Here is a 44,476-nt window from a genome sequence, read left to right as displayed (position 1 = left end):
GCTTCCTTCGGGAAGCTTTTTTTGCGTTCTGGGGATGAGAACCCCAACGGTTCGTCGGAGCATTCGCTTCGTTAGCACCACTTCGCAGTCTCGACTGCAAGGAGAGTATCCCTCCTGGGACGTATTAAAAAGAAGCTTCCTTCGGGGAGCTTTTTTTTGCGTTCTGGGGATGAGAATCCCAACGGTTCGTCGGAGCATTCACTTCGTTATATGCTCTATGTCGCTGCATTGGAGCAGCCGCACGAGGCACCCACGGTCCATTAGGTGTTTTTTTCATTTCATTGCTCAATATTGACATAGAATGTTATGCTTACGGAGTGGATTATGTAACAATCCATACATATTAACTTCTTAGGAAACAGGAGATTTTATCAATGTCATCTTCAATACAGCAGCACTCACCTATCCATACCGAGGAAGAGCATTCTTCGACATCCAAAAGATTCGGCCTGTTGTTAGCAGGCATTATCGTCATCGCCGCTACCATGAGATCACCGATTACAGCAACCGGACCTGTAGTGGAGATGATCCGCTCAGATACAGGTATCGGCCATACAATGGTTGGGCTTCTGACCTCACTTCCTTTGCTTGCCTTTGCAGCAGTCTCTCCTTTTGCACCACGTCTAGCCAAGCGGTTAGGACTCGAATCTGCTCTGCTATTGGCTGTTATGATTGTAACCATTGGGGTGGCCTTACGCTTGTTGCCTTCAGTTCTCTCCTTATATGCAGGAACCGCAATTTTGGGGTGCGGCATTGCATTAAGCAACGTACTTTTGCCAAGTTTGATCAAACGTGATTTTCCATTGCGGGTAGGTATCGTCACCGGATTATACTCTGTATCCATGAACATATTTGGCGCCATCGCCTCAGGTGTGAGTGTGCCCGTAGCAGGAGCCACATCTATGGGTTGGCGTGCTTCGTTAGGCATGTGGGCCTTGTTGTCCATATTGGCGCTTCTCCTGTGGCTCCCCCAGATCGCCGCAGGACGTCAGCGAATGTTATTCATAGCCACACAAAGTGAAGGGACGCCTGTACGTCTACGGACCTCTTCTCTGGCCTGGTTCATTACTTTATTTATGGGTCTGCAGTCTCTAATATTCTATACAACGATTACCTGGCTTCCCGAGATTCTCGCTGAGCAAGGATTCAGCCCCACCTCAGCAGGGTGGATGCTCTCCCTAATGCAGATGGTTAGTGTACCGGCTACCTTTATCGTTCCAATCCTCGCTGGCCGAACGCGAGATCAGCGTGTTCTAACCGCGATAACGTGCTCTTCTTTAATTGTCGGGTATGCTTTATTGTTAACTGGTATCGCTTCGCTCGTTACCATTGGTGTCACGTTGGCAGGAATAGGTGCTGGAGCTTCATTTGGAATGGTAACCATGTTCTTCGTCCTTCGCACAAAAGATGCCAGACAAGCTGCCAGCCTGTCCGGGATGGCTCAGTCCTTCGGATATATGCTTGCTGCAGTGGGACCTCTACTGTTCGGCATGCTTCATGACTGGACAAAAGGATGGACCCTTCCGTTGCTTATACAGGTCATTCTGGCCATCGCTTTGCTAATCGCAGGGATTCAGGCCAGCAAAAATAGAATGATCGGTTAGCCATACAATTTATTTATAGAAAAACAAAACGGCCTCCATCCTGAAAATCAGGATGGAGGCCGTTTATGCATAGAACAATTCCTTCATTAATTTATTCAATTTTAATCAATTTCAATGAGGAATGAAGTTACTTCACTTTTACCTTAATCGTGTCTGTGCTGGTAACGCCGGCTGCGTTAATTAACTCTGCCCGATACGTATACGTGCCCGATGCTTTCCCGGACAGTGTAGTCACAGCACTTTGCGCATAAGGTGTAGCCGAACGGAGTTCTTGCGTATCGATCAACTTATCATTTTCATAGAGACGATACTCTGTAGCGTTGGTCCCCCACCACAGGTTCATGGTCACCTTATAATGGCCGTCGCCATCCCAGTTATCCTGAGAGAGAACCGCTTTGCCTGGCGTTGCGTTGGTAACCCGAACAGTCAACGTTTGACTACGCGTTGTTCCCTTGTCGTTAGTCAGCTCAGCCACGTACGTATACGTGCCATTGGCTTTGCCCGTGATCTTCGTCTGAGCAAACTGCGCCCAAGGTGCGTTGTAAGTCAACTTTTGCGTATCAACCAAAACCCCGTCCTCATATAACTTGTAGCTAGTTGCGTTCTCGCCCCACCACAGGTTCATTGTAACGATATACGCGCCCTCTGGTAAGCCGTTGCCTACCCAGTTATTGTGAGACAATACAGGCGTACCTGGGGCCTTAGTTGCCGGAGTTTCAGGTTCGGTCTCCACGGCTTCCAACTTCAGTGCCGTATTGGCTGTGCCCGAAAGCCCCTGTTGGTCTTTTACCGTAAGTTCAACAGCATACTCGCCTGCTTCAATTCCCTCCAAAGGAAGGCTGAAGCTGCCATCAGCTTGCACTTCAAAGACTCCTTCTTTATAAACCGAACCATCCTCTTTTTTCACAACATACGTTGCTTCCAGGGAAGCTGCCGGATCAAACGTGATGTCCCATCCGCTGGCAAGCGCAGGAGCTACACGGAAGTACAAGTCCTCCACGCTACCATTAAGAACAGCAGACTCATCCTCTTTGAACTCCAACGCTTCTGGTGCAGTTACAGCCGGAGCTGTCTTTTTCACCAAAAATGGCGAAGTGTCTTCCTTATAAGTTTTGCCGTCCGTACCAATAGTAGTGATGTCTACCGTATATAAACCATCCGGAATCTCAGTCACTTCATCGGTTGTGTAATCTGCATATGAGCCGTCCCAAGCAAGGTTGTATCTTGCATTGGCATTGAAGTTAAAATAGTTGCCAAAGATGGAGCCGATATAACCATCTTGATAATATCCACCTTCCGGATTAAGACCATCATAGATCTCAATCAGGGCAAATGTCATTGGATTATAAAATTCCATCGCTACATTAAGGGTATCCAACGTACCATCAGCCTTCAATGGATAGTGGAATGGATTTTTTTCAGTGCCTTTTACGGTTTCAATATACTTAACTCCACTCAACGTAACGTTGAAATGAGCAACATACGGCACAGTAAAAGTATTGGTTCCGTTTGAGAACTCGATGTATCCTTGTGCTTCCGTAGTGGCAGTAACCCCTCGTGGAACGGTGATTGTTACTGCAAGTTCTTCCTCACCATTCAGAGTGAAGGAACTTTTATCTACGGCAACAGATACACCAGCGACATTACGAGTTGGATTCACATTTACGGTGTAATCCCCGCCACTACCATTCAGCGCTTCAACTTTAATCGTTTTGGTGATCGTCTTTTCATCTGTGCTCAGGAAATTACCGTAGTTGATACTTCCGGTGATATTTTCCTTTTCTACAACTGCGCCACTCTCCGTGTATTGAGTAACATCAAGCACTTTGACAAAAGCAGCGGGATCGATGGTGTTCACAGCCTGAATACGGCCAGCACCTTGATCAAATACATCAAACTTGGTTGTATCCAGCACCTTACTATTGTTCATCAGTGCAACTTTGATATCAAATGGTGTCCATTCCGGATGCTTCTCGATCAGCAGCGCAATCAAACCTGCTACATGAGGTGTAGCCATACTTGTACCTGATTTACGATCATAAGCTTGTGCGTAATCTGCGTCTGGCTCATCCTTGCCGTAGGCAGGAATCGTAGACAAAATGCTTGTACCTGGTGCAACAATATCCGGTTTGATGTCCAGTGTTACCTTTGCAGGTCCACGTGAACTGGATGAATTCATTTCATCGCCCGGAGTTTGGGAACGTTCAAAATCACTAAAGCTCACTTCAACGGCTTGGCCTGCGTCCAGCTCAGCCTTGATCACATCTCCATCTTCCTTTGACATGCTCAGTGTTGGAATGAGTTCAAAGTTATCGCCCAGACTTACACCGATTGGACCGGGAATGTTGTTATACACAATAACAGCCAAGGCTCCGGCCGCTTTGGCATTGGCGATTTTCTCTACAAATGCGAGTTCACCACGCTGTATTAATGCCACTTTACCTGTAAAATCTTTGCCTTCAAAATCAGTTGGCTTACCCAGTGCTGCAAATTCAAGCTCATATTTTCCTGTCAAAACAGTTTCAGGGTCTGCTGACAAGCTCCATCCCATCAGATCCAGACGGTAAACCGACTCTGTAATAGCCAGTGGAGCTTCAGTCGGAGCAATTACAGACTCCTCTTCCACAGGGGCAGCTTCAGGAGAAGCTTCAACCGGTGCAGAAGGTGATGCAGATGGAGTATTTTCTTCTGCTGTAGCTTCTTCTACATTCGGAACTTCAGCGTCGACAGGCGTTTCAGCTGTAATTCCATTTTGTTCTGATCCAGCAACTAAAGTTTTATCAGAAACCGCGTCCTCCACAGTTGCTGCACTTTCCTCAATAGCAGTTGCGGGTACACCTTGCTCTGAACCTTTAGACTCTTCTGTTCCAGGTGCCGTACCCAGTTCAGGAGATTGTTCAACCTCTGGCACCGGTTGTTGATCAGGTTGTGTCTCTTCGCCTTCCTCACCAATCCAGAAGTGAGTATCAGCTGTAATCAGCTGGCTAGGTCCTGTAGAGTTACCTACCGTAATAGCCATTGCAGACGCACCTGGAGAACCGAGTGTATAACGGTTGGGTCCGCTGTTACCACTTGCTACAACCGCTGTCACACCAGACAACATCGCATTGTTCAGGGCAACTGAAGTAATATAACTCGGGTCGTTGGCGGCGTTACCCAACGAGAGATTGATTACGTCCATGCCATCTTGAACAGAACGATCAATTCCGCCGAGTACCCATGAGGTTTGACCACTACCATACGGTCCAAGTACACGGTAAGCATAGATATCTGCTTCAGGAGCAATACCAACAATACCATAGTCCCCCGCTTCGCGAGCAGCAACGGTACCCGCTACGTGTGTACCGTGAGATGTGTAATAGGGGCTTCCAAGCTCGTTAAGCTCAGGCTCGCCCGATCCTTTCCATTCTTGATATGTTGTTTCATACGGATCATTGTCGTTTCCAACAAAATCCCATCCACCTTTGTAGGCTTCTTGCAAATTAGGATGTTCATAGTCAATGCCTGTATCAATGACTCCGACTTTAATGCCATTTCCTTTGTAACCCAGATCCCATACTTCAGGTGCACCAATAAAAGGTGCTGTGTCTTTCATGTACGGGTTCACTTCATCTGTTTCTGGCGCTATTGTAACTTCAAGGTCAGGATATACGCTGACCACGCCAGGTATTTGAAGCAATTGTCCCACCTGGTTTCCTTTAAGCTCAATCGCTACACCATTCAAAGCATATGCATATTCTTCCAATACTTCATGTTTGATTTTCTTCTGAGTGAGGCTATGTACAAATGACTGTTGTTGTTGTTCAACTTGAGTCACAGCCTTTGTTTCCATAGAGGAGGTAAAAGATTTTCCGGAGAGGGTTGATTCACCTTGCGCTACTGCAACAGGTTTATTGGAAAGCTCAACGATCACTCGGGTGTTCTCTCCACCCAGACCTTCCAAGCTTTTATCCAAAAATGGATCTGCGGCAAGTTTTGCTTCCCGTCCTGCAAGAATCTCTCTCCATTGTTTGGCTTCGGCTGTACTGGGTAAGTTGTCAAGCTGAATAACTGAATCTGCGGGAGCGGCTCCAGCCGCGGGGAGAATAATGGAAAAGACCATTAGGACACTTAATAACGTGGATATCAATCGTTTACTCAAGGCTTTGCCCCTCCTTTTAAATGTGAATACGTCACCAAATAATGGGTTCCTGCTGTTTGTGCGTACTGCAATACGCGCTCCAATTTCACCACCTATCTGCAAGAAGGATTGACCCCTGGTAAATTATTCTATCAAAATACCACATTTTCCTTCTAAATACTTACAAATATGATATAGAAATTACTTATATGGGTCTTGAGTATGATGAAAATATCCATTTGTAATTATTTGTCGTTTGAATATTTCATTTTTAAAATAATGCATCAAAAAAAAGACCAAGAGCCTCTTTATTCGAAAGAGATTCCTGGTGTACAGAGGAAGCGTGGTTAGCATACAAGGGATCTTGATAATTCGTTTAACATCGATAAAAATTGCTACATATCACAAAATTCTACTTATTCTGGCTTCACGGCTTCAATACGCAGACGTTTGTAATCGGCATACAGAGCATCATCTTTCCAAAGGTGAGGCTTCACGATCTGACTGGTTTCATGGCATATTTGTTGTATCTCTTCATGACTGAGACCTGCAAAATAGTCGCCTCCAAAATGAGCCAACCAGCCTACTATACCCTGCTCACCATCTGCCAGTCTGGTAGGACGGTCATAGTGATAGGCATGACGCACCACAAATCCACGTTGCTCTAAAATATGGCTATATTCTCCGATCGAAGGAAAATACCAAGGATTACGTTCAGAAGCACGAATGCCCGTGTTTCGCTCCATAACCTGCTCTAATGCATTCACAATGGTCTGTACATTCCCTTTACCACCAAATTCTGCGACAAAACGCCCTCCAGGCTTCAAAGATTTCCATATACTATCCACCACTAATCGCGGGCTTCGCATCCAGTGCAGGGCTGCATTGGAGAAAACGGCATCATACAGTCTTTTCGTCTCAAACTGATGACCGTCTCCTTCCACGAACTCAAGTTCAGGGAATTTCTTCCTCGCACGGCGAATCATGTCTGGCGATGCGTCCATGCCAATAATTTCAGCTCCGGTCAGTGAAATTTCATGCGTCAAATCCCCTGTCCCGCAACCCAGATCAAGAATGTATTCCCCTTTTTGGGGTTGAAGCCAAGAGATCAGATTTTTGCCGTATCCGGACACAAAAGCCAGTTTGTTGTCATACTCATCTGCTTGCCATTGATTTAATGATTTCATGAATACCACCGTCGCTTTCGTTATTGATATCCTCATTGTGGCATAGAATTATTTATTCTTTAAATATATAAATTCTATATTGTTTATAGGTATAACCAATAAACCAATTCCCTCAAAACGCAAAAAAACTTCCCGAAGGAAGTTTTCTTTTTTTTACGTCCCAGGAGGGATACTCTCCTTCCAGTCGAGACTGCGATGCAGTGCTAACGAAGCGAATGCTTCGACGAACCATTGGGGTTCTCTTCCCTTGAACGCAAAACAAGAAGCTTCCCAAAGGAAGCTTCTTGTTTTTTTACGTCCCAGGAGGGATTCGAACCCCCGACCGACGCCTTAGAAGGGCGTTGCTCTATCCAGCTGAGCTACTGAGACAAATATGTATAATAAATTTTCGGCGCGGTTCTTATTATACTCTGATTTCTATATTTTTCAATAGTTTTATAAAAAAATTAATAATTATACTTAACCACGGGTTCAAAAATGTACTTTATCGTATTATTCATACTCCAGCCCCTTTGAGAATATGATAGCTTGAACCAGGTTATATTGAGGAGATTGGGACATTTAGAGTAAGATTAACAGCAGACATTTTCAATGTCAGAATTGCTGGGTAATCTTTTGCATACATACATTTCAATGATCCATTGAAGGAGAGAATCGTCATGAGACAACTTTTATCAGCACTATCCTATTTCAGTATTTTCTTTGCCCCGTTCCTGTTTCCGATCATTATATGGATTGTTGCCAAGGATGATTACATTGAGGGACATGCAAAACGTGCCTTATTCTCACATGTATTCCCCTTTCTCGCTGCCATTCCGTTATTTTATTTCTTCGTGACTGCGCATAGTCTGGGTTCCGCCGTCGGGTTTGTCATTCTATTCTTTGTGATCTACGGATTAAGCTTTGTGTACAATGTGGTTAAAGGGATTCAAGTACTGCGCGAGTATGCTTGATCACATCTCCACCTGATCTGACCATTGCATAACAAAACCCGCCGTTCAACAACGGCGGGTTTTTCCAGTTACAGATACAGTCAGAGCAAACAGCAACAGCAACAGGTCACATCTACATATAGCTCAACATCGAACTCTATCCCGCTAACACCACATGTATTGCTGGAGCGTTACCTGTTAAGCCTGCCCGATCAGATAACGCTGAAGTGTTGGACCAAGCAAACCAAAGGCAAACAACTCACTTTGAAACCGAGCTTTATCTTCTTCGACTGTCATGCCTTCACTGTTCTCAAATGCGGTATTTGTCGCCTCTTCAAACGCAGTATGCATATTATTGTTATACCAGTCGATCGCCGAATCGGAGTGATTGCGTACAATCCGAACAACTTCCAGCGAATTTCCGGGCTGGGTTGAGGCCACGTATACAAGTAACGACGGATCTCCGGCATTTCCAGGCTGCACTTCAACCTCTGCACAAGACAATCCATCCACCTCGGTTAATCTGCGTATTTTGGCATCTTGAATGGCATACATTCGTCATCGCGCTCCTTTTCCTTTGTGCTTATCATGTACTTTGTTCAATCTGGTATCGTGTCTCTGGTGTGCCCAATCGGTAAATCTCCCGATACACCTGTTGTAATACCGTTTCATACGCTCGGTTTACGGACTCCTCCGGTGTATCTGGCCATGGGAATACCATGCCAGGAAAGGCCTCTTCCTCCTTTTCCTGCATGAGGCTCAGTAGTCCCAGTAATTGCTCCGCTTCCTGCGGCGTTGCCTGAATGATCCATTCATACGATGTTACCGACGGATCCGGAATAACGGAGCGGCCCATGACAGACACATAATACTTCATACTGTCCATTGCATGTTCTCTCCTTCACAGGCATGTTGAGGCCGTTGTCCCTAGAACTAGTTTCCGAAGAGGACAGACATTTTATGCCTGCTTTCGGCATATATTTGTTACGACCTCTGACGAAAAAGACAACATTTGCTGGTTGCCAGTAATTAAGCAGCCATACGGATGAATGACTCGACCAAGAAAGGATGAACAAACCATGTGCGGTATTACCGGCTTCATACAGTGGAATCGGGATTTGACCCAGGAATCAGAGCTGCTGGTCCGTATGACGGATAGCTTGTCGAACCGGGGGCCCGACGCTTCAGGTACATGGATCTCCAATCCTTGTGCCTTTGGACATCGGCGTCTTAGTGTAATGGACCCCGAGAACGGCGCACAACCCATGCATGCGTTACAGGGAGATTCCTCCTATACCGTCGTGTATAACGGAGAACTATACAATGCACCCGAGTTGAAAAAGGAATTGCTCCAGCGGGGGCATCAGTTCCGCACGCAATGTGATACGGAAGTGTTGCTCGCCTCTTATATTGAGTGGGGACCGGCATGTGTTGACCGGTTTAACGGTATTTTTGCTTTTGCCATATGGGATGGGGGACGCGAACAGGTTTTTATCGCACGAGATCGCCTTGGCGTGAAACCTCTGTTCTACAGTAATGCCAAAGACACACTCGTATTTGGCTCAGAGCCCAAAGCTCTGCTTATTCATCCAGATGTAGAAGCCGCTGTTGGCCCGGAAGGATTGGCCGAAGTGTTTATCGTAGGTCCTGCACGGACACCAGGACACGGCGTATACTCTTCACTAAGCGAACTCAAGCCTGCGCACGCGCTGATCTATAACCGAAACGGGATCCGAACCTATGCCTACTGGAAACTGGAAAGCCAGAACCACGAACATAACCTGGAAGAGACGGCAGCCGAGGTACGATCTCTCTTGCAAGATACACTGGAGCGCCAGTTGGCTTCGGATGTTCCAGTATGCTCTCTTTTATCAGGAGGACTGGACTCCAGTGCCTTGTCTGCATTAGCCGTGGATTATTACAACCGGACCGGGCAAGGCCAAGTCAGTACGTATTCTGTCGATTATGTGGATAATGCCAAGCATTTTCAGGCGCATTCCTTTCAGCCGGGTGCGGATGGACCCTGGATTAAGCGAATGGTGGATGAACTCAAGACCGACCATCACTGGATTGAGATTGAGAACGGAGAACTGGTTCATGCATTGACACAGGCCATGCTAGTAAGGGACCTGCCAGGTATGGCAGATGTAGACTCCTCGCTCTATTTGTTCTGTAAAGAAATCAAAAAAGGGGCCACGGTTGCCATCTCAGGCGAAGCAGCGGATGAAGTGTTTGGCGGTTACCCCTGGTTCCATCGAGAAGATATGCTGAACTCCGGGACGTTTCCGTGGTCTGTAGCGCCTGATATGCGAGCAGCCTTGTTATCCCCGGACATTAGGGAATGGATTCGGCCACTCGACTATTTGGCAGACCGCTATTCGGATGCAGTGGCTGAAGTGCCTCTGTTGGATGGAGAAACAGGTAAAGCTGCACAAATGCGGGTGATGTCCTACCTGAACATTACACGTTTCATGCCTACACTTCTGGATCGCAAAGACCGGATGAGCATGGGGGCAGGACTGGAAGTGCGGGTACCTTACTGTGACCATCGTCTGATTCAATATGTGTTTAACATCCCGTGGGAAATGAAAATAACCGGCGGGCGGGAAAAAGGTATTCTGCGCAAAGCACTCGAAGGTGTCCTGCCTGACGATGTGTTATATCGCAAAAAGAGTCCATACCCAAAAACACATAATCCGCAATATCTGGCCGCGGTCAAACAACAGGTACTTGATATCCTGGATGATCCCACATCACCTATTTTGCCTTTGATCGACAAAACTCAGATCCGCAATCTTGCGTCTTCACCCGATGCAGCTTCCAATCTTCCCTGGTTCGGACAGTTAATGTCAGGGCCACAGTTATTTGCATATCTGACTCAGATTAATACCTGGTTGCGAACATATAAAGTCGCTATTCGATAGAATTGCCTTTCTGATTTCCATTCACAAAAAAAGACGTCCGGTGAACAGCATAACTGTTGCTCACCGGACATCTTATTGTTATACATAAATCAATTCATATGTGCTGAAATTGACATTGAAACCCGTCCATCGTTACATTTTTAGTGAACCTACTTTAATGTTTATTTCGTTCTCCCTTGCCGTGCTTATCGGTTAATGAATACCGGATTTCGCTCAAGCAACCCACTGCCAAACGTTTCCCTGAACGGGGAATCCTCCATATGGATATAACCGATGTAACAGCCACATTTTTTCATGCGACAAGGCCGATCCTCAGACAAAGCCTGCAAACCATCACGATACAGATGCCCAATAATCCGGCGATCCTTGTAACACCGCTTCACATGCCCTGACCCCTGTACATAAAATACTTCCGAACCGGCAGCACATCGTTTGCCCAAGCTCTCGTAATCCTGCAGATTACCTTCAAAAAGCGGATCAAGCCCACGTAAAAACTGAATCTCTTCCGGCGTGTAATACTTGGGCCGATCTTTGAAGGCATTTACCCACATATACACATCATCCGGCAAAGCCTGTCTCATGGACTCAATTGCGGGGAAAGCACTACGGAGTCCGACAGTACCGACACTAAAAGCAAGTCCCATCTGACGCAAGGTCAGACATTGTTTTACAAAAGAAGCCTCTTTTGTCTCACGAGGATGATACGTCGCCCAAAAGGCAGCTTTATTCGCATCCAGCTCCCTCGCCCAATCCAGCTTGACGGACAGGTTGGTTTGAATTGCAACTTTATCCACATGTGGCATATGTGACAGCTCAACCATTGCTTCCCGGTACCAACGACGCACCAAAGCTTCACCGTAGGGATTGAAGAAAATCGAAAATTGATGCCCGGCACTCTCTTGCTCCCTGACCCAAATTACAAATTGACGCAATTGTTGTTCATCCACTTCCAACGTCTCTTTGGAATCCACGGTTTTGCTAAAAGGGCAGTATGGACAGTCGTAATTACAGGAAGACAACTTCCCCCGATAATACAAAGTTGCTCTCATGAGAAAACAAACCCTTCCATCTGTTCACGAATTTCGGCAGATATAAGCCAATCTCCAATCGCATCGGAGTAACCCAGTCCTTCTTCTGTCAGACGCAGCACCTGCTTGCCCTCATCGTTCTCCAGCTCCGCCATGCCCTCTGTCAACAGTTCAGCCAACCAGACATAGTCGGACATCACATCGGTACCAAAGCGCTGATGGTATTCAGACAACGCCAATCCCTCCCGATGCAGCAAAGCTTTCAGAATAAAGCGACGTCTCTGTTCCTCACGGCTTAACACAATACCATAATCCGCTACATCGTAGCGCTCAGTTGCCACATAATCTGCAATAATGCTCTGTGTGGCCTTGTAACTCACGCCATACTTGGAAGCATAATGTACTTCACTCGTATAAGAGCGTGCGCCACATCCCAGACCAACCATGCCCTCCTCCTGACAGCTATAAGGCAGAAGCACTTTGGAGGACGAATGTTCCTTGGCAAATCTGCGCATCGAATATTGCACATAACCTTTACTTTTTAAAATCTCACATGCAGCTTTGTACAGCTCCATCCGAATGTCAGGTCCCTGACGGCGAATATCATCAGGCTTCACGATTGTATTTTCCCGTGTATACAAGGGATAGATAAAGATTTCACCCGGTTCGTAAGCCAACACTCTTTCCAGTGAATATATCCACGATTCCACCGTTTGACCCGGCAGACCATAGATCAGGTCCAGATTCAGCAATGGGAAATCATACCGAGTAAGCTTCTCAAGCGCTCGTTCAACCTCCTGCGGTTTTTGTGGACGATAGATGGCAGAGGCTTCAGCTTCAATAAAACTCTGGATGCCCATACTGACACGATCCACACTTCGTTCCTTCATGATGGCCAGCTTGGCTTCCGTAACGGTATCCGGCGACGTTTCCACCGAAATCGATGCTTGTGCAGGGTCCAGCCCCATCACATGTTCAGCAATATCAAACAGACGATTCAACTGAACCTCATTTAATAACGTAGGCGTTCCTCCACCAATCGCGAACCTCGAATAAGGCCTTCGAGATGTAATGAGTGCCCACTGCTTCGCCTGACGTTCCAGCGCATCTACATAACGTTCATGCGTATCATCCCGTCGATCCGGCAGTGTGAACAGATTACAGAATCCGCAACGAGCAGCGCAAAAGGGAATATGCATATATAAAAAATACGTATCGGTATTTTCTCGTTCCCACAGTGGCCCTAACGGCAGTGGTGGGTCAAGCTCCCGATAGGCGGTCTTGTGTGGGTACGAGTATAAGTAAGAACGATAAGGGAATGCCAGTACTTCACTGAGACTTGTAGCTATATTGGATCCGGACTGTGTGGAATGGCCTGTTGTTGTATGTTGTATATGTTTCTCCATTGGTTTCCTCCTGTCTCCGGTTGTTGTCCTCATAAGATCAATACATTCTATACTAAAAATTCACGGTAAGGCACCGTCCACACCACATCATGTGCGAGCCTGTGACCTTGATATCCGTCTTCACCGTAAGCTGTACCATGATCGGAAAAAGCAAGGCAATACGCAGGCCGAGCGCGTTTCCTCATCGCCTCGAACAATGGTCCAAGAGCCTCATCTACATATCGAAGTGCAGCTCGCTGAGTCTCCACCGAGTCCTCCTTCGCTCCTTCTACAAAGTAACGATTGGGGCCATGAATGGCAGACACGTTCAAAAACATAAATATCTTTTCATCCTCCGCTGTCTGTTCAAGCAACTTTAATGCATGCTGTACCTGATGCTCTGTTGATTTGGGGTTGGTTACCCCAAAGTTCATTCTCCAGTAGCTGTGTTGGAAATAACCTGGCAATACTTTCGCAAGCGGGTTTTTTTTCGTAAAAAAGATGACACCACCAATACAGATGGTACGGTATCCTTCAGCTGCGAACCCGGATACGATATCCGGTGTATCAAACAGCCAAGTGTGCGGATGTGTCTTGAGTCCGGTATTCCGGGAATGAAATAGCCTTACATGAGATGCCTTATCTGTATTGGCAGGGGTCGGCATAAAACCACCAAAAAAAAGCATGGTGCGCCGCATATGTAAAACTGCCTGGGGTATGACGCTTCTCCCACGAACCCGAACCACATAGATTAGGACAATTCTCCTCTTCCAGCTTGGCTACGTCATATCGTAACGTATCCAGCGTAATCATTAACAGATCATGGGAGCCCACGATGGTGTTCATATCAGGCATGTTGAATAGGCTCCTTTCGTAAAAGTTCCATTTCCCACTCATAGGTTCCGAGGCCATGATGCTCAACCCTGTATAACAGGTCTCCAAACGGATTCACATCCAGCACATAAGCACGCGGATTCGAACCACTAGCAAGCATCAAATCAATTCCGGCTGACCACGAGTTGGGAAATGCAGACATGGCTGCTTGCGCTGCCAACCGAACCAGCGACATCCGCTGTTCATCCAGCCCTGCTTCAGCAGGCAACATCCGTTCATTACGCAGATGCAGATTGGTAATTGGCGTATGGCTCAACCGCATAATCGCATGACCTGCCTGTCCACCCGCAACCAGTTGGCGAATATCATAGGCCCGTTGATCAAGCGTGGCTTTGGGCATCCATCGTTCAATCTGTGCACCTTCTGCACATAACCAGTTCATCAGCGTAATAATCTCTTCACTGCGGGTATACTTGCGTAGACGTCCTTCATTGAAGAAAATCGTCTTGCCCTGTCTCTGTTCCATCCCCATCGTTGTTACAGCGATTTCATCACCCGTTCGAGGATTGACTTGATAGGCAACAACTCCTGAAGCCCCGGAGCCGCACGCAAGCTTCACAAACACACGATGCATCTCGGCAACCTTCATTGAGCTACGCAGGTCCATATAATCGCAGATTGGCTGCGAAGATTGAAGCGCTGGAGGTACATCAACTCCATGTGAAGATAGATGCTGCTGACATGTTCTCTTGTCAAACATCAATTGGATATCGGCGGGATCATTCATGAATCGGACTACAGGCCATATTTCCCGAGACTCACGGCCAATTCGATCCAGACATTCTTTCCAGCCACGGAACCACTGGGCAGGAGCGTATATTCTTCCCCACTCCTGTTCCAGCGTAAGTGCCTGTTCTGCGAAAAATGCTTCTGTACCCATTCCACCCGTTAATGTTGACGTATCGTTCATAGCTCCAAGGAACAGTAGTTCACGCTCCACTTCCCAATCCTCTCCTGGAGCATCTATTCGAATCAGGGGTACAGGCAGATTCGCATCTACTGTATCAGCGACGGTTCGTCCGTGTCTCCAATTCTGGAGCAATTGAGCATATGGCAGTACAACCGCAGGTTTCAGCCCTAATCTATGCCTAGCCTCTTGCAGCCCTTGTGTTCGTCGGTTATCAGGGTTTCCAATCAATAAAAAGGGCTGATCTTGCGTTGGATCAGGCATACCTATCGGTTTATGCATGCTTTCTTTCATTTCCGTAACACCTGACATCATCTATTCCGTTAACGACGGGTAACGCCAGTCATCCTCATCACTCTGTTGCTGGTCGCTAATATCTACAGATATACCCGATTCGTTCCAGCGACTGATCATTTCATTGGTCATGTAATGGTAACTTAGATCAAGATGTTTCAGTTTCTTGATCTTGTCACTGGCAAGCAACGCCTCAGCCCCTTCATCGGACAACGTTCCTTGCGATAGATCCAGTACTTCAAGTTGATCCAGAATAGGTGCTTCAGCTGCTGCTTTGGCAATCTCATCCTGAATTTCACTGTCTTTCAGACCCAAGTAAACCAGCTTTGGAAATAATCCTTTTTCTAGCAAAGGGAGTACGTCTTCAAGTGATCCATCAAAACCATAATTATCCACACCCAGGTACAGTTCCAGTTTACGCAATTCAGGCAACTTGGCATGGGTGATTGAAGATAACACTTCTTTCGGGAGACCACCACAAATAATAATCAATTCTTCAAGCTTGGCATGCTGGAGTGGTTCCAGACTGAGGCCGCTACTGCCCATTACAGAGAATGATTTTAATTCTGGAAAGGCACCTAACAGCGGTGTGAGATTGGTCTGGATAATCCACGATACTTCACATTCTTCGAATCCCATATCTCCAATAAACAGTTTCTTCAATGACGGAAAACTTGGAGCCGACTCGATAAGCGTACCCATGAACTCATCAGGCGAATTTTCATAAGCCTGTCCCCAATCTCCGATGACCAGACTTTCCAATGAGCTGGCCTCCGGTTTAGCCGCCAGTTCCTTTATTAACTTTTCCATACGAATGCCGTCCTCATAATCATCGTAAGATACAACAAGCTTCACTTCTTGCATGAGTAGATCCCTCCGTTTAAGGTTCATATATGATTGGTTAATTTGAATGTTAACCCATACCACACAAGGCTTGCAACTTCTTCCAACTCCAGTCCCAATGAGATTCCCAATCGTGCAATGTAAACCATTTCTCTTGTAGGTAAAAGAACATACGTTCTGATATGTAGTCACAAAAAATAGCCCTCACCATAGGTATATGGATGGACCTTCACCAAACCCGCTCAAACACTTCATTTCATACAAAAAGCGTTAATGGCGGGTGAACCATTCCATCGGAATGTCCTGTCCCTCCATTAACGCTTTGATGTTCACATATCATGAATTTAAATCAAGATGTTTCGTTTAGTCTCAGCCTTCAAGTCTGGATACAAGCGCTCTCAGCGCGTGACCACGGTGGCTAATCGCCTGTTTTTGCTCAAGCGTCAGCTCTGCCATCGTCATCTCGTATTCAGGTACATAGAAGAGTGGGTCATATCCAAAACCGCCAGCACCTGCAGCTTGAGCCGTGATCCAGCCTTCGGCAGTGCCTTCCGATTCATACTTATCACCTGTTGTCGGATCGTACAGTACCAACGCACAGACAAAACGAGCCGGACTTAGTAGCGGCTGTTCGGTGTCCTCACCGGATTTCAACGATTCCAGCGTCTCCAGCAACTTCGCATTATTCTGTGCATCCGTTGCTCCTTCGCCTGCATATCTCGCTGAATATACTCCCGGCTCCCCGTCCAACAGATCTACGCAGAGTCCTGAATCATCTGCCAGAACAGGCAAACCAAGCGCATCACCAACCGCTTTGGCTTTCTTCCAGGCATTCTCCGCAAACGTTACGCCGTCTTCTATCACATCCGGCAGCTCCGGATAGTCAAACATGCTCTTAACCTCTTTACCAAGCGGTGCGAAAGCATGAGCGAATTCACGGACTTTACCCGCATTGCGGGTTGCAACAATGAGGATTGGGCTGTCCAAACTCATCTTAAGCTTCCCCTAATCCACGCGCGCCGATCTTGAGCGCAATCGGTCCGAGCACTTCTTTTTGACGCTCGATCATCTCCAGAATTCCCTGCTCACCAAGTTCCAACATCGCGTTCAGTTCCCGGCGATCAAATGGAGCTTCCTCACCTGTTCCCTGAAGCTCGACGTATTTGCCGCCGCCTGTCATCACCAGGTTCATGTCTACCTTGGCTTTGGAATCTTCATCATAGTTCAAATCCAGTACAGGCTGTTCACCCACAACGCCCACACTTACTGCGGCAATGAAATCCGTAATCGGGAACACTTGCAGTTTGTGCTGTTGGGAGATCTTGTTCACGGCAAGTGCCAGCGCTACAAACGCACCGGTAATGGACGTTGTGCGTGTGCCTCCGTCAGCTTGAATAACATCACAGTCCAGCGTAATCGTACGCTCACCAAGAGCCTGCAAATTAACTACCGAGCGCAGTGCCCGACCAATCAGACGCTGGATTTCCATGGTGCGTCCAGTTAATTTGCCGCGATTGGCTTCACGTTGGTTCCGAGTATGTGTTGCACGTGGCAACATGGAATATTCAGCTGTTACCCAGCCTTTTCCTTGCCCTTTCATAAAGGGAGGAACACGTTCCTCCACTGTAGCTGTACAGATCACCTTTGTATCTCCAACTTCAATCAGTACAGAGCCCTCGGCGTATTTATTCGTGTTCACTGTTAAATTCAGCGGGCGCAGCTGTTCGCTGGTTCGTCCGTTTGATCTCATATTTTCTGCCTCCTACGACTTAAGCATCCTGTAATGTTGAGCTTGTTAACATTTTTACGAATCCCTTATATTTTACCAAAGAGTTCGATTAAAAGCATCCTTAAGCATTCCTTGCTCATTAAATCGGAATTTCGTTGATATATTCAGGCTTGGAAACCGGCGCACTGTAATCCCTGTTGTCGTCACCCATGACCGTTTTTTGGCCATTCCATTCGATCTGCACTTTGGCATCCTTGCTGGCTGTGTTCTCCGCAGTAGTTAATACGACAGACTGTAACAGCTCGCTTGGCACGATATCCCCTTCGGCAAACATATCATCTTTCAAGGCAACCGTTACCGTGCCATCCTCTGCCGTTTTGACCGATTGCAGCTCTGTTCCGCCTGTCATGACCTCTTCCAATTCGCCACCTTTGTCAGGTCCCTTGATCAGTTCATTCAATGCTGCCTGCACCCGATCTTCACCAGGTGTAACCAGACGTGTCACCGGAACATAATATTGGATGCCTGCTGGCGAAGCAGCGGAGAAATAGACCGTTACCGGGCTGCTGTTCGTCACAAACGTATCACCCAGATCCAGATTGATTCCCACAGCCCGATTCAGCGGTTCAGGCAGCGGCGTGCTGTTCACCGGCATTTGCGTTAACTTTTTGCCATCCACCCAGATCTGCACATTCTCCACATCAGGAGTTCCCGTCAATGTCCACGTGACAGCTTCCAGCATTTTCCGTTCTTCCTTTGCATCATACTTGGCAAAATTACCCGAGAACTCAACGACCGCCAACTTGTCATCCGCGTGAATCGTTACATTCTGCACAACCGTTCCCTGCGGGAGAACGCCCTGGAATCCTTCAGGCAGCATACCTGCATAGGCCCCGCCTGTGACAAGTGTATCCAGTGCTGTCTTTGGACTGCTGGCGTCTGTTCCAGAAGGAAGTGTCAGGGATACCGGAGCGAGCAGCCCCTGCTGGTCTTGCAGATATACCGTCGTTAATGGAAGCGTTGCGAGCGCACCATTCCCTTCGGCTGCTTGAATCATGGCTGCTTCCTGAATAGGCGGTGGTGGATCAACAGCTTCGGAAGACTGTGCTCCAAACATGCCGCAGCCTGACAATACCATAGGAATACTCAGCAACGCTGCTGCCGATACCGTACGCAAAGATTGGATCTTTCTCATGATCACGTTCCCCCTCATCATTTTTACAGTTTGTACTACCATGTATACGAGCCTTTGTCCAAAAAATAACTAAAAGATAATCGCTTCGCTAAAAACTTATATATTATCTTAAAGAAACGTAAAACAGGTTAATAACGTATTAGGAAGCAAGAGTAGGGACATTGCTAACTTCAGAGGAGGAATCGCCCATGGAACATCCTGAGCAAGAAAAAATCCCTTACAGCCTGAATAGCCGCAAAGTGGCGGAGGCAACAAGGGAATGGCTGCATAAGCGGGGCGTCACGATCCCTGAGATCGCAGAGCTGGTCATGTTATTGCAGAAAAAATATTATCCAGGTCTTACGATGGAAGAATGTATCGAAAATGTGGAGATGGTTCTCCGTAAACGTGAGGTACAGAACGCTGTTCTGACCGGGATTCAGCTTGATATTCTGGCAGAACAGGGGCAGCTCATATCTCCTTTGCAGGAGATGATTGAGAACGATGAAGGACTGTATGGCGTGGATGAGATTTTGGCATTCTCCATCGTCAATGTATATGGCAGCATTGGATTTACGAATTATGGTTATGTGGACAAGCTGAAACCAGGGGTGCTTGAACGACTTAATGACAAGAGCCTGGGCCCTGTCCACACGTTCTTCGATGATATTGTCGGTGCGATTGCATCGGCAGCGAGCAGTCGGATCGCCCATCGCAAACAATCCGAGCTTGAAGAAGCACTGGGAGAAAAACCTGTCAGTGATGACGCTGTATAATGCGTAACTCGTTTCATATCTGAAGTCATGTGGAACATTGGACATGTGTATGGATGCTTCGTGAAATAACTGTTCATGGAAAAAGCGGCCAGATGGCCGCTTTTTTGCATGTGTAAGATACTTTTTGATGATCCACATGTTTTTATTTCAGATGTTTAGGTCGTACCGTTCCCACCAAACCAAAACCTTCAACCCAATTCTGCTCGGTAGGTGAACCAGATGTTGCCTGTTTCGGTCCAATCGTGATTTCCGGGCCTTTGCGCTCTCGCAACATGCCACGCAGCACAGTGATGCCAACGATGCTGAGTCCGGTAAATACATACATCATCCGCATGATAATGTTGCCTGAATCTGATCCTGTTACCATGCCGTGAACCAGCAGACTAATGAACACCGGGTAGGACAGCATGTGGAACATGAACCACCATTTGCAGCCCAGCTTGTTCCGCAGATCACTGGATAACAGGACAATCACTAATCCGTAGAAGGCTATCGTTCCCAGACCACTGCCAATCGGATGCACGGAGGCTGTAAAAGGAATCAGAATTTCTCCCCAGGTCAACGGGCTATAGTGATTAATATATAACGTTAATGCGTGCACGAGTCCAAGTCCGAAGGCGAGCCAGGTCGTTCGAGTATGCCATTTGTACATGGTCGCTTTAGGTTTGCCTTTGGCCATAGGCATCCCTTGTGCAATGCCCAGAAATACACCGGCAAAGAGCAGCACATAAGCAGCAATTCCACTAATTCGAATGATATTCCACGTCGGCAGGTAATCTACAATCCATTGTGCCATAACCGGCTCCCCCATATCTGTTAGACTTGTCCCCGTTTATATCAGACTGAAGCGATGATCCGGATCAAAACCGGGCCAGTGCTCAGCGAGCGTATCCGTATTCCCTCTAAAATAAATACTCTCATCCCGTGTCATCCACAAGACGTCATGCCGATCGTAATGTCGGTTTAACCAACCCACCGCCTCGGCACTACCCAAAATGCAGACCGTCTTGGCAATGATCTCGCATTGCGAAGCATGCTGTCCCAGAACCGTACACTGCAATACGTCCGTATCTGCCGGCTCCATCGTCCGTGGGTCAATGAGGTGGTGTGCAAAGCTTCCATCCGTATTCTGCCATTGTCTGCGGGAAATACCCGAAGTGGCAACAGCTCCTCGCTGTAAACGGATCGCTCCCGACACAGCACCCTGATTCTGCAAAGGATCTTCTACTTGCAAGGTCCACTGGGGATAGTCCGGTGTACCCCATACTTGAATATCTCCACCCGCGTTAATTAAACCCGCCGGGATATGCAATGTTCGCTGCAACCAGTCCGCAATGCGCTCCACCGCCCATCCCTTAACGATCCCTCCCAGATCCAACTCAGCTCCAGGGTCCAGATGAACCATCCGACTACCTTCCCGCTGAATCCATCCCGGACGACTGTGGTCATGACGATCTTCCCTCATTCCTGAGCTTTCAGGTGTTCTCGTTCGCAAAATGCGTTCAAGCAGCGGACGTTGCGGTTGTCGTTGTTGCACCTTCTCGAAGCTTAGATCATATCCCGAAGCCTGAAGAGCCTGCGAGATACCCGGTTGAAAAATCCCTTCAGTCAGTCCAATATATCCATAGGCCAGGCTCAAAACTTCATCCATCGCAGCGGAGATGGGGATCCATCCGGTCGAACCATTCAGACGATTTAGTTCACTGTCTGCCACAAATCGGCTGAAGCGCTGCTCTTGCGTCTCAAACCAATTCTTCACCACGGTTGCTGCATGTTCAGCTTCTTCCTGCCCAGCGGACAGCTGCACTTCAACATCCGTGTTCATTGCACGGAATTGAAATCGGAGCGGACGAGCAACTTGCTCCGTGCGGCTCATGATGCACCTGTACGTGACTGATAGTTGCCACTGCTGTATCCAGAGTCTTTACCCTGGTTATTTTGCCCGATACGCTGAGAATCTGAATAATTATCCTTGTTACTCACGCTCTGATCTGGCCGAGCTGCTTGTGTGCTATCGGATGTTCCATTATATTGACTATCATCATTATTATTGTCCTGCGTATTCCAGTTGTTGCTGTCCGTTGTGCTGTTGATCCATTCATCCATCACATCATCCCGCGTATCCACCTGGCTTGAAGCAGTAACGCTTGTATCCGTGCCATTCGCTGCTGCATAAGCCACATCAAAGGCATCCGAAGTTCTTACATATTGAAAGAGTGCAGCCACGGTCAACGTTGCTGCCGCTGAAGCTTGCCATTTTCTCCATTGATTCCGTTTTCTTCTGGTCATCGCTCTTCCCTGCTTTCTTTAGGGTGTGTCTCAAGACACGCCCTAGCGAAGTTCATAGATGTATCATAGGCGCGCTGGCTTAAAAATAGATGAATGAACCGTTAAGAGAGGCTAAAAAGACCCCGAACAGGTGAATTTCCTGTCCCGAGCCTCTATATAAGATCGCATTATCATTTTATAACAATATCATCATTCCGTTTAAATTTGAAAATAGAACGTGCCATCCGTTTGTTGCTCTTGCTTCACCAGTTCGCGTCGAATTAACTCCTGCAAATGGGCCAACGTCTCACTCATGGCAAACCGCAGTTGATGGGTACCCAGCCGATTCCCAAACATGTGCACACAGATGTCATAAGCATTCGCCGGTGACTCCTGAATTCGCTCCGTCATCTTCTGAAGACGTTCCTCGTGATGAGCCAGCAATTGTACTGTCCGTTCGGAGAACTGGGCAAAAGGATTCCGATGTCCCGGATACGCATGCTTGACGTTCAGCTCCCCAAGACGTTGCAATCCTTCCATATAAGACAATAATGGCTGAGGGTCACTGCCGGGTTGCAGACTGATATTCGGTGAAATCTGTGGCAAAACCGCATCTCCGCACAGAATCTCCATGGACTCCGGCGCATAAAAGGATAAATGGCCTGGGGCATGTCCACCTGTCTCCACAGCAATCCAACGTTTCCCGCCCATATCGAGCCACTCGCCATCTTCAACAGGTGTGACATTCGGAAGTGGCGTGATCTGCGAAGCAAATGCCTTCATATGTTCATGTATCTGCTCAGTCTTGTCTTCCGGCATACCATGACGACCATAATAATCAGGTAATATTGTATTGATGTGTGAATCAGGTCCCCACATATAATCGGCCTCTTGGCGGGAACGTGTGGACATTAGAACGGGTGCACCTGTCATCTGTTGCATCCAACCCGACAATCCAAGATGATCGGGGTGATGGTGGGTCAGTACAATCTGACGGATATCGCTAAAGATCAGACCGAGAGCTGCCAACGCTTCACTCCACTCCTGTTCTGTTTCCGAATTGCGCGGTCCCGGATCTATAATGGTTATCTTCCCATCCGGTTCTGATAACACATAACTGTTCACCCATCGCAAGGGAAACGACATGCTGATCTTGACCCGGTGTATGCCCTCTGTCATGGGCATCTCTTCTGTGCGCTTCATGTTATCCCCCTTCCAGACTGTTTCTGTTCACTCCACAGGACGACGGCCAACAAAAATCATGCGTGGAGAAGTCTGCTCGTCATATTTCTCTTCGTCATAGCCACCATGTACCTGATCTACGTGAAGTTCAGCTTTACTTAACAGCTCGCTCAGTTGATCCTTTGTATACAACTTTACACGCTCCTGATATACCCGCGGTTCATGTCCGGATGTGGTGTCCGTAATGCGAATCTCCTTCTGCACAAAACCTTCCTCAATCTTGCGATACTCCTCAATCCGCTGCCCCTCATCCTCTCGGACGGAGTGTGGCATCAGATGCCGAGTCACATAAGCCGTATTCATAAAATCAATAATATAGCTGCCACCCGGGCGAAGCATGCGATGAATGGCACGTAATACTTTCAATTGTTCTCCGTCCTCCAGGAAATAACCAAACGATGTGAACAGATTAACTACAGCGTCAAAGCCACCTTTCAGCGGGAGTTCACGCATGTCCGCATGACACCACGATACTCGGTGTTCGGTGTCCATTAGGCGCGCTTCACGTAGAAGCACATCGGACAGATCAACTCCGGTCACTCTCAATCCTGCATCAGCAAGTGCCATGGAGTGCCGTCCCATACCGCAGCATAGATCCAATACTTCAGCATTGGGCTCAAGCTTCAACCAATTGATCATTTTATGTACTTCCTGATAGGCACCCTGCACATCCCGGTGCTTGTATACGAGAAGGTAATCTTCTCCAAAACTCTTTTCATACCATTCCGTCATCCATTCTCGCCCTCCACTTGTCACTGGCTCTCTATCTATAGTCACTGTTGTACAAGCCTGATCATTTCCCCTAGCTTTAATGTATTGTACCGTCTTTATTCTGCAAACTCAAAAAATTCCAGTAGATCATCTACATTGAAGAGCCAAAATGCACACGATATAATGTTAGACATACGCATACCCCTGCGAATCGGTTAATTATAAGCAACAGGAGGTGTTCTTATGATTCACATCGGACTTACCGGATGGGGGGATCAGGAAGATCTCTATCCAAACCGTACCAAAGCCAAAGACAAGCTCAGTCTATACGGACAATACTTCTCCACCGTGGAGGTGGATAGTTCCTTCTACGCCGTTCAACCCCGGGATCGAATGGCACGGTGGGCTGCAGAGACGCCCGAATCCTTTGCTTTTATCATCAAAGCCTATCAGGGAATGACCGGACATCTGCGAGGCAAACCCTACTTCACCAGCACGTCGGAGATGTATAAGGCTTTTCGGGAATCACTGGAACCCGTCATTGAAGCTGGCAAGATGCAGGCAGCCTTGTTTCAATATCCACCTTGGTTTGAGTGCAATAAGGACAACGTCAAAGAGCTTCGTGAAGTGAAACTTCGAATGGAAGGCATTCCGTGCGCACTCGAATTCCGCCATCGCAGCTGGTATGAAGATGGCATGCGCGAGCGGACGCTTTCGTTCATGAAGGAGCAAGGCTGGATTCATAGTGTCTGTGACGAACCTCAGGCAGGTTTAGGTTCCATTCCTATCGTGCCACAGGCGACGGATTCGGAGATGACGCTGGTTCGCATGCACGGACGCAACGTGTCCGGCTGGCATCAGAATGGTGCGCCTAATTGGCGCGAGACCCGTTACCTGTACCGTTACAACAAGGAAGAATTGTTGGAATGGAAAGGGTATCTGGAGCAATTGCAAGAGCAGAGCAAGGATGTCTATGTTATTTTTAATAATAACTCCGGTGGCGATGCAGCGGCGAATGCACAGATGATGATGGACCTGCTGGACCTGCCAGTGAAGCCTTTTCCTGACCGTACTGAACCAGAACAGAAAGAAGGACCGGAGCAATTAGAGTTATTTTGATCCGAGCTAATGATGCAGTTATTCATATTATTGGGTGAAGGTAAGTGTATTTATATATTGCTATCATGCTGATCAAATTCGGGATTGGAATAAAACTAAAAGCGGCAAGCCTGAGGGCATTGCCGCTTTCTTTAGCTGGTAATCTACCTATAGAAAGCTATCAACATACATTCGTTTCGTTGCGTCAAACATCAGCGCTGCGCGGCTGTAACCGAAGAATCGATATGCGCCTCACGGAGCTGCTGATTCATTTTATGCACTTCAATGCCAGCCAAGAGCACAATGCCAATCCCGTGGGTATCGTTCAGATTCCATCCCAGATCATCGCGATAATACAAGGCAGTAAACGAGTACCCGGAACCCCGGCATACCCCATATACATTGCCCTTATAGTCAATCGACAAACGCGTCAAACCTTCCCATCCTTTACGTACCGCCTCCAAATAAGGCTCCGGCTGTTCCAGCCAGCCTTCCCGAATACCACGGGCATAAGCGTAGATGAACATGGAGGTGCAGGAGGTTTCTTCATACGAATCCGGGCGGTTCAGCACCTGATGCCAAAGTCCATTTTCCCCTTGCAGCGCCAGATAACCTTGACTTAGATCACGATAGAAACGTAACAGTTCCGGCCGCTTCGCATGATCATGTGGCAGGATGGATAACAATTCGGTTAATGAAAAGAGCACCCAGCCGTTCCCTCGTCCCCATGGAATACCTGTCGCCCGACCACGCACAAAATCATACACATGGGACATGATCTGTTGATCGGGAAGGTAGAGGTATTTACGGAACATCAGAAACTGATTGATCGCATCATCCCAGTACGCCCTATCTCCTGTCAACTGACCATAACGCATCAGAAAAGGTGTGCTCATGTATAAGTCATCACACCACATCGTCTCTTGACGCATCTCCCCACTGCCGCGAACCCGGTAAAAGGCACCATCCTCCAGACGTTCTTGCTCATCCGTAATGTAGCCCGCAATCCGATCCGCGGTATCTCTTCCCCCACGAATATCACCCAACTCCATCGCAGCAAGCAGCGTAGACCCAAACGAACCGCAATCATCCAGGCTGTCGATGGCAGACAGTTGATTATTGATTCCTGCCGCACCATATCCTTCCCGATCCCATAGACCATAGCGGTCGAATGAAGTACTCAGTTCAATATGTTGCCGCACATACTGAATGTAATCATCCCGTCCCAATTCCTGTCCTGTCTGGAGCAGTCCAAGCAGGGTAACACCGAGCGGATAATTCCACTTCCCGTAATGTGTATTCTCCAGGTAAGGACGAACATGGGTATCAGGAAGGTCTACCCGCCAATATACACCTTGTGCGCCATCATCAAACACGGTATCTGTTCGCACGATGTCAGCATGGGGTGGTTCTGCATCGGGAGCAAACATACCTGTGTACAGCCAGGGGTCAGAGCATCCTGCAACCGGATGAGGTGGTTTCAGGCTCCAGCCTGTGGAACCCGAACGCTCGACATCTTCCAAAGTGAATCCCCATGATCCACCAAGTGCTTGAATTTCACCTTTCGCGACCAGATCCGAAGAACCGTAACGGCGTGGGAGTTCAACGCGGAAGTTACCGCTACTTCCAGCAGAGTATACTTCCGTGCCACCCACATACAGGGTCAAAGCTCCATCATGATTTCCTTTTAAAATAATTGGCGTTGATCCCGGCAAGATTACATCCAGTCTCGTCCATGCATAAGCCACAGCGGGTTGTTCCGCACCAAAGATGCGAGCAAATGAACCCTTGCTCTGCTCCTCATCTGTCCAGCCCCTTCGCGGATACCAGGAAAGGCCCGTTTCTTCTTCCGTCATGCCGTCACGAGGAAGAGATAATACAGGTTCATCGACGGGTTCCGAATATAACCAGCCCTCCTGTCCTTGACGATCTGCCCCAGGAGTGAGGAAGTGCAGCGGGAAATTTTTGAATGAGGCTGTTCCGTAAATACCGCCGAATCCTACTTCTGTTTTGACAAAACATAGCAACACATCATTCCAGCCATAGTTCACGGAAATCGGAATCTGGGTTCTTCGTTCGGGAAACAACTCCTGCAACAACTCAGACTTGAATACCTCTTCGCCGTTCACATAGATCGTCACCGGACTATAACAGTTCAGGCCCGTATTTAACGTTGTATTCTGCTCGCTCCATAACTTGCCCCATACATACACGTACTGCCCTGCATGCGCCTCTACGCATTTCTCATTCAGATTCAGGTCGTAGCGATAGTCGCCAAGCCTACGAAAACCACCCTGATGATAAGCTCTGAACAAAAATGAATGTTTCGGATGATCACCAATATAACGCTGAGCCACCGTAGTCAATATATCCGGAATTGAATCGTATACCTTGCCTGCAATCGCCTCGTTCTCATGAAAATAACGAATGATCGTCAGCTCCTTCCTTATACCTTGATTCGTTCGCTTAGCCGCAATGTCTCTCCGCCATGCACTTCAACAACCTGTTGATCTGCCGTGAACCAAACCGGGATGGCAGACGGATTATGGATGATGGATCGATCGGCTGAACACTCCAGTCGTTGCACCGCTTTCCAATAGGCAATCACTTCGATGTTCGTGGCATACCAAATATCGTCCCTGCCGCCAATCTGCTCACCAAACTGTTCGATGATCTCCCAGTTGTCGTTGTCATTGAACTCATAACTGTGACCCCAGACATAGAGTAATAGTGGCGTACCTGTTTTGGAATGTTGGATAAAACGTTTGGCATGCCCCGCCAGATCATGGTTATGATGACAGGTCGGGTGCCATTCAAGGGGACGGTCTGGCAACGTGTATCTGCCATGTGATTCAACGGTACGAGCATAATCGATGCCAAGCCACTCCAGCTTTGTACTTAACGCACGGTCATATCCTCCGTTGGGATAAGCCATGCCTCGTACCGGATAACCGACGAGCTGCTCCAAGGCTTTTCGGTCTTCCATAATCTCTTCGGTCAATAGTTCATTCGGAACATAAGGCAGCGTAGGGTGAGTAACCGTATGAACGGCCACTTCATGACCCGCATACAGTTCAGCAACTTCCCCCGCCTCAATGCGGCCTGGATTATCCAGGGTACCGGAGTTCAGATTAAAGGTTCCCCGTAGACCATACCGATTACAGATCTCCACCAGTCTGCGATCATGCACCACTCCGTCGTCATAACTGAGCGTTAACGCTTTCATCACACCACCTGGATAGCGGTCAAACTGAATACGATGTCCCATCCCTTACTTCCACTCCTTTATCCTAATTCTTCAACAGGTACATGACCTGCATCCTGTAATTGATGATGTTCCGAATCAAAATACGTACCTTCCAGCAGGCCGATCAATGTGTTGGTAATCCGCACTTCAATGTCGTTGTCTCCCGGACGCAACCAGGAGGCCTCTCCCTTCCAGCGATACGGAGACCAGCATCTCACACCCAGACTATGTCCGTTCACCCGCACTTCCACCACATCCTGCACACGCCAATCGCTAAATTCCAGTTCAAACGAGGTAATATCTTCCCCTGGCTCATCCAGCCAGAACGTGCGTTTATAACTCATTTCCCCGGCAAAATAGGGATACAGCGGCTGCGGTTCAGGTCCGATACGAAGGGCCGTGTCCGACTCCCGTACAAGCGAAGCCATGCCTTCATGATGGAACTCCACGCCGAATCTTCCCTGTAGATACAGGGGATCCACGAGGCCATCCTCATCTTTCGTTACCTGCACAATCACCGTCATTTCGTTAAGACCGCTGTGCAGCAGCTCTGTAATTTCACAAGCGATATTATTGTGGTCGGTTATTTCAATTGGATCGAATTGTTCCTTTTCAAGCAGATGCCCATTAATCTCCATCGACCAAGTGCCCGAGATCGCCGCTCTGTCCATGAATAAAAGGCATGCAGACAATGCCGTTCTCAGCTCAAATGTGGTCGTATAACGGCACTCGATCGGGTAAGCAACGGATGCCTTTTTCGGTGTGCCAAACACCTGATTAAACTGGACTGGCAGATGCTGCTCCGATAATTCTGCCGCCTGATCAATAAACGGTTTTACAGCTACATGCTGGCTTTCCAGAATCACACCATTAGCATTGGAAGCCTGAAGATGGAATTGTCCCATTCGCAAAATGTTAGGCTGCACCGTTTCCAGTCGCCATGGCCCTTCCGAAGGGACCATGATCTTACGGGCCTGATTAGCTCCTGCCGATACAGCCGTTACGAACCCCGAACCAGTTTTGTCTGTTACATCCACCTTCGTTGTTAATGCCTCTTCCTTCGCAGGTTGTAAAGTAAGACGAACAGCATGTGCTTCATAAGGCGCCAGCGTAAGTGAAATACAACATTCCCCGCCACTGCTCGTATACGGTAATGTCTGAAGCTGTCCGGTCTCCAGATCAAGTCGTTCTGCCACCAGACAAGCACCCTCTGTCAGCTCCGTTCCATCCCACAGCTGTCTGGCGACCAGCTTCAACTGTCCCTTCAGGTCCTGACCCTCCTGATTGGTCAAAAAAACCATGTGCTCTCCAGCCGACAATTGACGGGTGTGCATCAACAGGGAGGCGCTCTCCTCCTCCATAATCCAGCAGATGGGTTCGGGTAACACCTGATCGAGCAGGAGAGAGATCAGCTCCAGCGAAAAGTCATCTCCCTGCCCCGTTCCTGCGGGTAGAAAATAAGCATTCCCCTCACCTTGATGCCACATGGTTTCACGGTTATCGTGACCCGTGTCCCCTCCACGGCCCCAGTACACCTCTTGCGGCTGCTCGCCCGCACCAAAGAACTGGGTAGCTTCATCTCCCTCCGGACTTCCCGGCTGAATCGCAATATGTGGAGGCATCCCAACAGAAATGACGGTCCCTCCCTGATGAACGAATCGCTTCACCTGTTCCCAGGCCGCGGCCTCCAGATTCAGCATCGGTGGCAGAATCAGTACGTCATAACGGGCAACGCCGATCTGAATGATGCCATCCGTTAAGTCAGCTTCAGCCAACAATTCGGGATCAAGGTGATCATAGTCACGTCTGTTCTCAAGCAGATGTGTCGTGATCCTCATCCAGTCCTTCGTTAGACGATTCAGTTGCACCCGTTCTGCTTCGTCTTCGCCGCTATACTCAAATCCATGCAGCGGATTACCCATCAGACTCCAGAATGTCGTCGTTGGGTCAAGCACGGCAATACGAATATCTGCTGCTCCGGTGCTCATGAGATAGCTCAAACGTCCGGTATAATCCCCCAACTGCCGGAAATGCTTCCAGTAGGGATTCTGTAAAAATTGAGATGGCGGTGCATCATGCTTTGCCAGCCCACCAATCGTATAGAAAAAGGCGTGAAAGTTATAAAAATTGGTGCCCATGGCGGCCATTCGATCGATCATCCACTTGGCATCCTGTAGCGTCATCGACCAGCCCACACTGTGAAAACATTCAATCAGATTGCGGCTTCGGCCCAATTGCCGGGCAAGCGAACTGACCATCTTGGGATTGTCACGCATCTTTTGGCCGTATCGTTCCAGAATCCACGATAAGGATCGTCCAATTTTCTCATGGGCCGAATCACCACCTGGCATATGGCTGAACAACTGGGTGGTCATCCGTACGCCAGGCACCTCAGCCGCATACTGGATTCCTGCTTCCTCACACCAATCATGCACCTGTTTGTGATAGGACTCCCTGAGAAGCAGGTGCAGTGACTGGTAATAGTCATACCGAATACGATGCGCGTCCGGAACATCACCATATAACAGCGCCGGTAGCGAATCGATCAGACTATAACCACAACGCTCACTGAAATAACGGGGAAGCTGTTGGGACCAGGGGATACGGCCCAGCGGTGCAATCTCATCCGAGAACATGCCTTTGATTACGCTTTCAAATTGATCTCCAACCGCTGACTTATAACGCTCATGTGTCAGTTCAATAAAACGACTCATCGCTTCCTTGTGACAAGGATCAACAAAGTTGCCGTAATATTTGAAGTCGTCGATTTCCATTTCTTGAAATATAATCAACTCCCAATCACCCGGGGGAACATCCCACAACAAGCGGAACGCTGTTTGGTAGGTGAAGAACCGCTTGCGGTTATACGATGTGAGTCCGGTCTCCTGATAGACCTGATCGGTCTGGATATTGCCGATTTTGCTGCGCAAATCAATGGATTCATGCCACAACCGTTTGCCCTGTGCATCCTTGGGAATCGCCTTGGCAACCAAGACTCGTCCCCATGGCAACTCCAGATCCACAGCTTCCTCGCCCTGAACCACCAACTGATGATGCACGAGCTGGCGCTGCTTCGCTTCAGGGAAATCAAGGGTCACTTCCCCGCCAGCCATCCCGCTTGGATATGGATATTCGTCATATAACCATACCTGCATGCCATGGTCGGCCGCCGCTTCCACTGCAATCCGCACCTTATCAAACCACGCTTCGGAGAGATAGGGAATTTGCAGTCCTTGACGTGGACAGATAAAGAATCCGCCTACACCTTGCGCGGCCATCTCAGCCACCTGCCGCTTAATCTGCTCTTCTTCCATATCCCCGTTCCAGAACCAAAAGGGATGGACCCTGTACTGCGCCTCGGGATTTTCAAATGCATCCCCGTTCCACATGTTGCCTTCCTCCCTGCATGTTCAAGAGTGGTCGTTAAACTTTACTAATAACGTTCATTTAAGTTCAAATAGGTTTGTTTCGCTTTGATTATACATCAAAAACCATATTCAGGAAGTCATAATTTCCAGAAAGTTGGATGATTTTTTTGTTCACGGATCAAGCCATTACAGCGATAAAAAAAGCCCGGCTGTCCCCGTTACCCTGAAAGCACGGCTGCCGGGCTTTTGCTTATAAGACTACTTCAGTGCAGCGTACAGTTCATTGACTTCTTTCACATAATCGTCTCCGCCGTTGTTCTTCCACAGGGTAACAGCATCTTCGAATCCTTTCTCATCAATCTGACCTACGATATATTTGATCCGTGCATCGTTAATGATATTGTCCAGCTGCGGTCCTTTCTGAGCATAAACATCAGAGATCAGCGGTTCACCAGGATTGGCGATGACAATCTCTTCGTTGGCCTTCTGCACCTGTGCAACCTTTTCACGGACAGGTGTCTGTTGTACGCGAAGCGTCTTGTCCTCGGGAACAAACATCAAAATCTGATTCAAGCCCTGCAGATCGCGGAGAGCAAGCTTATCAGTGGATGGGATAATGTAGTCCCCTTTTTTCTCATACTGCTTGCCTTCCAGTCCATTCCCAAGCAGCGCCTGCAATTCTGGTTCATTGAGTTGATCCAGAAAGCTTAGCACCTTCTTCAGTTCCTCTTCCGTTTTGACACTGCCTTTGGAGATGGCAATCATTCCGGAATATCCGGACGTTGGCATATCCCGCAGCCCCTTCGGACCTTCCATGGCTTGCAGCACATCCACCCGTCCTGCCGCATTCGGATCTTTATCAAGTATTTTCTGGTCCATGCGCTGGGCATTGTCTGCTACATCCACCATGACACCCGCTTGCCCATTCACAAATGGATCAGGCAGTTTCGTCGCATCCATTACCGCAAAGTCCTTGTTCACCAGACCCTCGCTGTAGATCTGGCGGAAAAATTTCAGTGCTTCCATGTATTCTGGTGTCTCATGCGCAGGGATTAGCCCCCCGTTGCCATCATCTCCCCATTTGTTGGGGGCACCGAACCATACCTGCATGTTATCCCACGGGCCCGTGAATTTGCTGGCTACCAGACCGTACGTATCATCCTTTCCGTTACCGTCCGGGTCATCCTTCGTGAACGCTTTCAATACATTGTAAAATTCATCAATCGTCTTTGGCTCTTCCAGCCCCAGATTCTCCAGCCAGTCCTTACGGATCGTCACCCCATTACGTCCCAGAGGGCGAGCCCGATAAATCCCATACGTTTTGCCATCGATAGAGGCATTATTGATGATGATTTCATTCATCTGGCTCAGGTTCGGATAGTCCTTCAGATAAGGACCAAGCTCCCAGAATGCTCCGGTTCGTGCCGCATTAATGAAACTTGGAGACTTCCCTAACACCACCATAATCTGAGGCAGCTTTCCCGAGGCCAGTGTAATGTTGAATTTGTCTTCATACGAGCTGCTTGGCACCCACTGCAGGTTCACATCCACCTTGGTCAATTCCTCCAGCTTCTGAATCACAGGGCTGTTGTCCGGCGGATTCTCCGCTTCAAAGTTCGGTAGCATAATCGTGAGCTGATCGGTACCACCCGCAGCGGTTCCTGAATCTGCTTTGTCCGTGGAGCATGCGCCCAGAATTGTACTAAGTACCAGTGACGCAGAGAGTAGCAGTGCCCCTTTTTTGAATCCCGTTTTTTGTCCCATACGTTCTCCCCCTTGGCTTTAGCCTTTGATTGAACCTAACATGACACCTTTGGCAAAATGCTTCTGCAAAAACGGATACACCAGCAAAATCGGAATCGTACCTACAACGATTACAGCCATTTTGATCGACTGCTCTGGGGGCTGTACAAAATTGGGGTCCATGTTTGCCATATCTCCGACACTGGCTTGCGAGAGTAACACGATCTGTCTCAGCATGACTTGCAGTGGCCATTTGTCACTGTCGGAAATGTACAGCAGTGCCGAGAAAAAGTTGTTCCAGTGGCCTACGGCGTAGAACAAGGCAAACGTGGCAATGACCGGCTTCGATAAAGGCAGAACGATTCGCCACAGCACCCCGAGATCCGAACAGCCGTCGATACGGGCCGCTTCCTCCAGCCCGGGCGGCATTTGCTGAAAAAAGTTTTTGACAACTATTAAGTTAAAAGCGCTGATCGCGCCAGGAAGCATAAGGGCCCAGTAGGAATCAAGCAGTCCCAGTCCACGAATGACGAGATACGTTGGAATCATGCCACCGCCAAATAACATCGAGAAAATTACCATGTTCATCATGACGTTGCGACCCCAAAAGTCACTTCTGGATAGTGGATAAGCCATCGTTAGTGTGAAAAACAGATTGACCAGTGTACCTGCCACCGTGATGAAAATGGAAACACCAATGCTGCGAAAGATCGTGGACGATGAAAAGATATACTCATACGCGCTGAAGGAAAACACCTTCGGAATGAGGAAAAAACTGCGTTCGGTAATCTCGGCTTCCGTTGCGAAAGAATTCCCTATAATATACAGGAACGGAAGGACGGTTAATATGCCCAGAATCCCCAGCATGACGTAATTGAAGATATCAAATACCTTGCCGGCAGGGCTGTTGTATAGACGGCTGTTCATGGGCGCTCCTCCTTAATAAATTCCGGGATGGCCGAATTTTTTCGCAAGTTTATTACTGCCAAGCACCAGGATAATCCCCACCACAGACTTGAATAGTCCAACAGCAGTACTGTAACTGAATGCACCTTGCGTAATCCCTACCGTGTACACATACGTATCAAATACGTCTGCCACATCCCGGTTGAGGGAGTTGGTCATCAGATAGATCTGCTCAAATCCGGTATCGAGGAAGTTCCCCAGTCTGAGAATGAGCAAAATGACTATGGTCGTACGAATGGCTGGAAGCGTGATATGCCACATTCGCCGTAATCGTCCGGCGCCATCCACAATGGAGGCTTCATATTGTTCCGTATCGACACCTGCGAGGGCTGCCAAGAAAATGATTGTGCCCCAACCCATCTCCTTCCACATCATCTGAACAATAATCAGCGGACGGAACGAACCCGGACTGGAGAGTACATCAATAGGCTTGCCTGTAATCCAGGCGATCAGGTCGTATAACACCCCGCCCTGCTGGGTCAGAAACACGTACGTGATACTGGCGATAATCACCATGGATACAAAATGGGGTACATAGACCAGCGTTTGAATCGTTCTTTTGAAGAAAGCGACCCGAATTTCATTTAATAATAAAGCTATAATGATCGGTGCCGGGAAAAAGAAAATAAGATCATACAGCGCAAGAACCAGCGTATTGCGTAATAGTCGGAAGAAATCCGGGTTGGAGAAAAAGTTCGTAAAGTTCTCTAGCCCTACCCAGTTACTCTCCCGGATGCCCAGGAAAGGCTGGTAGTCCTGAAAGGCAATGACGATCCCCCACATGGGCAAGTATTTAAAGATGACAAAGTACAAAAAGCCGGGAAGCACAAGTACATATAACCATTTGTTTCGTTTAATCTGCCTTTTCCAATTGGACTCCTGTTTTAATGGCCTTGTGGCCATATCCGCTTGAGCAGTTGCAGCGCCGTTGGTATTCCAGCCCGTCTTCCCGTTCATCATGTCTCCCCTCCCTCAACGATGTAAGCGTTATCAATCAACCTAATACTCAGACTATACAGCCGATCTTTTTCCAGCAACCTTCATTTTTTGCATCAATACGTCATGATGGTCGGAAAGCACGCTATAACGCCATTTTCACAAGAAACTGAACATAACGTAGCAGGTAGAATTGCACATTTTTGCGGGTTTATCCTTCTTTGTATCACGGTAAAAAAAAAGAAAAAAAACGACATCCACTAAAGCTGAATGCCGGTCTGAAATGAATGACAAAGATATAAACGGTTATTGTCCAAACCATTGATCGCGATACTGACTCGGGGTAACTCCCTCCTGTTTCTTGAAAATCCGATTAAAATAACTATGCTGATATCCCACAGCCGCCGCAACATCATTAATTTTCATCGTTGTCTCACGTAACAATTGCTTCGCCGCATCCATTCTCACACGTGTCAAATAATCAATAAAATTAATGCCTGAAACCTGTTTGAAAGCCTTACTCAGTGCATAGGGTGTCATCTGCTCCTCGTCAGCGCAGTTTTCCAGCGAAATGTCGCTGCGGTAATGTGTATCGATATACAACATCGTTCGTTCCACCACCAGTTTCAGCGGTTCCTGCGATCGTGCTTCAACCTCTTGTATATAAGGTATGAATACCTCATTCATCATCCACTGCCTCATCTGTACAGGTTCACGAATACCGGATAAGCGCTCATACATGTTGCAACCACCAAACAGCTTATACGGTGTGACCCCCGTTTGCAGCATCATGTGCTGAATGCTGCCGAGCAATTGAAGCATCATCTGTTGCACCTGAAATTCGGTACTGCCCGTCCGTGTAATCTCACTCATGAATTGTTCCAGCACACGTTCCGCTTCGGCTTGTTTGCCCAGCCTGACCGCCTGTAACAACTCCCGTTCCAGCCCAAGCGGATAGGAAGCCGCTTCATTTCTGCGGAAACACTCCTCATCCTCCAGATCGAGGATCTGACTTCCTTCCTCCACACTGCGATATGCCACGGCCTGTTCCATCTCGACAAATCGTCCGGGCAGTTCCTGAAGTGAAGCTGCTGGGCGACTGACCATCAAGGTCACCTTCATTTTGAGGGTCCGTCCAATGACCTCCACCAGTTCCTGTCCCCATAACAGCGCTTGTGACTTGACAGGTTCATCCTGAGGAGCGATTACAAGCATGGCGGAAGACAGGTCATGAAAGTTCATGACACTGATCTGTTTGAAATAATTTTTCGCCACTTCCTGAGTGATATTCACTGCTGCAAAGGTGACTAATCCCGTGTCCTGGCTTCCAAATCTGCCTTGCAGCTGCTCGTACCCCGTAAAATACATCTGCACCAGCAAATACTGCTGGCCCTCCAGCTCAAATCCGAGATGACGCATGCGCTGCTGAAGATCCTGCTCGTTATAGGCATATAGATGCCCCTGTACAAGTTGTAAGACAAAGCTGTCGCGCAGATGGGGCAGCTGCTCCTGCAATTGGCGATGTGCCGTGACACTCCGGGAGGTCAGTTCGTTCCACTGTTGCTCCAGCAGCTCAAACTCGTCCAGCTTGGCATCCATTGGTGTTGTTTCGTTTCTGCCAGGCGTAAGCAGATGCAGCATCCGTGCTACAGGCGAATAGATGCGGCGGGAAGCAAACCAGGATAACAACAATCCCAGGATGAGACTGCCTGCACTCGCAATAACGATGATTTTGGATACCAGCTTGACTGGCGAAGTGACAGAGGTCAAAGGTGCTGCGGAGACGTAAGTCCAGTCCGAATCGATCCGACTCAATGAACCGTATGAGACAGAATAGGTCTGATCCTCATATCGGAACAGGAATGAGCGGCTGCCCGCATGCAGGGCTACTTCTTCTTTTAGCTGCTGCTCAAAAGCAGAAGTCTCTCCCGCCGTTCCCGGATTCCCGGTAACCAGAGTGTTTCCTTCCTGATCCATGAGGAACGTCAAACCTTCGTCATAAGGAGTAAGCGTTTTCAATAAACTGGCGACTTTCTCGTTATCCAGCGTGATGATCAGTGCACCAAACGGATTAATGCTCTCCCCCGGTATCTTATGTACTAGAACAAGTGCATTGCCTGCATCCGTATGCAGTAGACTATCGTTGGTCGAAGGTTCGGTATCTCTGTTGATGCTGGAAACCCAGTCTGTCCAGTACACGTGGTTCCCCATGGAAAGGTATCGATCATATGCTTGTACTTTGGCTTCATCGTTCAATTCGGTATAATCCCGATTAAACAAGATTGGCTTAGGCTCCTGCAAATACAGCTGTGCTGACTTGATCAGTGGATGGGAACCTTGTAATACGTATAAGGTAGTCACAATCTCCTGCGTTTCGTTAAAATAATACACAAAATCCAGCGTTCGCAATGCATTGCCAAACCTCGGTTCAAAAGCCCAATGGGATAAGTTCATCTCCAGATAAGCCAGCTGGTCATCCACATTGCGTGCCCGGTTCTCGATCTGGTTCTGATGCATCTGATTAAACTCGGTTTCCATCCGGCCAACAACCTGTTGATACATGACGATACCTGTGATTAGTCCGGGAATGCTGGCAATGAGTAAAATAAGCATCAGGCTGTTTCGATAAAATCGTCCTTTATGCCTTCCTGCCTTCAAATCGGATAACCGCTTGAATCTGCCAAATATTCGATCGCTCCTAGTCGGCTCCATCGCTGCTCACCTGCCTGCTTGCATCGGGTCTGACTGTCATGGAAACTTCCTCAACTCCCCTGAGAATATATGGATGAAATCCTTTTCTTGTATTATACGCACAATCCTCAGGTGAATGAAACGATCTGTAACCGATCATTTTTTTAACCAATGTTTTATTAACATGACAAAATGGATTACAATGAGATATAGCAAACATGAAGGAGGCCTTTTTAATGAAAGAACAGACTTATTTTGAACAAAATAGAGAAAAACACCTGGCAGAACTGAATGAATGGTTGTCCATTCCAAGTATCTCTGCCATTTCAGAGCATAAAGAGGATATTAACCGTGCAGCACAATGGGCAGCAGATGCGCTCACACGTGCAGGCATGGAAAACGTAGAGGTCATTCAAACGGCTGGACATCCGATTGTCTATGCAGATCACCTGCATGCACCCGGCAAACCGACGGCTCTGATCTATGGACACTATGATGTACAACCTGTAGACCCCCTTAACCTGTGGGACACGCCTCCTTTCGAACCTACCGTTCGTGATGGCAAGCTGTTCGCTCGTGGTGCAACGGATGACAAAGGACAGATCTTCCTACATATCAAGGCAGTAGAAGCCCTGCTTGCCGAAAACAAAGAACTTCCGGTTAACGTTAAGTTCTGCATCGAAGGCGAAGAGGAAATCTCCAGCCCGAACTTGCCCATCTATCTGAATGAACATACAGACAAGCTGCGTGCAGATATGGTACTGATCTCGGATACGTCCTTGCTTGAAAAAGGTAAACCGGCGATCTCTACAGGCCTGCGTGGCCTATGCTCGCTTCACGTAGATCTGAACACAGCCAATACCGACTTGCACTCCGGTTCATTTGGTGGCGGTGTACCCAACGCACTGCACGCACTCGTATCCTTGCTCGCTTCGTTGCATGATGAGCAAGGCCGCGTGAGTGTAGATGGTTTCTACGACGGCGTACTGCCACTGTCTCCTGAGATGAGAGAAGAATTTGTGAAACAGGGCTTCAATGAAGAACAGCTTCGTCAAGACCTCGGGCTGGAGCAATTGTACGGCGAAGAAGGTTACTCGTTCGTGGAACGTGTAGGCGCTCGTCCAACATTGGAACTGAACGGCGTATGGGGCGGTTTCCAAGGCGAAGGTAGCAAAACGGTTATTCCGAAGGAAGCTCATGCCAAAATCACCTGCCGCCTCGTGGCGGACCAAGACCCACAACATGTATTGGATCGTATCGAAGCACATCTGCGCGCTCACGTTCAACCGGGTGCAACGCTGCATGTGAAACAGATCGAGAAAGCTTTTGCTTTCAACACTGATCCTTCCAATCCAATTCTGCAAAAAGCAGCAGATGCATATGAGCACGTGTATGGCGTTCGTGCCCTCTTTACCAAAGATGGCGGCTCCATCCCGATTGTTGAGAAACTCTCACGTGTACTCGAAATCCCTGCTGTCATGATGGGCTTTGGCTTGCCGGATGAAAATCTGCATGCACCGAACGAGCACTTCAACCTGGAGAACTTTGATAAAGGGTTGTTGACGATTGTTCAGTTCTTGAAGAGTTTGTAAACACTCTTACACGAGGTCACTACGCGGGGAGAATAAGCTTCCGATCGCTGTTATCCCCCAATTTCTTTGATCCCCTTTTCTAAAGGGAGAAATTCGGGTGATAAAGGCAAACGCTCCGCTTCTTCAGCTTTTTTCTCCCCACTCCGTTAACGTGTAAATTATTTACTCAACTTCATAGAGGGGCAGGTAGATATTACAAAAACGGTGGCCTACAGGTCATCGTTTTTGTTTGAATCGATTTCGTCCCCTTCACTGCCTTGCAGCTTGTCGCAGACTGATTTTAGGATTGAGCCTATTTTACAAATGTAGGGTAGTAGGTAGGTATATAAGTATACAAAAGGGGTGTGCCGTCCAACTTCATGACGGTACACCCCTTTTATAATTGGTGATCTAGATCTATTCGTTTCAATGTACGTTCATTAGCCCTGTAACTAGAAGGAGTAACCCACTTTCGGGACATCCTCCAGATTCTACTCCCCTCATTCCCTTTATGTGCGGAATGTTGTGAACTTCAGCATGTGCACAAGCTTGGATAAGTGTGCAATTTCCTGCTGGACTCCAGAGGTGTCCGTTCCTGCCATTGCCTGGTTCGCTCGCAGAGTTCTACGTGTGTTCAGCATACCCTCGATCAGTTTCATGACCGTGTTGCGTCCACGATGATCGACAATCATATACTTTTTGCGTGCATCCAGCTCTACCCATACGATGTTGCTGAATGATGTAAACAGATGCCTGCGGTACAGCTCCATATCGGTCTCATTGTAATGCTCGCCATAAAAGGCATAGTATCCGTGTATGTGCAACTTCTCCGCCAACACTGTGATGAACGGATCATGTTCGAGCATAGCGTTACGTTCCATGTTTCACGCCTCCGTTATGCGTGATCCGCAGATCCCGTCTTTTTGAGATCTATTTTAACATATTGTGCAAGGTGTTGCCTCTCCACAGATAGAAGCCAAGTTTTAACTCCGAAGACCGATGCATCACAAACCGATCCGTCTGCCCTTCACCCACACACCCTCAATATCCAGCTCCGCATTTAGCAAAACGACATCTGCCTGTTTTCCTTGAGCCAGGGAACCTGTCCGATGATCAATGCCCAGCAGGCGTGCCGGTGTCAGACTTGCTGCACGTGATGCAGCGTTCAGACTCAGGCCCACTTCCTGTACCAGGTAACGGAAACCGCGAATCATCGTCAGTGTGCTTCCCGCCAGTGCGCCGCCGTCCTTCAGTCTGGCCTCTCCATGCTTCACGATTACAGGCAGGTCGCCGATCTTGTACTCCCCATCATCCAATCCCGCAGCAGACATGGCATCCGTGATCAACACGAGTTGATCGTTATGTTGCTTCAATTGAGCGAGAATTGATATCGCCGCTGGGTGTACATGAATGCCGTCAGCAATCACTTCGGCGCTGATGCGTGGATCACTCAGCACGGCTCCGGCAGCCCCGGGTAGCCGGTGATGCAGCGGTGTCATGGCATTGAACGTATGTACCGCATGATGAAGTCCTGCTTCAACTGCACGTTCGACCTCTTCATAGGTCGCATCCGTGTGGCCGAGTGCCGCTGTAATCCGCTGTTCACGCAGCCATGAAATGACTTCCATTGCGCCTTCACGTTCCGGTGCCAACGTAACTTGACGGATAAGACCGGTATATTGCTTCTCCCATGCTTCAAGCCAGGATACATCAGGCAGAATGATGTGTTCCGGATTTTGCGCGCCAGGCCATTTCGGACTGAAAAACGGACCTTCCAGGTGTACACCCTCAAGCTGTGCATATGGCATTTCGCCTGAACGGTAGCGGTCCACTTCAGCAAGTACGCTGTCCAGTCGCTCTTTTGGAGCGGTCATGGAAGTTGCAAGCATCGCTGTTGTTCCCTGCGTACTATGAAAAGAAGTGATCTTGTCCAACACCTCCGGGCTTGCGTCCATAAAGTCTTCTCCGTTCCCACCATGCACATGGATATCAATGAATCCAGGCACAATAAGGCCGCGTTCCGGTACAGACAGCGGCAAAGCTTCTCGCCGAATCTGTTCAGGAAGACCTTCCGGTACCCCAGCATAAAGGATTTTTCCATCCCTCCAGGCTAATACACCGTCTTCCAATATCTCATTGGAAAGGAGTAGCTTGCCCCGAAGAAGAGAAATATTTTCATCACGCTGGCTCCCAGGTTCATGACTAATTGCTCCGGTCATCTCACCAGCCTCCCTGCTGCACGGTCCAGCAATACCACCACATTTGGATGACATTGCAAAAGCGATGCAGGACAGGCCGTTGTGATTGGGCCCATAAAAGCTTCGCGAATAATCTCGGCTTTTTCCTCGCCACGAGCAATAAGCAGAATCTGTTTGGCTTTCAAAATGGTACCGACACCCATTGTAATCGCCTGAGCCGGAACTTCATCGATGCTGTCAAAGAAGCGTGCGTTTGCCTTTCGCGTCTCGTCTTTCAGATCCACGACATGCGTTCGTCCTGTAAGTTCGGTTCCCGGTTCATTGAAGCCAATATGACCATTATGTCCAATGCCCAGCAGTTGCAGATCTACCGGTCCACGATCGTCCAGCCGTTGTTCATAGGAATTACATTCCTGTTCCAGATCGGCAGCCTGACCATCAGGCACATGCGTTCTCGCAAGATCCATATCAATATGATGGAATAGTTGTTCGTTCATGAAACTGCGGTAACTTTCACGATGTTCTGTTGGAAGTCCTACATACTCATCCAGATTAAATGAAGAAGCCTGTGAGAAGCTGACCAGTCCCTTCTGGTACAACGTGATAAGCTGTTTATATATGCCTACAGGAGAACTTCCTGTTGCGAGCCCCAGTACAGCCCGTGGTTTAGTCTGCAACAAACTGGCAATGAGGCCAGCACCCGTGGCGTTTAAATCTTCTTCATTTTCAAAAATACGTATGTTCATCTAGTTAAGCACCTCCGTTGTGTTGTACGCGATAGGACTGCACGTTGTGATAGGATTGTTCCAGTCTGGGGATGAAACGGTCAAAGTCGGCACTTACCATGCCTGTGAACAAAATATCGACCACATGCAACAGTGCAATACGTGAAGCCATATCTCCACGCCTCATACCTTCTTCCAGAGAAGAGGTGAACAGTGGGATATCAGATACCGTTGCGAGTGTATTACTTCCGTAGGAAGTCAATGAAATCGTAGAAGCTCCGGCCTGTTTGGCACAATGCAGCGCATCAATAGTTTCGGGTGTTTCGCCTGAATAGGATACCGCCATTGCCACATCTCCTTCGGTGAGCGAAGATGCGGATGTAATCTGCATGTGTGAGTCGGAGAAAGCCGTACAGCTCTTGCCAATCCGCACCAATTTTTGATAGAAATCCTGTGTAACAATTGAAGACGTAGCCACACCGTACAGATCGATGCGGCGAGCCTGGCAAAATAATTGCACGGCTTGCTCCAATCTGCCCAAATCCAGCAAACGGGTAGTATCTGCAATAGACGCAAGGTGGTTGGCTTCGATAGCTTCAACTATTTTGGATAGAGAATTGCCCGCTACAATATCCTGATACGCCGTTTCATCAGAAGCGTGGGACAATTCTGCGGCGAGTTTCATTTTGAAATCGGGAAAGCCTTTAAAATGAAATGACTTGCAAAAGCGGGTTACCGTCGCCGCACTTGTGCCACTCTGCTCTGCCAGATGACTAATCGTCCAGCCGGGAATGTCCGATGGAGATTGCATAATGACTTCGGCAATACGTCGCTCCTGAGACGGAAGGTTATTCAATTCTTGCTGCAACGCACGTAATATGGCTGCCATGAGGACCTCACTTTATGAAAATTATTTTTATTTATTTTAAATAAATTAAGAAAATTATTTTTATAACTTCATTTTAATCAAGACGATACTGCAAATCAAGAGGAATTTAACATGACTTTTGCAAGTATGCTGAGCGTGTATAGACCCTCCCTGCTTGATACGCATAGTGGATGTCCTTTATATTGAGAATCGAGATATGATCATATTAAAAGAAGGAGCAATTTAATGAACCAAAGACAAAGGAAAAAGCTCATTCCTTCCATCTGGATTATTGCTACCAAACAAACAGAAGCACGCGCCTATTATGCCCTCTATGCTATTGACTGGAAACGCGGAGGTCGGCTGAGTTGGGAAGGCTGGAATCGACTTGAAGACTTGCTGCAATTTCATATTCCGATCAAACGAAAAGCCGGAGGCCGGAAATCTTCTTCCCAGCCTGCCGCCAAAATAGCAAAAAGAGCGCTCCATCTTCATCTGAATGAAGCACAGTTCGAGGAACTGGAGCGGCTCTTTTATCAACCATTTTCGAAGAAAAGATGGAGAACGTACATTCGAATGAATAGAAATCAATACGTGATAAAGTGATATGAATTCGCTTGTTTCATTTTTTCACGCTAAAACCAAAAAGCCTCTTCCCTTCTTTAGATAAAGAAATAGGAAAGACTTTCGCTGTACAATGATTCAATTCGTTTTCATTCAATTTGCATTTAACTCAAATTTCAACTCAAGTTAACTCGTTCTAATTCATGTCATCATATCGTTTTAAGAACTCACTGGCTAAGCTGGGGACTGTCATTTGATGAACCGATTGATTTTCAATCTCCTCCGCCAGATCGTCATCTGTGAGAGAAACAAAGAACGTAATGTCTGCTTTCGTTTGTCCATATCGAGCAAAAACGTCATCCGCTGTCTCATTGACAACTTTGGCGATGATTCGAATGATCTCATCCTTGTACTTCTGGACCTCCTCTGTTTCATACAACAATCGGCTGATATGGTTAAAGTGCGTATCCTCGCCATACTGAT

At 47.9% G+C, this 44,476-nt stretch carries 35 protein-coding genes, 1 tRNA gene and 1 pseudogene (1 of these 37 cut by a window edge); 7 read left to right on the top strand and 30 right to left on the bottom strand.

The window, feature by feature from the left end; all coding sequences use genetic code 11:
- The first annotated feature begins 374 nt into the window (after positions 1-374).
- Positions 375-1,604 carry a CynX/NimT family MFS transporter gene (locus FE296_RS20405; protein ID WP_150366118.1) on the top strand — a complete coding sequence of 410 codons (1,230 nt, stop codon included), beginning with the start codon at positions 375-377 and terminating at the stop codon, positions 1,602-1,604.
- Between the two features lie 127 nt (positions 1,605-1,731).
- On the opposite strand, the gene FE296_RS33815 is transcribed toward FE296_RS20405, so the two are convergent.
- From FE296_RS33815 to FE296_RS20390, 3 genes are all read right to left on the bottom strand, one after another.
- Positions 1,732-5,745, bottom strand: coding sequence for a S8 family serine peptidase (locus tag FE296_RS33815; RefSeq protein WP_150366117.1), 4,014 nt, complete (start codon positions 5,743-5,745; stop codon positions 1,732-1,734).
- 395 nt (positions 5,746-6,140) lie between these two features.
- A complete protein-coding gene (locus tag FE296_RS20395) occupies positions 6,141-6,911 on the bottom strand; it encodes a class I SAM-dependent methyltransferase (RefSeq protein ID WP_124117701.1) in 771 nt (256 codons plus the stop codon).
- A gap of 295 nt (positions 6,912-7,206) precedes the next feature.
- Positions 7,207-7,280 (bottom strand) — tRNA-Arg (locus FE296_RS20390).
- A gap of 290 nt (positions 7,281-7,570) precedes the next feature.
- Here FE296_RS20390 and FE296_RS20385 point away from each other — a divergent pair.
- On the top strand, positions 7,571-7,864 hold the full coding sequence (locus FE296_RS20385; RefSeq protein ID WP_017692583.1) for a magnetosome magnetite crystal formation protein family: 294 nt from the start codon (positions 7,571-7,573) through the stop codon (positions 7,862-7,864).
- Between the two features lie 177 nt (positions 7,865-8,041).
- Here the strand turns inward: FE296_RS20385 and FE296_RS20380 are convergent, their stop codons facing one another.
- A complete protein-coding gene (locus tag FE296_RS20380) occupies positions 8,042-8,398 on the bottom strand; it encodes a hypothetical protein (RefSeq protein WP_124117699.1) in 357 nt (118 codons plus the stop codon).
- Positions 8,399-8,429: 31 nt separating this feature from the next.
- The gene (locus FE296_RS20375) at positions 8,430-8,729 is read right to left on the bottom strand and encodes a hypothetical protein (RefSeq protein ID WP_017692581.1); all 300 of its coding nucleotides are present in this window, start codon (positions 8,727-8,729) and stop codon (positions 8,430-8,432) included.
- Between the two features lie 193 nt (positions 8,730-8,922).
- Here FE296_RS20375 and asnB point away from each other — a divergent pair, with 193 nt between their 5' ends.
- Complete coding sequence (gene asnB, locus FE296_RS20370) at positions 8,923-10,767, top strand: asparagine synthase (glutamine-hydrolyzing) (RefSeq protein WP_150366124.1); 1,845 nt, start codon at positions 8,923-8,925, stop codon at positions 10,765-10,767.
- Between the two features lie 185 nt (positions 10,768-10,952).
- On the opposite strand, the gene FE296_RS20365 is transcribed toward asnB, so the two are convergent.
- The 8 genes and pseudogenes from FE296_RS20365 to FE296_RS20330 all read right to left on the bottom strand — a co-directional run bounded on the left by FE296_RS20365 (position 10,953) and on the right by FE296_RS20330 (position 19,042).
- Positions 10,953-11,816 carry an STM4011 family radical SAM protein gene (locus tag FE296_RS20365; protein WP_150366116.1) on the bottom strand — a complete coding sequence of 288 codons (864 nt, stop codon included), beginning with the start codon at positions 11,814-11,816 and terminating at the stop codon, positions 10,953-10,955.
- Positions 11,813-13,201, bottom strand: a complete 1,389-nt coding sequence (locus FE296_RS20360; RefSeq protein WP_150366115.1) for an STM4012 family radical SAM protein — start codon at positions 13,199-13,201, stop codon at positions 11,813-11,815. The genes FE296_RS20365 and FE296_RS20360 overlap by 4 nt, the downstream gene beginning before the upstream one ends.
- Positions 13,202-13,248: 47 nt before the next feature.
- Positions 13,249-14,035 (bottom strand): annotated as a pseudogene (locus FE296_RS20355) (STM4013/SEN3800 family hydrolase).
- Positions 14,028-15,263: an STM4014 family protein gene (locus tag FE296_RS20350; RefSeq protein WP_223868960.1), complete on the bottom strand. Its 1,236-nt coding sequence runs from the start codon at positions 15,261-15,263 to the stop codon at positions 14,028-14,030. The pseudogene FE296_RS20355 and the gene FE296_RS20350 overlap by 8 nt, the downstream one beginning before the upstream one ends.
- 33 nt (positions 15,264-15,296) lie before the next feature.
- Positions 15,297-16,139 carry an STM4015 family protein gene (locus FE296_RS20345; RefSeq protein WP_150366114.1) on the bottom strand — a complete coding sequence of 281 codons (843 nt, stop codon included), beginning with the start codon at positions 16,137-16,139 and terminating at the stop codon, positions 15,297-15,299.
- Positions 16,140-16,487: 348 nt separating this feature from the next.
- Complete coding sequence (locus FE296_RS20340; RefSeq protein ID WP_124117689.1) at positions 16,488-17,111, bottom strand: XTP/dITP diphosphatase; 624 nt, start codon at positions 17,109-17,111, stop codon at positions 16,488-16,490.
- Position 17,112: 1 nt separating this feature from the next.
- Complete coding sequence (gene rph / locus FE296_RS20335; protein ID WP_017692572.1) at positions 17,113-17,868, bottom strand: ribonuclease PH; 756 nt, start codon at positions 17,866-17,868, stop codon at positions 17,113-17,115.
- Positions 17,869-17,986: 118 nt separating this feature from the next.
- Entirely contained in the window at positions 17,987-19,042 is a 1,056-nt protein-coding gene (locus FE296_RS20330) for a GerMN domain-containing protein (RefSeq protein ID WP_091037631.1), read from the bottom strand.
- 188 nt (positions 19,043-19,230) lie between these two features.
- Between FE296_RS20330 and FE296_RS20325 the strand changes: the two genes are divergently transcribed.
- Positions 19,231-19,797 carry a phosphatidylglycerophosphatase A family protein gene (locus FE296_RS20325; RefSeq protein ID WP_091037633.1) on the top strand — a complete coding sequence of 189 codons (567 nt, stop codon included), beginning with the start codon at positions 19,231-19,233 and terminating at the stop codon, positions 19,795-19,797.
- A 142-nt stretch (positions 19,798-19,939) separates the two neighbouring features.
- Here the strand turns inward: FE296_RS20325 and FE296_RS20320 are convergent, their stop codons facing one another.
- The 5 genes from FE296_RS20320 to FE296_RS20300 form a co-directional block, all read right to left on the bottom strand.
- Positions 19,940-20,593, bottom strand: a complete 654-nt coding sequence (locus FE296_RS20320; protein ID WP_167483786.1) for a ferric reductase-like transmembrane domain-containing protein — start codon at positions 20,591-20,593, stop codon at positions 19,940-19,942.
- Positions 20,594-20,629: 36 nt separating this feature from the next.
- Positions 20,630-21,673: an FAD:protein FMN transferase gene (locus tag FE296_RS20315; protein WP_124117685.1), complete on the bottom strand. Its 1,044-nt coding sequence runs from the start codon at positions 21,671-21,673 to the stop codon at positions 20,630-20,632.
- Positions 21,670-22,086: a hypothetical protein gene (locus FE296_RS20310; protein WP_124117683.1), complete on the bottom strand. Its 417-nt coding sequence runs from the start codon at positions 22,084-22,086 to the stop codon at positions 21,670-21,672. Before FE296_RS20310 ends, FE296_RS20315 begins: the two co-directional genes overlap by 4 nt.
- A 198-nt stretch (positions 22,087-22,284) precedes the next feature.
- The gene (locus FE296_RS20305; protein ID WP_150366113.1) at positions 22,285-23,268 is read right to left on the bottom strand and encodes an MBL fold metallo-hydrolase; all 984 of its coding nucleotides are present in this window, start codon (positions 23,266-23,268) and stop codon (positions 22,285-22,287) included.
- Between the two features lie 27 nt (positions 23,269-23,295).
- Positions 23,296-24,039 (bottom strand): class I SAM-dependent methyltransferase, encoded by a 744-nt coding sequence (locus tag FE296_RS20300; protein WP_150366112.1) that lies wholly within the window; start codon positions 24,037-24,039, stop codon positions 23,296-23,298.
- A 222-nt stretch (positions 24,040-24,261) separates the two neighbouring features.
- Here FE296_RS20300 and FE296_RS20295 point away from each other — a divergent pair, with 222 nt between their 5' ends.
- Positions 24,262-25,137: a DUF72 domain-containing protein gene (locus FE296_RS20295; protein ID WP_150366111.1), complete on the top strand. Its 876-nt coding sequence runs from the start codon at positions 24,262-24,264 to the stop codon at positions 25,135-25,137.
- A gap of 191 nt (positions 25,138-25,328) precedes the next feature.
- Here the strand turns inward: FE296_RS20295 and FE296_RS20290 are convergent, their stop codons facing one another.
- From FE296_RS20290 to FE296_RS20260, 7 genes are all read right to left on the bottom strand, one after another.
- Positions 25,329-27,473: a glycoside hydrolase family 88/105 protein gene (locus FE296_RS20290; protein ID WP_223868964.1), complete on the bottom strand. Its 2,145-nt coding sequence runs from the start codon at positions 27,471-27,473 to the stop codon at positions 25,329-25,331.
- Between the two features lie 89 nt (positions 27,474-27,562).
- Entirely contained in the window at positions 27,563-28,384 is an 822-nt protein-coding gene (locus tag FE296_RS20285; RefSeq protein ID WP_150366109.1) for a polysaccharide deacetylase family protein, read from the bottom strand.
- A 17-nt stretch (positions 28,385-28,401) separates the two neighbouring features.
- Positions 28,402-31,752 carry a glycosyl hydrolase gene (locus FE296_RS20280; RefSeq protein WP_150366108.1) on the bottom strand — a complete coding sequence of 1,117 codons (3,351 nt, stop codon included), beginning with the start codon at positions 31,750-31,752 and terminating at the stop codon, positions 28,402-28,404.
- Positions 31,753-31,989: 237 nt separating this feature from the next.
- Positions 31,990-33,495 carry an extracellular solute-binding protein gene (locus FE296_RS20275; protein WP_150366107.1) on the bottom strand — a complete coding sequence of 502 codons (1,506 nt, stop codon included), beginning with the start codon at positions 33,493-33,495 and terminating at the stop codon, positions 31,990-31,992.
- 18 nt (positions 33,496-33,513) lie between these two features.
- Positions 33,514-34,401 (bottom strand): carbohydrate ABC transporter permease, encoded by an 888-nt coding sequence (locus tag FE296_RS20270; protein WP_017692544.1) that lies wholly within the window; start codon positions 34,399-34,401, stop codon positions 33,514-33,516.
- Between the two features lie 12 nt (positions 34,402-34,413).
- Complete coding sequence (locus FE296_RS20265; protein WP_190945391.1) at positions 34,414-35,343, bottom strand: ABC transporter permease; 930 nt, start codon at positions 35,341-35,343, stop codon at positions 34,414-34,416.
- A gap of 339 nt (positions 35,344-35,682) precedes the next feature.
- Entirely contained in the window at positions 35,683-38,088 is a 2,406-nt protein-coding gene (locus FE296_RS20260) for an AraC family transcriptional regulator (RefSeq protein WP_150366105.1), read from the bottom strand.
- A 215-nt stretch (positions 38,089-38,303) separates the two neighbouring features.
- On the opposite strand from FE296_RS20260, the gene FE296_RS20255 reads away from it, so the two are divergent.
- Positions 38,304-39,659 (top strand): dipeptidase, encoded by a 1,356-nt coding sequence (locus FE296_RS20255; RefSeq protein WP_124117662.1) that lies wholly within the window; start codon positions 38,304-38,306, stop codon positions 39,657-39,659.
- Between the two features lie 488 nt (positions 39,660-40,147).
- Here the strand turns inward: FE296_RS20255 and FE296_RS20250 are convergent, their stop codons facing one another.
- From FE296_RS20250 to FE296_RS20235, 4 genes are all read right to left on the bottom strand, one after another.
- Positions 40,148-40,519, bottom strand: coding sequence for a hypothetical protein (locus tag FE296_RS20250; protein ID WP_074096289.1), 372 nt, complete (start codon positions 40,517-40,519; stop codon positions 40,148-40,150).
- Between the two features lie 123 nt (positions 40,520-40,642).
- Positions 40,643-41,857: an N-acetylglucosamine-6-phosphate deacetylase gene (nagA, locus tag FE296_RS20245; protein ID WP_150366104.1), complete on the bottom strand. Its 1,215-nt coding sequence runs from the start codon at positions 41,855-41,857 to the stop codon at positions 40,643-40,645.
- Positions 41,854-42,582 carry a glucosamine-6-phosphate deaminase gene (gene nagB / locus FE296_RS20240; protein ID WP_026081489.1) on the bottom strand — a complete coding sequence of 243 codons (729 nt, stop codon included), beginning with the start codon at positions 42,580-42,582 and terminating at the stop codon, positions 41,854-41,856. The genes nagA and nagB overlap by 4 nt, the downstream gene beginning before the upstream one ends.
- A gap of 4 nt (positions 42,583-42,586) precedes the next feature.
- Complete coding sequence (locus FE296_RS20235) at positions 42,587-43,450, bottom strand: MurR/RpiR family transcriptional regulator (protein WP_150366103.1); 864 nt, start codon at positions 43,448-43,450, stop codon at positions 42,587-42,589.
- 225 nt (positions 43,451-43,675) lie between these two features.
- Here FE296_RS20235 and FE296_RS20230 point away from each other — a divergent pair, with 225 nt between their 5' ends.
- Entirely contained in the window at positions 43,676-44,035 is a 360-nt protein-coding gene (locus FE296_RS20230; RefSeq protein WP_150366102.1) for a hypothetical protein, read from the top strand.
- A 154-nt stretch (positions 44,036-44,189) separates the two neighbouring features.
- On the opposite strand, the gene FE296_RS20225 is transcribed toward FE296_RS20230, so the two are convergent.
- Positions 44,190-44,476, bottom strand: partial view of a DUF4303 domain-containing protein gene (locus FE296_RS20225; RefSeq protein WP_150366101.1) — the 3' portion only. The gene runs 253 nt beyond the window's last position; 287 of the gene's 540 nt are visible here — the last part of the coding sequence; its start codon lies beyond the right edge, outside the window; it ends in the stop codon at positions 44,190-44,192.

This window comes from Paenibacillus sp. UASWS1643, assembly GCF_008693195.1.
GTDB lineage: Bacteria > Bacillota > Bacilli > Paenibacillales > Paenibacillaceae > Paenibacillus > Paenibacillus amylolyticus_B.
Note: the sequence above shows the minus strand (reverse complement) of the source record. Positions and strands in the feature narration are given on the sequence as shown.

Excerpts from the sequence above, each read along its gene's own strand:
- FE296_RS20395 (WP_124117701.1), bottom strand. The coding sequence starts at position 6,911 with ATGAAATCATTAAATCAATGGCAAGCAGATGAGTATGACAACAAACTG.
- FE296_RS20275 (WP_150366107.1), bottom strand. The coding sequence starts at position 33,495 with ATGGGACAAAAAACGGGATTCAAAAAAGGGGCACTGCTACTCTCTGCG.
- FE296_RS20305 (WP_150366113.1), bottom strand. The coding sequence starts at position 23,268 with ATGAAGCGCACAGAAGAGATGCCCATGACAGAGGGCATACACCGGGTC.
- FE296_RS20265 (WP_190945391.1), bottom strand. The coding sequence starts at position 35,343 with ATGGCCACAAGGCCATTAAAACAGGAGTCCAATTGGAAAAGGCAGATT.
- FE296_RS20340 (WP_124117689.1), bottom strand. The coding sequence starts at position 17,111 with ATGAGTTTGGACAGCCCAATCCTCATTGTTGCAACCCGCAATGCGGGT.
- FE296_RS20300 (WP_150366112.1), bottom strand. The coding sequence starts at position 24,039 with ATGACGGAATGGTATGAAAAGAGTTTTGGAGAAGATTACCTTCTCGTA.
- rph (WP_017692572.1), bottom strand. The coding sequence starts at position 17,868 with ATGAGATCAAACGGACGAACCAGCGAACAGCTGCGCCCGCTGAATTTA.
- FE296_RS20230 (WP_150366102.1), top strand. The coding sequence starts at position 43,676 with ATGAACCAAAGACAAAGGAAAAAGCTCATTCCTTCCATCTGGATTATT.
- FE296_RS20405 (WP_150366118.1), top strand. The coding sequence starts at position 375 with ATGTCATCTTCAATACAGCAGCACTCACCTATCCATACCGAGGAAGAG.
- FE296_RS20320 (WP_167483786.1), bottom strand. The coding sequence starts at position 20,593 with ATGGCACAATGGATTGTAGATTACCTGCCGACGTGGAATATCATTCGA.
- FE296_RS20330 (WP_091037631.1), bottom strand. The coding sequence starts at position 19,042 with ATGAGAAAGATCCAATCTTTGCGTACGGTATCGGCAGCAGCGTTGCTG.
- FE296_RS20280 (WP_150366108.1), bottom strand. The coding sequence starts at position 31,752 with ATGTGGAACGGGGATGCATTTGAAAATCCCGAGGCGCAGTACAGGGTC.
- FE296_RS20345 (WP_150366114.1), bottom strand. The coding sequence starts at position 16,139 with ATGCAAGAAGTGAAGCTTGTTGTATCTTACGATGATTATGAGGACGGC.
- FE296_RS20350 (WP_223868960.1), bottom strand. The coding sequence starts at position 15,263 with ATGCATAAACCGATAGGTATGCCTGATCCAACGCAAGATCAGCCCTTT.
- nagA (WP_150366104.1), bottom strand. The coding sequence starts at position 41,857 with ATGACCGGAGCAATTAGTCATGAACCTGGGAGCCAGCGTGATGAAAAT.
- FE296_RS20260 (WP_150366105.1), bottom strand. The coding sequence starts at position 38,088 with ATGGAGCCGACTAGGAGCGATCGAATATTTGGCAGATTCAAGCGGTTA.
- FE296_RS20285 (WP_150366109.1), bottom strand. The coding sequence starts at position 28,384 with ATGGGACATCGTATTCAGTTTGACCGCTATCCAGGTGGTGTGATGAAA.
- FE296_RS20385 (WP_017692583.1), top strand. The coding sequence starts at position 7,571 with ATGAGACAACTTTTATCAGCACTATCCTATTTCAGTATTTTCTTTGCC.
- FE296_RS20325 (WP_091037633.1), top strand. The coding sequence starts at position 19,231 with ATGGAACATCCTGAGCAAGAAAAAATCCCTTACAGCCTGAATAGCCGC.
- FE296_RS20295 (WP_150366111.1), top strand. The coding sequence starts at position 24,262 with ATGATTCACATCGGACTTACCGGATGGGGGGATCAGGAAGATCTCTAT.
- FE296_RS20375 (WP_017692581.1), bottom strand. The coding sequence starts at position 8,729 with ATGGACAGTATGAAGTATTATGTGTCTGTCATGGGCCGCTCCGTTATT.
- FE296_RS20235 (WP_150366103.1), bottom strand. The coding sequence starts at position 43,450 with ATGGCAGCCATATTACGTGCGTTGCAGCAAGAATTGAATAACCTTCCG.
- FE296_RS20365 (WP_150366116.1), bottom strand. The coding sequence starts at position 11,816 with ATGAGAGCAACTTTGTATTATCGGGGGAAGTTGTCTTCCTGTAATTAC.
- FE296_RS20250 (WP_074096289.1), bottom strand. The coding sequence starts at position 40,519 with ATGGAACGTAACGCTATGCTCGAACATGATCCGTTCATCACAGTGTTG.
- FE296_RS20255 (WP_124117662.1), top strand. The coding sequence starts at position 38,304 with ATGAAAGAACAGACTTATTTTGAACAAAATAGAGAAAAACACCTGGCA.
- FE296_RS20310 (WP_124117683.1), bottom strand. The coding sequence starts at position 22,086 with ATGACCAGAAGAAAACGGAATCAATGGAGAAAATGGCAAGCTTCAGCG.
- FE296_RS20380 (WP_124117699.1), bottom strand. The coding sequence starts at position 8,398 with ATGTATGCCATTCAAGATGCCAAAATACGCAGATTAACCGAGGTGGAT.
- FE296_RS20315 (WP_124117685.1), bottom strand. The coding sequence starts at position 21,673 with ATGAGCCGCACGGAGCAAGTTGCTCGTCCGCTCCGATTTCAATTCCGT.
- nagB (WP_026081489.1), bottom strand. The coding sequence starts at position 42,582 with ATGAACATACGTATTTTTGAAAATGAAGAAGATTTAAACGCCACGGGT.
- asnB (WP_150366124.1), top strand. The coding sequence starts at position 8,923 with ATGTGCGGTATTACCGGCTTCATACAGTGGAATCGGGATTTGACCCAG.
- FE296_RS20360 (WP_150366115.1), bottom strand. The coding sequence starts at position 13,201 with ATGGAGAAACATATACAACATACAACAACAGGCCATTCCACACAGTCC.
- FE296_RS20270 (WP_017692544.1), bottom strand. The coding sequence starts at position 34,401 with ATGAACAGCCGTCTATACAACAGCCCTGCCGGCAAGGTATTTGATATC.